Annotated in this window: 42 protein-coding genes, 2 tRNA genes and 1 other RNA gene (2 of these 45 cut by a window edge); 22 read left to right on the top strand and 23 right to left on the bottom strand. The window is 38.7% G+C overall.

The features are described 5' to 3' along the window. Both QNI22_RS26170 and QNI22_RS26165 read left to right on the top strand, forming a co-directional pair. Positions 1-409, top strand: partial view of a glycoside hydrolase family 2 TIM barrel-domain containing protein gene (locus tag QNI22_RS26170; RefSeq protein ID WP_314515212.1) — the 3' portion only. The gene continues 2471 nt to the left of window position 1, outside the view; 409 of the gene's 2880 nt are visible here — the last part of the coding sequence; the start codon falls outside the window, past its left edge; the stop codon is at positions 407-409. Positions 410-489: 80 nt separating this feature from the next. Then, entirely contained in the window at positions 490-2772 is a 2283-nt protein-coding gene (locus tag QNI22_RS26165) for an FAD-dependent oxidoreductase (protein ID WP_314515211.1), read from the top strand. A 270-nt stretch (positions 2773-3042) separates the two neighbouring features. On the opposite strand, the gene ssrA is transcribed toward QNI22_RS26165, so the two are convergent. Then, positions 3043-3406: a transfer-messenger RNA gene (gene ssrA, locus QNI22_RS26160) on the bottom strand. A 233-nt stretch (positions 3407-3639) separates the two neighbouring features. On the opposite strand from ssrA, the gene bglX reads away from it, so the two are divergent. Continuing rightward, positions 3640-5922: a beta-glucosidase BglX gene (gene bglX, locus QNI22_RS26155; RefSeq protein WP_314515209.1), complete on the top strand. Its 2283-nt coding sequence runs from the start codon at positions 3640-3642 to the stop codon at positions 5920-5922. 1428 nt (positions 5923-7350) lie between these two features. Here the strand turns inward: bglX and QNI22_RS26150 are convergent. The 5 genes from QNI22_RS26150 to QNI22_RS26130 form a co-directional block, all read right to left on the bottom strand. After that, a tRNA-OTHER gene (locus tag QNI22_RS26150) sits at positions 7351-7446 on the bottom strand. Positions 7447-7719: 273 nt separating this feature from the next. Further along, a complete protein-coding gene (locus QNI22_RS26145) occupies positions 7720-8019 on the bottom strand; it encodes a superinfection immunity protein (protein WP_314515206.1) in 300 nt (99 codons plus the stop codon). A gap of 209 nt (positions 8020-8228) precedes the next feature. Beyond that, positions 8229-8299: transfer RNA gene (locus QNI22_RS26140), tRNA-Gln, on the bottom strand. A gap of 159 nt (positions 8300-8458) precedes the next feature. Next, complete coding sequence (locus QNI22_RS26135) at positions 8459-9823, bottom strand: neutral/alkaline non-lysosomal ceramidase N-terminal domain-containing protein (RefSeq protein ID WP_314515204.1); 1365 nt, start codon at positions 9821-9823, stop codon at positions 8459-8461. 42 nt (positions 9824-9865) lie between these two features. Further along, complete coding sequence (locus QNI22_RS26130) at positions 9866-10597, bottom strand: XRE family transcriptional regulator (protein ID WP_314515202.1); 732 nt, start codon at positions 10595-10597, stop codon at positions 9866-9868. Between the two features lie 309 nt (positions 10598-10906). Between QNI22_RS26130 and QNI22_RS26125 the strand changes: the two genes are divergently transcribed. Next, a complete protein-coding gene (locus tag QNI22_RS26125) occupies positions 10907-12448 on the top strand; it encodes a YifB family Mg chelatase-like AAA ATPase (RefSeq protein WP_314515199.1) in 1542 nt (513 codons plus the stop codon). Between the two features lie 106 nt (positions 12449-12554). Here QNI22_RS26125 and accD read toward each other — a convergent pair whose 3' ends face one another. The 3 genes from accD to QNI22_RS26110 form a co-directional block, all read right to left on the bottom strand. Further along, complete coding sequence (gene accD / locus QNI22_RS26120; RefSeq protein ID WP_314515196.1) at positions 12555-13397, bottom strand: acetyl-CoA carboxylase, carboxyltransferase subunit beta; 843 nt, start codon at positions 13395-13397, stop codon at positions 12555-12557. A 241-nt stretch (positions 13398-13638) separates the two neighbouring features. Then, positions 13639-14709, bottom strand: coding sequence for a class I fructose-bisphosphate aldolase (locus tag QNI22_RS26115; RefSeq protein ID WP_314515195.1), 1071 nt, complete (start codon positions 14707-14709; stop codon positions 13639-13641). Between the two features lie 169 nt (positions 14710-14878). Then, positions 14879-15136: a hypothetical protein gene (locus QNI22_RS26110; protein ID WP_313976879.1), complete on the bottom strand. Its 258-nt coding sequence runs from the start codon at positions 15134-15136 to the stop codon at positions 14879-14881. 410 nt (positions 15137-15546) lie between these two features. On the opposite strand from QNI22_RS26110, the gene QNI22_RS26105 reads away from it, so the two are divergent. Beyond that, complete coding sequence (locus tag QNI22_RS26105; protein WP_314515193.1) at positions 15547-17988, top strand: efflux RND transporter permease subunit; 2442 nt, start codon at positions 15547-15549, stop codon at positions 17986-17988. A 330-nt stretch (positions 17989-18318) separates the two neighbouring features. Then, a complete protein-coding gene (locus QNI22_RS26100) occupies positions 18319-19386 on the top strand; it encodes a mandelate racemase/muconate lactonizing enzyme family protein (protein WP_314515190.1) in 1068 nt (355 codons plus the stop codon). Positions 19387-19605: 219 nt separating this feature from the next. Here the strand turns inward: QNI22_RS26100 and QNI22_RS26095 are convergent, their stop codons facing one another. Next, positions 19606-20454, bottom strand: a complete 849-nt coding sequence (locus QNI22_RS26095) for a helix-turn-helix domain-containing protein (protein WP_314515187.1) — start codon at positions 20452-20454, stop codon at positions 19606-19608. 126 nt (positions 20455-20580) lie between these two features. On the opposite strand from QNI22_RS26095, the gene def reads away from it, so the two are divergent. Then, positions 20581-21159: a peptide deformylase gene (gene def / locus QNI22_RS26090; RefSeq protein ID WP_314515186.1), complete on the top strand. Its 579-nt coding sequence runs from the start codon at positions 20581-20583 to the stop codon at positions 21157-21159. A 23-nt stretch (positions 21160-21182) separates the two neighbouring features. Here the strand turns inward: def and pbpC are convergent, their stop codons facing one another. After that, entirely contained in the window at positions 21183-23579 is a 2397-nt protein-coding gene (pbpC, locus tag QNI22_RS26085) for a penicillin-binding protein 1C (RefSeq protein WP_314515184.1), read from the bottom strand. Positions 23580-23730: 151 nt separating this feature from the next. Between pbpC and nuoK the strand changes: the two genes are divergently transcribed. From nuoK to QNI22_RS26070, 3 genes are all read left to right on the top strand, one after another. After that, on the top strand, positions 23731-24051 hold the full coding sequence (nuoK, locus tag QNI22_RS26080; RefSeq protein ID WP_314515182.1) for an NADH-quinone oxidoreductase subunit NuoK: 321 nt from the start codon (positions 23731-23733) through the stop codon (positions 24049-24051). 71 nt (positions 24052-24122) lie between these two features. After that, positions 24123-26141, top strand: coding sequence for an NADH-quinone oxidoreductase subunit 5 family protein (locus tag QNI22_RS26075; RefSeq protein WP_314515180.1), 2019 nt, complete (start codon positions 24123-24125; stop codon positions 26139-26141). A gap of 122 nt (positions 26142-26263) precedes the next feature. Beyond that, positions 26264-27850 (top strand): complex I subunit 4 family protein, encoded by a 1587-nt coding sequence (locus tag QNI22_RS26070; protein WP_314515177.1) that lies wholly within the window; start codon positions 26264-26266, stop codon positions 27848-27850. A gap of 27 nt (positions 27851-27877) precedes the next feature. Here QNI22_RS26070 and QNI22_RS26065 read toward each other — a convergent pair whose 3' ends face one another. Continuing rightward, positions 27878-29173: an esterase-like activity of phytase family protein gene (locus tag QNI22_RS26065; protein WP_314515175.1), complete on the bottom strand. Its 1296-nt coding sequence runs from the start codon at positions 29171-29173 to the stop codon at positions 27878-27880. 387 nt (positions 29174-29560) lie between these two features. On the opposite strand from QNI22_RS26065, the gene QNI22_RS26060 reads away from it, so the two are divergent. Both QNI22_RS26060 and obgE read left to right on the top strand, forming a co-directional pair. Beyond that, complete coding sequence (locus tag QNI22_RS26060) at positions 29561-30139, top strand: adenylate kinase (RefSeq protein WP_314515173.1); 579 nt, start codon at positions 29561-29563, stop codon at positions 30137-30139. A gap of 295 nt (positions 30140-30434) precedes the next feature. Next, a complete protein-coding gene (obgE, locus tag QNI22_RS26055; RefSeq protein WP_314515171.1) occupies positions 30435-31421 on the top strand; it encodes a GTPase ObgE in 987 nt (328 codons plus the stop codon). 83 nt (positions 31422-31504) lie between these two features. Here the strand turns inward: obgE and QNI22_RS26050 are convergent, their stop codons facing one another. Together QNI22_RS26050 and QNI22_RS26045 are read right to left on the bottom strand one after the other, a co-directional pair. Beyond that, positions 31505-32386 (bottom strand): DUF4249 domain-containing protein, encoded by an 882-nt coding sequence (locus QNI22_RS26050; protein WP_314515169.1) that lies wholly within the window; start codon positions 32384-32386, stop codon positions 31505-31507. 39 nt (positions 32387-32425) lie between these two features. Continuing rightward, positions 32426-34822 carry a TonB-dependent receptor gene (locus tag QNI22_RS26045; protein ID WP_314515167.1) on the bottom strand — a complete coding sequence of 799 codons (2397 nt, stop codon included), beginning with the start codon at positions 34820-34822 and terminating at the stop codon, positions 32426-32428. 223 nt (positions 34823-35045) lie between these two features. Between QNI22_RS26045 and QNI22_RS26040 the strand changes: the two genes are divergently transcribed. The 5 genes from QNI22_RS26040 to QNI22_RS26020 all read left to right on the top strand — a co-directional run bounded on the left by QNI22_RS26040 (position 35046) and on the right by QNI22_RS26020 (position 40996). Beyond that, positions 35046-35792 carry a metallophosphoesterase gene (locus tag QNI22_RS26040; protein WP_314515165.1) on the top strand — a complete coding sequence of 249 codons (747 nt, stop codon included), beginning with the start codon at positions 35046-35048 and terminating at the stop codon, positions 35790-35792. Positions 35793-35969: 177 nt separating this feature from the next. Continuing rightward, the gene (locus QNI22_RS26035; RefSeq protein ID WP_314515163.1) at positions 35970-37424 is read left to right on the top strand and encodes a UDP-N-acetylmuramoyl-L-alanyl-D-glutamate--2,6-diaminopimelate ligase; all 1455 of its coding nucleotides are present in this window, start codon (positions 35970-35972) and stop codon (positions 37422-37424) included. Between the two features lie 63 nt (positions 37425-37487). Further along, positions 37488-38705, top strand: a complete 1218-nt coding sequence (gene mraY, locus QNI22_RS26030; RefSeq protein WP_314515162.1) for a phospho-N-acetylmuramoyl-pentapeptide-transferase — start codon at positions 37488-37490, stop codon at positions 38703-38705. Between the two features lie 47 nt (positions 38706-38752). Further along, entirely contained in the window at positions 38753-40105 is a 1353-nt protein-coding gene (gene murD / locus QNI22_RS26025; protein ID WP_314515158.1) for a UDP-N-acetylmuramoyl-L-alanine--D-glutamate ligase, read from the top strand. 516 nt (positions 40106-40621) lie between these two features. Next, positions 40622-40996, top strand: a complete 375-nt coding sequence (locus QNI22_RS26020; protein WP_314515155.1) for a hypothetical protein — start codon at positions 40622-40624, stop codon at positions 40994-40996. Between the two features lie 52 nt (positions 40997-41048). Here QNI22_RS26020 and QNI22_RS26015 read toward each other — a convergent pair whose 3' ends face one another. Then, entirely contained in the window at positions 41049-41738 is a 690-nt protein-coding gene (locus tag QNI22_RS26015; RefSeq protein WP_314515152.1) for an ABC transporter ATP-binding protein, read from the bottom strand. Between the two features lie 235 nt (positions 41739-41973). Between QNI22_RS26015 and QNI22_RS26010 the strand changes: the two genes are divergently transcribed. The 3 genes from QNI22_RS26010 to QNI22_RS26000 are packed head-to-tail and all read left to right on the top strand — an operon-like array spanning position 41974 to position 44291. Next, positions 41974-42696 (top strand): arylesterase, encoded by a 723-nt coding sequence (locus QNI22_RS26010; protein ID WP_419836245.1) that lies wholly within the window; start codon positions 41974-41976, stop codon positions 42694-42696. 32 nt (positions 42697-42728) lie between these two features. Beyond that, on the top strand, positions 42729-43271 hold the full coding sequence (locus tag QNI22_RS26005) for a sigma-70 family RNA polymerase sigma factor (protein ID WP_314515147.1): 543 nt from the start codon (positions 42729-42731) through the stop codon (positions 43269-43271). A 57-nt stretch (positions 43272-43328) separates the two neighbouring features. Then, positions 43329-44291, top strand: a complete 963-nt coding sequence (locus tag QNI22_RS26000; RefSeq protein ID WP_314515144.1) for a CE1 family esterase — start codon at positions 43329-43331, stop codon at positions 44289-44291. Positions 44292-44788: 497 nt separating this feature from the next. Here the strand turns inward: QNI22_RS26000 and QNI22_RS25995 are convergent, their stop codons facing one another. The 8 genes from QNI22_RS25995 to QNI22_RS25960 form a co-directional block, all read right to left on the bottom strand. Then, positions 44789-46078 carry a sensor histidine kinase gene (locus QNI22_RS25995; protein WP_314515141.1) on the bottom strand — a complete coding sequence of 430 codons (1290 nt, stop codon included), beginning with the start codon at positions 46076-46078 and terminating at the stop codon, positions 44789-44791. Next, on the bottom strand, positions 46062-47432 hold the full coding sequence (locus QNI22_RS25990; RefSeq protein ID WP_314515140.1) for a sigma-54-dependent transcriptional regulator: 1371 nt from the start codon (positions 47430-47432) through the stop codon (positions 46062-46064). The genes QNI22_RS25995 and QNI22_RS25990 overlap by 17 nt, the downstream gene beginning before the upstream one ends. Positions 47433-47524: 92 nt before the next feature. Further along, the gene (locus QNI22_RS25985) at positions 47525-48691 is read right to left on the bottom strand and encodes an ABC transporter permease (protein WP_314515138.1); all 1167 of its coding nucleotides are present in this window, start codon (positions 48689-48691) and stop codon (positions 47525-47527) included. Positions 48692-48724: 33 nt separating this feature from the next. Further along, positions 48725-49972, bottom strand: coding sequence for an ABC transporter permease (locus QNI22_RS25980; protein WP_314515136.1), 1248 nt, complete (start codon positions 49970-49972; stop codon positions 48725-48727). 53 nt (positions 49973-50025) lie between these two features. Then, complete coding sequence (locus tag QNI22_RS25975) at positions 50026-50691, bottom strand: ABC transporter ATP-binding protein (protein WP_313977158.1); 666 nt, start codon at positions 50689-50691, stop codon at positions 50026-50028. 85 nt (positions 50692-50776) lie between these two features. Further along, complete coding sequence (locus QNI22_RS25970) at positions 50777-52276, bottom strand: TolC family protein (protein ID WP_314515133.1); 1500 nt, start codon at positions 52274-52276, stop codon at positions 50777-50779. 30 nt (positions 52277-52306) lie between these two features. Next, positions 52307-53554 (bottom strand): efflux RND transporter periplasmic adaptor subunit, encoded by a 1248-nt coding sequence (locus tag QNI22_RS25965; RefSeq protein WP_314515131.1) that lies wholly within the window; start codon positions 53552-53554, stop codon positions 52307-52309. 193 nt (positions 53555-53747) lie between these two features. Then, positions 53748-54989 (bottom strand): glycosyltransferase family 4 protein, encoded by a 1242-nt coding sequence (locus tag QNI22_RS25960; protein WP_314515129.1) that lies wholly within the window; start codon positions 54987-54989, stop codon positions 53748-53750. Between the two features lie 337 nt (positions 54990-55326). Here QNI22_RS25960 and QNI22_RS25955 point away from each other — a divergent pair, with 337 nt between their 5' ends. Together QNI22_RS25955 and QNI22_RS25950 are read left to right on the top strand one after the other, a co-directional pair. Then, positions 55327-56652: a DEAD/DEAH box helicase gene (locus QNI22_RS25955; protein WP_314515127.1), complete on the top strand. Its 1326-nt coding sequence runs from the start codon at positions 55327-55329 to the stop codon at positions 56650-56652. Positions 56653-56781: 129 nt separating this feature from the next. Continuing rightward, positions 56782-57671, top strand: the 5' portion of a protein-coding gene (locus QNI22_RS25950) for a GAF domain-containing protein (protein ID WP_314515126.1). Its footprint extends 697 nt past the window's final position; 890 of the gene's 1587 nt are visible here — the first part of the coding sequence; its start codon is at positions 56782-56784; its stop codon lies beyond the right edge, outside the window.

Genomic DNA, 57671 nt, shown 5'->3' with positions numbered 1-57671 from the left:
GAAAGTGACCGCCAAGGGTGTATGCCGTGTTCCTAATTTGAAAAATGGCCAAACGTATTACTTCCGCATGAAACGTACCGATCAGGCATATGTGGAAAGTGGCTGGTCTGAAATACATAGCATCTCATTGCCAGGAAGTATTGGTCCACAATCAGTAGGAACTAAGGCTGTTCTGCGTTCAGGGTCTCGGGCTGTAATCGCCATTCGCCCAGTACCACAAGCAGTCGGATACCAGATTAGGTATCAACAGGATGGTAAAACACAAACCATTATCATCCCAGGCTCGTCACTGGACTATTTACCAATTGATGGACTCAAGCCGGGAAAGAACTATTCGTTTCAGGTTTCTACACTTGGACAAGAAAGTTCAGGGATTGCGCACAAAGCATTCACACAGATAGGAAATTAATTAAAAGTTAGACTCTGCTATTTTAAAGATACAATTCTTCTGGCCGACAGGCCAGCCAAATCCGTTTTCTATTCAAAGCTATGATAAAGCAAGACGCAACAGATCATCGACAATTACATATTGAGTCATACCAGGCTGATCTGGTTGTAGTCGGGGGTGGACTCTCCGGCACATGTTGTGCCATTACTGCCGCCCGTGCCGGCATCCAGGTCATTCTGGTACAGGACCGCCCTGTACTGGGTGGCAACTCTTCCAGTGAAGTTCGATTGTGGGTGTTGGGCGCTACCTCTCATATGGGAAATAACAATCGATGGGCCCGCGAAGGTGGTGTAATTGATGAGATTCTACTGGAAAATACATACCGAAACCCAGAAGGAAACCCGGTTATTTTTGATACTGTACTACTCGAAAAAGTAATGCTGGAGCCTAACATAAGATTATTACTCAATACTGCTGTTTTTGATGTAACAAAATCTAATTCTCGAACTATCAGTAGTGTTAAGGCATTTTGCAGTCAGAATGGGACACTCTATGAGCTTTCAGCACCATTGTTCTGTGATGCATCCGGAGATGGAGTAATCGCCTTTGGTGCTGGCGCTGCCTTTCGTATGGGAGCCGAGTCGACAACAGAATTTGGCGAAAAGTTTGCTCCATCAACTGAATATGGCGAGTTGCTGGGACATTCGATTTATTTTTATACCAAAGATACAGGTAAGCAGGTGCGTTTTGTGCCACCTGCCTATGCATTACAAGATATTACCCAGATTCCACGTTATCGTCGCTTCACTGCCAAAGAACAAGGCTGTCAGCTTTGGTGGCTTGAATATGGTGGACGACTCGATACAGTACACGATACCGAAACGATCAAGTGGGAACTCTGGAAAGTTGTTTACGGTGTATGGCACTATATCAAAAACTCAGGCAATTTTCCTGAGGCCGATACCATGACACTTGAATGGGTGGGTACCATTCCCGGAAAACGGGAAAGTCGTCGCTTTGAAGGAGATTATATGATCTGTCAGCAGGATATTGTGGAACAGAGAACGCATTATGACGCAGTTGCTTTTGGTGGTTGGAGCATTGATCTGCATCCAGCCGATGGCGTATTTTCTGAAAAACCCGGCTGTAATCAGTGGCACAGCAAAGGTATCTACCAGATTCCATATCGTTGTCTGTACAGTCGCAATATAACTAATCTATTTATTGCTGGCCGTATCATTAGTGCCACGCATGTTGCCTTTGGCTCTACACGGGTGATGGGAACCAGTGCATACGGAGCCCAAGTTGTAGGCATGGCGGCAGCGTTATGTCATAAAAGTCAGCTGTTGCCACACCAGCTAGCAGCAGTGGATCATATAAAAGTATTGCAGAACGAATTGCAAAAGGTAGGGCAATATATTCCCGGATTTAAGTTAAAAGATCCTAAAGATTTGGTACAGAACGCTCAGATAAGTGCCTCCAGTGAATTTATATTAACAGAACTACCTGCCGATGGAGAGTGGTTTGTCTTGCATGACAGTGCTGCTCAACTGATACCTTTGCGCGCAGGAACCGCTATCCCAGAGATTGTTACATGGGTAAATGCCAGCACAGATACAGAACTTGTGGTTGAACTTCGATGTTCTGGTAAGGCCACCAATCATACACCTGAGATAATCTTAAGCAGGCAGAACATTCATCTACAATCGGGCAGACAAAGCATTCATGTTAATTTTAATGTCAGTGTTGAAGAAGATATCTATGTATTTATCTGCTTTCTCAAAAACTCACAGATTGAAATGTGCTACAGTAATGTACGGATTTCCGGCGTACTATCTGCTTTCAATAAAACCAATCCGGCTGTGTCTAATTATGGCAAGCAGCAGCCAGTAGAAGACCTGGGAGTAGATGCATTTGAATTCTGGTGTCCAGACCGCCGTCCCAATGGTAAAAATATCGCTATGCAAATTAGTCCAGGCATTGCATTATTTAGTGTGGCGAATGTCCGCAATGGTATTACTCGTCCTACAAATCAACCTAATGCCTGGATAGCCGATTTGACTGACGAAAGACCTACTCTTTCACTTGAATGGCCAGATATACAAACCATTCGGAAAATAGAACTTAGTTTTGACACCGATTTTGATCATCCATTAGAAACAGTCCTGATGCATCATCCTGAAACCATCATGCCGTTTTGTGTTCAGAATTTTTCGTTGTGTAATGACCGTAATGAGCGGCTTTATGAAAAACAGGGTAATTACCAAACACGTCATACTATTCAGTTTGCTACTCCTATTCATACTCGCCAGTTAAAGCTCCACTTACAGAAAAGTCATCAGATGGTAGCTGTATCACTCATGGAAATCCGTTGCTATCAATGATATAAAAGGTGTTAAGCTTTATCACGGAACTATAGAAGATGCCTTATTTTAGAAGACAAGCGATCCATATTTTATTTAAGAGATAAGATTCTTAAAACTGGAAAAAGTCGGTAAGTATTGACGTAACTTGTAATAATAGATTATAAGATAGGAGGATAAATTGAGAGATAGACTAATGAAATAGCCTTTTCTTAAAAATAGGTGATTAGTCACCTAATACTTCACTTATAAAATAAAAACCCTCTGATATTCAGAGGGTTTTTCGTTAACTTGTGGAGCTGGAGGGATTCGAACCCTCGTCCGGACAAGGAAACCGTCGAGCCTTCTACATGTTTATTGGCTGGTTGATTGTCGGGTTAATGCAAGGTAGCCACACCCCGCACATTAACCTTATTTACTAATACTATGTGTTGCGCGTAACCTTACAACACAAGACACTTACCTGATGATGCCCTGAGCGTTATCCTGGTAGTGTGTAGGGATAACAGGACACATGCGACTTAATTCTTAATTAAGCGGCAAGGGCGTAGTTAGATTCGCCAATTATAGTTCGGAAGAATTTTTAACAGGAGGTCCTTCCAACTCCCGACATGCTTACTCGCAGCCGCACAGGCCGTCAAAACCGGTCAGCCCCAAATACATTTTGAGTATTGCTACAAGAGATCACAAAATTCGCACTTTTTTAGTTCCATTCATACTAGAAAATTACTTTTCTTTTAGTACGCTTCTAATAAGAGAGAAACACCAACCTTTCTCATGAGATTAATCTTGTCTTTTACTTTGAGAAAACATAATTAATTAAATACTTTGTTTTGGGTCTGATGACCAACTGTTACCCTATTTATAATCCCTTCCATCCTAATTAAAATGAGAAAACATTTAATCCCTATTTTGCTTTTTGCTTGTATAAGCAATTTGCTTTGTCTTGCTCAAACTGTTGCTCCCTATAAAAATCCCAAGCTCCCTATAGAACAACGAATAAAAGATCTGCTCTCAAAGATGACCCTGGAAGAAAAAGTTGGTCAGCTTAATCAGGTAAATGGCGGCATAATGACAGGACCTGCAGCTGAAGGTGATCCAGGAGCAAAAGCCAAACTGGATATGTCACGCAAAGGAATGGTAGGTTCCTTTTTAAATGTAACAGGAGCCAAAGAAACACGTGCAGTTCAGGAGATAGCAGTAAAAGAAAGCAGACTAGGTATACCTTTGTTGTTTGCATTTGATGTAATTCATGGTTATAAAACTATTTTTCCAATTCCATTGGCAGAAACCTGTAGCTGGGATCTTGCTCTGATGGAGAAATCTGCCTCTATGGCTGCAGCGGAAGCCTCTGCCGCAGGTTTGCACTGGACCTTTGCGCCTATGGTAGATATTGCACGTGATCCTCGCTGGGGAAGGGTGATGGAGGGAGCTGGCGAGGACACCTATCTGGGAAGTAAAGCCTCTTATGCACGTGTAAAAGGATTTCAGGGAGATTTGACAGATGTATATCATGTAATGGCTTGCATGAAACATTTTGCAGCTTATGGATTGGCAGAAGGTGGTCGAGAATACAATACAGTTGATTTATCCCGATATGCACTGCATGATATCTATCTTCCTCCGTTTAAAGCTGGAGTTGATGCAGGCGCTGCAACGGTTATGAACTCTTTTAATATAGTAGATGGTATCCCTGCCAGTGGGAATAAATATCTGGTTACTGATGTATTAAAAAATCAATGGAAGTTTAAAGGTTTTGTTGTATCAGATTGGGCTTCATTTGGTGAGATGATTACCCATGGTTATGCAGCAGATGGGAAAGATGCTGCTTTAAAAGCATTCAATGCTGGCTCAGATATGGACATGGAATCAAGAGTTGTGATCGAAAATATGGTTCAGCTTGTGAAAGAAGGTAAGGTGACACAAGCTCGTCTGGATGATGCGGTGAGTCGGATCTTATATTATAAGTTTAAGCTTGGCCTATTTGAAGATCCCTATAAATTTAGTGATGAACGTCGGGAATCTGTTACACTGCTAAACGATAAATTTGTTCAGGCAGCACGAGAGGCATCACAAAGATCTATGATCCTATTAAAAAATGATAATAATACTCTTCCTTTATCAAAAACTACTAAAAACATTGCAGTCATTGGGCAATTAGCTGATAGCCAAGCAGACGCATTGGATTTCTGGATTGCAAAAGGTGATCCTAAAGATGTAGTTACTATTTTACAGGGAATAAAAAATAAAGTTCCTCAAAGTAATGTTTCTTTTGCAAAGGGATATACGATTACTGCGGATGGTAGTAATGCTTTGTATAATTCAACAGAAACGACAATCGCAGATGCAGTAAATACAGCAAAATCAGCAGATGTAGTTATTACTGTTGTAGGTTTATCTGGTAAAGTTGCCGGGGAAGCTCGTGCACTTACCAATATTGAAATTCCGACAGAACAAATGAAAGTGTTGCAAGCGGTGAAGGCAACAGGTAAACCTGTGATTGTAGTGATAAGTACTGGCCGACCTATGGTTATCCCCTGGTTGTCTCAACATGTTCCAGCAATCTTATATGCTTGGATGCCATGTACTCAGGGAGGAAATGCTGCTGCCGATATACTGTTTGGGGACTATAATCCTTCTGCTAAGACAACCATGTCTTTTCCTTATACAACAGGACAAATCCCTGTTTATTACAACCAGAAAAGCACGGGCAGACCTTACCAGGATGAACCTAACTCGCCTGGTAACTTCTGGGTTTCCCGTTATCGGGATGCTCCCAATGGCCCATTATACCCATTTGGATATGGATTAAGCTATACTACCTTTGATTACTCCGCCCCCACACTCAATAAAGCAGAATTAAATCGTGGAGAAAATCTGATAGTAAAAGTAATCATAAAGAATACAGGAAAATATGATGGTGAAGAGATTGCACAGCTTTATATACGAGATATGGTAGCCTCTCTGGTACGTCCGATAAAAGAACTAAGGGGATTTCAGAAGATCATGTTAAAAGCAGGTGAAAGCAAAGAAGTAACTTTTACATTAACCAATTCAGATCTGTCTTTTTATGATGGGGAAGGAAAATTACATTTAGAGCCTGGTACTTTCAAAGTATTTATCGGTGGAAATTCACGGGATGTCAAAGAAGCTTCATTTTCGTTAAAATAAGGATGCCTCTTTAAAAGTATTTTATATTAATGGTTTATGAGGAAATTCTATACTGCTTTTACTTTAAAATCCTCATTTATGAAATGTTCATCTGACAATTCGCAATTTTTATCTAATGTTTTTAAAGGTTTATCTAAAATTTTTGTACTGTTATATTATACATGCTATTTTAGCATCGTAAGAAATACAGATAGTAATTCTAACACAGAATATTATCTTGTTTTTCTTTCCATAGCTGGTTGAAGGATCTTGGGGGTAAGACTGGTGTAAGGCACCGTCTTCCCCAGGTATCTTATCCCAAGCTTTTACATTCCTTCTCCTCCCCATATTTTATACATAATGCTCTTTCTTTGTAACCCTTCTTTTAGTTAATCAAATTCAAAAAATACTTTTTTAGATTAGCGAATTGTCTTGTACGAACAAAATATCAAGTACGATTTAGTTTGGTAAGTTAATGTTTGAAAGATAAAAGAAGCTACCTATCACTTAAAACTACCAAACATAGATCCATCAGACAACACAAATATCACAAATAATATAAAGAGTGGGATGAGGATCAATGATTGAGCAAATAAGGATATAGTATAGAAGATCATCAAGGTTATTACTATAGGGTGCCACTGTTTCGTTTTTTTTAATAAGATACTATATGAAACAAACTCTGCAATAAACACTACTATTGAACCGTCTGAAAAGAATAAATACGATATCCATTGTTTGAAATAGGGCGATGAAATAATTAGTATGTCCTTTTGCATTGCCCAGTCTATAAATAATGGCAAAAAAGTAAGGCAAACCACTAAAACAGGTATATGCAGAAGTATTACTATATATTTATTGACCATAAGATGTTTTTGCACCATTAATATGGATGAATCATTAATTAAATGCCACTATCCTAATGAAAATCCTAAACAAAGGGATGTGAAACAACAAGGGATATAGACCTTATCACATCCACACTTAAACCATGATTCTCCTGTATTCTATCACTAACAGGTATTTTAGCACCTATGAAATCATAATAGTGAATTGTAGCAATAGGCCAGTATTCTCCTCCTTACTTAGTTCTGTAAAAAGATAAGTCACTTCTTCAACATCCTTATCACGCAAATCCTAGTCGATAAAGGCAATCAATTCTTCTCTTTGTGGTGTATGCTTTTTCAGAAAACCTTTTAGGATTTCTTTTCGTGGATTTTGACTCATACTGTATATAATCTAGATGTCTAATGACATTTATAATGGAATTAGATACAAAGTAAATGGATGCATTTTGCCTATTTTAAAACTTTGCTGAACGGCAAAACAGGTAATTACCTATAAGCTAACCACTATGTAGAAAACGTTCGAGGTTGATTAATGTGGTTAAGTGGGATCAGGAAGAAAAATTACTTAATACAAGATACCAATTTGTAGGAAAAACATCAGGACAGAAGGCAGGGCTTGAACCTGCAATATGATAGTGGTTTCCCCTATCAACTCCTCACTTTGTGGAGGCGTGTCTTCCAATTTCACCACTTCTGTCAGACAAATATACAAAGAAGATAGTATACTTAACTAATGTCCCTTCAGCGAGGAAAGTAAAGAGCGCCGAGTTAATCCTGTCTACTGCCATGGAACCATTGGACTGACCCATTCAGATAGATAAACAACCCTAAAGATATTCCGGAGGTGTTTATTTCAATTTTAAAATATTCTGTATTACTGAATGATTCCTGAGTTTCTAAAAAGTAAAGAAATCAAATAGCCTAAACTAATTCGTTATTCACATCCTTCTAGATACTATCACTCTGCAAATCAGACTGCATTTAATATCTTTCTTTTTTGTTCTTCAAATTCGCTATCTGTTAAGATCCTCTTTTCTTTCAGTTTTGCCAGTTTCTCTAGCTCATCTGTAAGAGAAACTTTAGGTGTTTCCAGATTTTGTGGTACAATTACTGTTTTAGGATCGCGGCTATTAGCCCAGACAATAGCAATTACCCAACCAATTACAGTCCAACCCATGAACAGATTAATTAAAGTAATGGACATAAGATTACGTCTAATCAAACCAACAATGGTAGGCAAAAAAATAAATGAACAAAAAGAGAATTCCACCAATCTAATATAAGAACTGATATCCCATGTGTGTAGTAATTAATTGTGCTCCATCTTCTCTTTAATATATTAATACTTTAACAGGTAAGTTTTGTGTTTTGCCTTAGCTCATCAAACAAAACAAGATGCTTTTTTCATTTTAAGCGAATTTTGGAGAAAAGGGCATAAAAAAAGCCTTAAAAACAATGTTTTAAGGCTTTTTTATTTTGTTGACCCACTAGGATTCGAACCTAGAATGACTGAACCAAAATCAGTAGTGTTACCATTACACCATGGGTCAATACCAGCTTGTTGTGCTTGAATTGGATTGCAAAAGTATTAAAAAAAAGATATCTGTCAATGGTCCGTGCGAAAAATATTTATAAAAATCTAGTAAAATGTTTTCAACAAACTGATAATCAGATTCCAAATCAAATAACTTTTTTATCGAAAATCGCTTTTACCGCTCCAGATACTTTACTACTTCATGCATTGCTTCCGAAATATAGGAGCCATTATAAGGCCCGAACCAATTCATATCACGAGTTTCGGAGGCGGTCCAATCGTAGTAGGCATCAGGAGTCACATAGCCAATGTACCCACCATTAAAGCTAGTAATAAACAGAGGACGTTGCTGCCACTGAGCAAAAGGCTGTACCAGAGGCGTAAGCTCACCTGAAAAGTCGCAAGGGCCTCCAACCCAGATCACATTGCCTATCCGCAAACCTTTCACTACAGAAGGATAATTGCCATATAATGAATAAAATACCCAGGGACGGATACGCCAGTTTTCTGTAATACGAAAATGAGGGTCTCGCAAAGGTAATGGTAAGGATATTATTCGTAGCTCTTTCTGGTAAGTTAACGGTATAGTGGGTAATCCGGCTGTAATCTTTTGGGCAAGTAGACTAGCTTCCATTTCAAGCATCTTCCATTCTGTTGGGCCATCTATTTCTGCCCGATGGCTTCCAACTGTCCCTGCACAAAATGCAGCAAAGTCAATAAGAGAATCACTTTCCAATGTATCTACCAGTACACCTGGATAATCGCGTGAAAGGCGGATGTCTTTATCTGAGATAATAGTAGGGTGTGCCGAGAAAGAAGCTAGTATGGCTCTTGCTCCAGACTTTTTACGAATCTCCATTACTCGGAGCAATGAATCTGTAGGATTACTTTTTCGCAAACGATTCTCAACCAGTTCTCCCGCAGGTAAGGCAATTGCTCCAATAGCAGCTTTTTCTTTATTCTGACTAGCAAGGCGAATAGACTCCAAAAAACGATCAGCAATAAAAGTCACAATATTCGGATCATACTCACCAGAGATCAGAAGTCCCACTATCTTATCAGCCCAGCCGCCAATGCTGTTGTGTGAATGTGTAGCACACAGATATACCTGATCAATAGACATTCCTATTTCAGGTAGACGCTTTGCTAAAGCATTAGTAACTTCCGGAGCAATGATAAGTAGATCTGCACTCAACAAAGCTACCTTCTGAACCCCATTGTCAAACACAAATGTCCGAACCCAGATAGAATCATGAATAGCAGTATATTTTTTGCCTCGTCGTTGCCCATACCCAGCTGTTGGCATAGGATAATCAGGTGTAATACTCACCTTAGCCCATCCTACTTGTAATGTGTCTGCATTTAGATTTTTTTTGACTGGAGGCAGCAGTGCTACGTTTTCTCTGAATTGCTGGTAATAGGACATCTCCTTATATGGAGTGCGATCTACGGGACGAAATAAGGCTACTCCAGCCACTACTAAGAAGATTATTATAAAAAGAAAAAAACGCTTTACGCGTTTTTTAGTAAAGAAACTCATGGAAAGCCAGTTTACAGGAGAATACGATGAAATGTATCGTAATTATATATAATTAAGTTTTTTGCGATCCAGATTACGGCTGATAGTTGCTCTCACCTCCCAGATTTCCATAATCTGGTCTGAATGTAAGAAATCTGGATTGAATTGTGGATTATCTGATACAATGACAATCCCTCCTGACTTATCTAGTAGGTTATGAATGCGTTTTATAATAATTCCATCTATTGATACAATTACATACATTTTATCATTCTTCAGATTTCTCCAGTTCTCTACAAATTGGGTAACCACTAAATCACCAGGGCGTAATGTTTCTTGCATACTGTCTCCTTCTACTTCAAATACACGGTAGGTTCCTTCTGAAAAGCCAGGAATAGAATAGGTCGGCAGAGTCTGAATAAATTCCGGATCACCATATCCCACCAGATAACCTGCCCGGGCCTTTACAGGAACAAAAGCTGTATTTTCTTCACCTGCTCGGTCTGTAGTAACAACCAAAATGCGCATATCACCACCTGTAATACGGGGATTTCCGTTCACAGGTTGTGTAACAGGTTGCACTACTGGCTGTACTGTACCATATAAAATAAATTCAGGTGTGGTATGATATATCTGTGATAACTTTTGAAGTACATCTGAAGGAATCTGAACCTGAGACTGGGTTTCGTAAATAGCAATACGAGACCGGGATTTGCCTATTTTATCGGCAACTTCCTGCTGGTTCAGATTGGTTTTCTGACGTAGCGATTTCAGACGTTCAGCTTGATTGGACATGATTCGTTAGGAAAGAAATGAATCAGAGAAAATAGTAATAAGTATTTAGTATCTAAAATCTTTTAAACTTACAAAGATAGTACTTTGTTCGGGAAACGAACCTTTTACACCTTTCATTTTTTTTATTACATACCTGCTTTCTGAAACAGGTTTCTCTTTTCGCTTCATACAAGTACTCTTATTTTCACGCACTTTAAACAAATAACGAAATATGTTACTTTTTCATCTCTGAAATATATTTCTGTTTGTCTTAGCCTTGTCAATCAGAGGCATATTATATTCTTTTACTTATTCGTCTATTTTTTAGCTATGCTATCCAAAACATACGGCTGCGCCGTTTATGGGGTTAATGCCTTTCCTATTACTATCGAAGTAAGTGTTGGTCAGGGGCAACATTTTTTCCTGGTAGGTTTACCAGACAGTGCTGTCAAGGAAAGTCAACAACGTGTTGAAACAGCCATTAAACATATTGGCTTTCGCATGCCACGTACCAAAGTTGTTGTTAACCTTGCTCCTGCTGATATTCGGAAAGAAGGTTCTGCTTATGACTTACCTATTGCCTTGGGTATACTTGTCGCTTCTGAACAACTCTCTACACAAATATTGGACCAGTACATTATTATGGGAGAACTGGCACTAGATGGTACCTTACGTCCTATTAAAGGAGTACTGCCAATTGCCATTGAAGCCCGTAAAAATGGATACAAAGGTTTTATTTTGCCTAAAGAGAATGCAGCTGAAGCAGCCATTGTCAATAATCTGGATGTAATTGGTGTAGGGAATCTTAATGATGCAGTAGAGTTTCTGGAAGGAAAGCTTACTATTGAACCTTTAGTGTCTGATACACGGGAAATATTTTTCAATACACAAAATGAATATGAAGCGGACTTTTCCAATGTGCAGGGACAGGAAAACATCAAACGGGCATTGGAGATTGCAGCCGCAGGTGGTCATAATGTAATCATGATTGGCCCTCCCGGAGCTGGAAAAACAATGCTGGCAAAACGGTTACCTTCTATTCTTCCTCCACTTACTTTGCCGGAAGCATTGGAAACAACCAAGATCCATTCCGTGGCAGGCAAATTAGGTAGTTTGGCAGCACTGGTATCCAGAAGGCCGTTTCGTAGTCCCCATCATACCATTAGTGATGCAGCATTGGTTGGAGGAGGGGGTATTCCTCAGCCTGGTGAAATATCGTTGTCACATAACGGCGTTCTGTTTCTGGATGAACTACCTGAGTTTAAACGCACAGTTCTAGAAGTGATGCGACAGCCACTGGAAGAACGGAAAGTGGTGATTTCGAGAACCCGTCAGACGGTAGAGTTTCCAGCCAACTTTATGTTGATCGCCAGTATGAATCCTTGTCCTTGTGGGTATTACAACCACCCGGAAAAAGACTGTGTTTGTGGTCCGGGAGTAGTACACCGCTATTTGAGTAAAATTAGTGGTCCACTGCTGGACCGAATTGATCTGCATGTAGAAGTAACTCCGGTTTCCTTTGATGAAATGACTGCTAACCGCAAGTCTGAAAGTAGTGCTCAGATTCGGGAAAGAGTAATCAAAGCCCGCAATATTCAAACTCAACGTTTTGAATCTTACAAAGGTATACATGCCAATGCCATGATGCCACCTGAAATAGTGAAACAAATGTGTGAGATTGATACAGTAGGTAAGAACCTGTTGAAGCGTGCGATGGAACGTCTTAATTTATCTGCGAGAGCTTACGATCGTATTCTAAAAGTGGCTAGAACGATTGCAGACTTAGCCAACAGTGAAGCCATATTGACAGAACACATTGCTGAAGCTATACAATACCGTAGTCTGGACCGCGAAAACTGGGCTGGGGAGTAGTGTATTGACGTGAAAAATAAATTAACTGTAAGAGATAAAAATAAAAGCTTTGATTCTCAACGAACTATTTAGAATAGATAGTTCGTTGAGAAACGTCAAAAATCCCTTATTTCAACATCTCCAATAGAGATGTTAAGCGGTTTTTTAATTCTTTGCGATGTACAATAAAGTCAAGAAAGCCATGTTCCAAGACAAACTCGGCACTCTGAAAGTCTTTGGGAAGATCTTTGCCTATCGTTTCACGAATAACGCGAGGTCCAGCAAAACCAATCATTGCACCCGGCTCTGCTATGTTAAAATCACCTAGCATGGCGAAAGAAGCTGTAACACCTCCAGTAGTTGGATCAGTTAACAAAGAGATGTAGGGAATACCTGCTTCATTTAATAATGCTAATTTGGCAGAAGTTTTGGCCATTTGCATAAGTGAGTACCCTGCTTCCATCATTCGGGCACCTCCTGAACGGGAAATCATCAGGAAAGGAATCTTGTGTTGTAATGAGTAATCAATAGCCCGTGCAATCTTTTCACCCACTACAGAACCCATAGATCCGCCAATAAACGCAAAGTCCATACAAGCTACCACTACATCCACATTATTCATTTTACCATATCCAGAACGGAGAGCATCTTTTAAACCCGTTTTCTTTTGAGAAGCAATTACACGCTCAGGGTATTTCTTGGTATCTGTAAACTGTAGTGGATCTCCTGAGGTCATTTGCGTATCCAGTTCTGTAAACTCATTGTTATCAAACAGAAGCTCGAAGTATTCTACAGAACCTACCTTCTCATGATAGTTGCAATGAATACACGTGTAAGCATTCACTTTGAGCTCACGGGTATGCATTACTTTTTTACATTCAGGACATTTGTACCAGATTCCATCCGGTGTTTCTTTTTTTAATTCTGTAGGCGTATTGATGCCTTTTTCTTTTCTGATAAACCAGGACATGTTCTTTCGTAGGGAGTAAAAGTCGGATTTGAATATAAGACACTATACGAGCATACTGATAACTATAAAAACTCAGCACGTATACATATTCAGAGATCTTATCTTTTTGTTTCTAAACTGATTTTTTTGTTGAACAAAAATAAACACACAGAAGTTTATACACTTCTATTGATAATCAATACAATAACTCTAATAAGTCAGGCTAAATAACTAATTAATACAATAGTCCAGAACAAAAATGTCAGGCTATTGTTATTTCCGGGGTCAAATATACATCCTGAATGGCATTAAGCAATGCCACCCCCTCATTCATTGGGCGTTGAAATGCTTTTCTGCCTGATATCAGACCCATACCACCTGCACGTTTATTGATCACAGCAGTTTTTACAGCATCCTCAAAATCAGATGATCCTGAGGCTCCTCCTGAATTGATCAATCCGGCACGTCCCATATAACAATTAGCTACCTGATAGCGGCACAGATCAATAGGGTGGTCGGAGGTTAGCTGTGTATAGATGCGTTCATCGAGTTTTCCATAACTGCTGGCTCCTGTATTTAACGCTTTGTATCCACCGTTATTTTCTGGCAATTTCTGTTTGATAATATCTGCCTGGATAGTTACACCCAGATGATTTGCCTGTCCGGTTAGGTCTGCTGAAACATGATAGTCCGTACCTTCTTTTTTAAATGCAGAGTTGCGGGTATAGCACCAAAGGATAGTTGCCATTCCAAGTGCATGAGCTTCTTCAAAAGCTTTTGATATTTCAACAATTTCACGTGTGGCATCATCCGAACCAAAATATACTGTGGCTCCAATGGCTACTGCTCCCAGATTCCATGCTTCCCGAACACTTCCAAACAAAATCTGCTCAGATTTATTGGGATAGGTTAGCAATTCGTTATGATTGATCTTGACAATGAAAGGAATCTTATGGGCATATTTTCTGGACATCATACCCAATACCCCAAATGTCGTGGCAACCCCGTTACATCCCCCTTCTACTGCCAGCTTGACAATATTTTCAGGATCGAAGTAAATAGGGTTTTTAGCAAACGAAGCTCCTGCACTGTGTTCAATTCCCTGATCAATAGGAAGAATAGATAAATATCCTGTTCCAGCTAATCTGCCTGACTGAAACAGTTGTCCCAAGCTTCTCAAAACCTGTGGAGAACGATTGGACTGAACAAAGATTTTGTCTATAAAGTCAGGAGAGGGTAAGTGAAGCGTTTCTTTGGGAATGGTCTGACTGGTATATTCTAGTAAATAAGATGCCTCAGTTCCCAGATAGTTAACAATTTTCTGATAAGTCATGGCAGTAAGTCGGGGTTAAAATGAACCTGCCTAATGGCAGAAAAATACAATCTCCTGAAAAAAGGTACCTTTCTGGTGTATTAAAAAACTTATACCGGATGAAAATTGGGTAGTAGTCTAAAAGCAAAAAAGGTGCAGGGATGCACCTTTTTTGCTATATAATTTTTTCTTAGTTGCCTGCTTCTGCCTGAGCTGCTCCACCAAAGAATTTCTCCCGGATTTGAGTAGCTTTTTTGTCTTGCTCAGGATCAGCCTCATATTTGTTGGACAACTGTTTAGCCGGGCCGTCTATTGTGCCATAAACGTAGTCGCTCTCTGCATTAGGATCTTTCTGCTGAATGGTGTTATATAAAGAACCACATTGTGTAGCTCTGAAAGCCATGAAAAGAAATACCAAAACGCCTACGAAAACTTTTAAATCACGCATATGAGTAAATGTGTTTATAAATTCAAGTCCCTAATACTCAGTATAAAAGCTCCTTTGTTAGAAAGCTTGTACTTAAAATCTTGTATTCTTTCAATTTTAAGCAGCGCAAATTTAATAGACAATTCGAATTTCCTTACAAAATTTTGGTTTAATTTTTATGATAATCTGTCAAGGCAGGTTAAGTCCAAATTTAGCACGATTTTTTACTGTAGTGTAAGTTTTTAAGAAAGCTTGATTTGATTTTTCATGAAATAACTCATTTGTATTCTGTACCTTTGACGCGCCTTTTTGATTTGATAGCCATATTTGATAGGGATGCACTTCTGTAAGATGGCTTCTTATACGCTACAGCCTCGGGTTTACGTTTTTGTAAATATTTGACTATTGTTTCTATTTTATTGAATTAAGTGATGTGGACTAGCATTGCAAAATTTATCATTAAGAACCGGACACTGCTGATTATTTTTCTGGTTGTATCTACTGCGTTTATGGGATACCAGATGCGTAATCTGGAGATGAGTTATGATTACACAGCAGTTGTTCCAGTCAATGATCCGGAGATGGTGTATTTTCGGGATTTTAAAAAGACATTTGGAGAAGATGCAAATATCATTGCTATTGGTTTGCAGGATAGTGCATTATATGAATTAAAAAATTTTCAGCACTTACAGGAATTTACCAAGGGTTTATCTGAGATTCCAGGTATAGTTAATGTTACAGCATTGCCAGGATTGCAGTATCTGGCAAAGGATAGTGCTCAGAAAAAACTCTATCCGGAGAAAATCTTTAAAAAGCACCCTTCTTCACAGGCTGAGTTGGATAGCCTGTTACGTTTCGTGAATCAGTTACAATTTTATAAAGACCAGATTATTAATTCAGAAAATGGTGCAACGGGTATTCTGGTTTCCATTGATAAAACGATATTAAACTCTCCCAAACGTCTGCCACTTACGAAGGCGATGATGGAACTGGGCGACAAATTTTCTGCCCAAACGGGTGTAAAGTTGCATTATGCCGGAGTTCCTTTTGTTCGGTCTGTTATGTCAACCAAAGTGAAGAAGGAACTTCAACTGTTTTTGATTCTGTCTGTTGTAGTAACTATTGTAACCATTTTTGCCTTTTTTAAGGCCTGGGATGCCGTCATTGGTTGTACACTGGCAGTAATGGTTGTATTACTCTGGACAGTAGGAACAATGGGCTTGTTTGGATACAAAATAAATCTGTTGACAGCTTTACTCCCTGCCATTATCATTGTCATGACGGTGCCTACATGTATTTATTTGTTAAATAAGTACCATCAGGAATATGTAGAACACGGAGATAAGAATCTGGCTTTGATCCGGACGATTGCTAAACTAGGACTGGCTGCCTTTATGATCAATGCTACTACAGCTGCTGGTTTTATTGGTTCCATATTTACAGATGTAGCTATTCTGGAAGAGTTTGGTATTGTAGCGGGGATCAATGTATTTGTCGCCTTTTTTATCTGCCTGGTTGTGATTCCTATTTTCTTCTCCTATATGCCTGCTCCTAATGAGAAGAAACTACGTTACCTGTATTCAAAACCTGTTAATTCTGCGCTAACATGGGTTGATAAACGGATTAATACCCATCCTAACTGGATTTATGGTATTACTATCGTAGCTACCTTGTTGTCTTTCTGGGGAATCTATCAGATAAAGGCCGTTAGTTACATGGTAGATGATCTTCCTGAAGACAGTGACGTAGTACAAGACCTGCGATTCTTTGAACGAAACTTTCAGGGCATTATGCCACTGGAAATTGTGATTAACACAGGCGAAAAACGGGGGGTGTTTAAATTGAAGAATCTGGAAAAGATTGAAGAGTTTGAGCAGATTCTTTCCGGACATCACAACATTACAAAGCCTGTATCTGTTGTAGAGTTTCTAAAAGCAGCAAGACAGGCTTATTATAACAATAATCCTGAGTTTTATGGGTTGCCAACCAAAATGGACAGGAGTTTTGTATTGTTATACCTGAAAAACATGCTGGGTAAGAGTTCTACCAAAGATACCTCCAATATTGGTAGCCGATTGATAAACTCTTTTGTGGACTCTACGGGCCAATATGTTCGTATTTCAATGAAGATTGCTGACCTGGGATCTTATTCTATGGATACGACCTTAAGTAATATGATCCGGCCTGCTATTGAGAAAACATTTGCGTCAACCAAATTGAAGGCAAATGTAACAGGTACGACTGTGTTGTTTGCCAAAGGGAATGCATATCTGAATGACAGTCTGGCATCCAGCCTTATAACTGCCTTTGTCGTAATTGTGCTCATGATCGGGGTTTTGTTCCTTAACCTGCGTGTTGTCATCATTTCACTAATCCCTAACTTTGTAGCTTTGTTAATTACAGGCGGATTGATGGGATTCATGGGAATAGCCTTAAAGCCCAGTACTTCTTTGATCTTTAGTATTTCTTTTGGTATTATTGTGGACAGTTCCATACATTATCTGGCTCACTATCGGCAGGAGATATTCTATAAAAAAATAGCCATCAGGCAGGCGGTGAGTGATACACTGATGGAGACAGGTCCCAGCATTATCTATACATCGATTATTCTTTTTGTCGGCTTTGTAATTTTTGTGTGGTCAAGTTTTGGAGGGACAAAATCACTGGGAATCCTCATGTCAGCCTCTATGCTTATCTCAATGGTGACAAACCTGACTTTATTACCTACCCTTTTGAATTCATTTGATACAGGTAAAGTTTCAAAAGATGAGACCTATATGCTGGAAGATTTTGACAACTTCTACCTGGAACATGAGGATGAAGAAATAGATCTTAACCGGATTGCCATCCGAAAGATTAATCCTATTGATTAACGGACTTGTTTTATCTGTGAAAACCTTACATACCATCTTGCAATAAGTTGATTGTGAGTAAGGTTACATTATCTGAAATGCCCTCATAAAGAGTAGATGATAAACGTCTACAACTATGACAAGGATTATTTTCAATCTGTGTAAACTAGGAATATTGTTAGTAATTGGTTTGGCTCTGTGGTAGCTGCCATCTTAATAAAAATATCAGGGACAGGTTTCAAAACTTGTCCCTTTTTTATTTTTTTTCTTTCTTACCGGAGTTGATTTGCAAAGTGAGAATATAACCTACTGAAACTGTCTACAAACACAAAACAACCTCCAAGAACCCCAATGAAGATCAAACACATATATGTTAGTCGTCCTAATCTGGAATTAATCCGACCTTATACCATAGCCTATAAAACAGTATCCTCAGTTGAGAATTGTATTGTCGAGATTGTTACTGAAAACGAGTTGTATGGGTTAGGAGCTGCCAATCCAAGTCCTTACGTAGTAGGAGAGTCGCTGGATGATATGTGGAAGGCTGTACAGTCTCCTCAACTGGATTGGTTGCTGGGGAGAGATATCCGTCATATAGGGACATTGTGTCGGGAAGTTCAAGAATGGTACCCTAAAAGTCCAGGTGTCCGTATTGCATTGGAAACAGCTTTGCTGGATGTATTCACTAAGTATCTGGGAGTGCCATTAACATCTTTCCTGGGACAAAAGATAACATCTTTACCTACTTCTATTACTATAGGCATTAAAGATGTGGAAGCTACACTTGTTGAAGCAGAGGAGTATGTAGGACGTGGTTTTCGTGTATTGAAGGTAAAGTTGGGAAAATCACTGGATGAAGACATCGAAAGAATAGTAAAGTTGCGCGAAGTATATGGAAACGATATTGTAATTCGTATTGATGCAAATCAGGGGTATACAGTACAGGATCTAAGTAGATTTTATCAGCAGATTGGTACATTAAATATCGAATTGGTAGAACAACCATTGCCTGCCTATCAGATACTGGAAATGAAAAATCTGCCAGAAGAGCAAAAGTTGCTTATCGCAGCTGATGAATCACTAGTAACTCCTCAGGATGCTTTCCGTTTGGCTGAATCACCTGCAGCCTGTGGGATTTTTAATATTAAGCTGATGAAGTGTGGTGGGATTACTCAGGCAATGGAGATCGCGCAGATTGCCAGGAAGGCAAATATTGATTTAATGTGGGGCTGTAATGATGAAAGTATTATCAGTATAGTGGCAGCACTTCATACCGCATTGGCATGTCCTAATACAAAATATCTGGATCTGGATGGAAGCTTGGACCTGGCAAAGGATGTTGTTTCAGGTGGATTCATTCTGAAAGATGGTATACTTTCCGTGAATGGTGAACCAGGATTGGGAGTGAAAAAGATATAGTTGAGTACATCTTTAGAAAAACAAGCGAACACTGGGTGTATTAACTGTTTGCATCGATATCTCTTATTATATGAAGAATAGAGTAAGTTTTGTATAACAAACAATAGTATTTAAAATATCAGAAAAGCGTAAATGATTGTATCCTTTGGTTGATGGAGAATAATAGTTATTTTCTGTCAATCTACTCTCTTTAGCTAAGAGGGCAAAGACGTTATCTACTTAGTCCGGTAATTTATATAGTGGTTGTAATGAATGCTTAAGAAATTGTAAAGGTGTTTTTTGGGTAAACTGTTTGAACTCTTTAATAAAATGATTCTGGTCGTAAAACCCATGATTAATAGCTAAGCCCATTAAGTCATTACCATTTGTTTCCTGTAGTTCAAAGATGCAAGGAAGAAAACGCTGTAGTCGTATAAATTCTTTTGGTGTGAGTCCTGTATATATCAGAAACTTACGTTCGAGCCATTTATAGTTTACCTGAAAACGCACTGCTAGTTCACGAAGGTTTATTTCGCTCTGATGTGTACAGATATAATAGATAATTTCTTCAAATAAGCTTGTTGAAACAATGTGACCTTTGAGTTGTTCACGTATCCATTTCTCAATTGTATTTATTTTTTCTGTAATGGTAAATGATTCATAGAGCATAGGTCTGTTCTCCCCAAATAACGTATCCACATCATGAAATATATGATCTGCTAATGTTGATAAGGGCCTTTGTAGCAGGTTATATAAACCAGTTGCTGTAAAGCGAACTCCTAACATTTGCTGGCCGGGGTATAACGACTCAATATACGTTTTCTCTAAAAAGAGTCCGCTTAGATAACCTTCTGTTGTAGTTGCCTGTGTATCTGTTGTTGTATAAAATTGAATTGCTGAGGACTTCTCTAATAAGAATACCAGAATAGGAATACCATCTGCAAAAGCAAGCTCTTCTTTTCGGGAAGATGTTATGGTATATAGAAAAAAGTATTCAATAACTGATGTCAGATCAGAGGATGGTGTAAAGGTCTGAAAATAAGAGGAGGATTCTTTCTTTACTATATGTCTGAATAGGTCTACTGGCATAAGCAGCTAATTTTATCATGAACAAGAATAGATATGTGTCGGGTTCATACTGTGATAAGTTAGCCAACTGTCTAAAAATTACTATGGGGAATACCTTATACGCTGCAACTTTGTGAAAAAGAATATATGATACTACCTGTTGTGGCATATGGAATGCCTGTTTTACGTAAGAAAGGTGAGTTTGTATCGCCTGATTATCCAGACCTCCCTCAACTGATTGCCAATATGTGGGATACTATGGACTATGCTGGAGGAGTTGGATTGGCCGCTCCTCAGGTTAATGTCTTATTACGATTGTTTATAATTGATAGTACAAGCGGATTTACAAAGATGCATTCAGATAAAAAATTGCATTTCAGAGATGCGCCAGGTATCCGTAAAGTATTTTTGAATCCCGTTATTGAAGAATATAGTACTGATAACTGGTTGAATGAAGAAGGTTGCCTCAGTATTCCGGATATACATGAAAGAGTGTCTCGAAGTCAAAGTATTGTGATGTCCTATCAGGATGAACAGTTTGCATGGCATACTGATACATTCTTTGATGAAACAGCCCGTATCATCCAACACGAATATGATCACATTGAAGGTAAGCTATTTCTGGATACCTTGAGTCCTTTACGAAGAAGGCTACTAGAGGGAAAGTTGAAAAAGATTGGAAATCGAAGAACCAGGACACGATATCCAATGCTTTTTGCAGATTGATTATAAATTCTGATTTTGGATAATTACATTTTTTTAACAACAATACTGATATTGGTGTTTCTTCCTTTATCATCGCTACAAGAGATTTTTACCTCTCCTAAATCAGGCTGAAAAAAGACCCTGTCTGTAGCTTTGGCAGCTTTGTAGAACTTGTCATTGATATACCAGTAAACTTGTTTAACATCATTATCTGCATGACAGGTCAAAAGCATTTCAGGTGGCTCTATGGCATCAATCATATACTCGCGTCCATCGGCAGGAGTTATGATCTGTGGTGCATCTGATTGAAAGACACGTGTACATGATGGATTGTGTGGTGGAATACGACGATAAGCTACACTCCATGTATTGTAAAATGACACTAGGGCAGGAGGGAGGTTTTCATAAAGCTTTTTCTTATAACCACTTTCAGGAAGACAGGCTGTACAATACGAGAAGCTCTCATCTGCTGATACGGGTACTTCTTTCATGTGTTTACAGGTTTGTGTATTGGAGATCAGGGGGATATAGTAATCGACCACCTGATGAGTACAATAGTCTCCAGGTAACAGCCCTGTTTCTGCACACACCAAACGCAATGGCATATTTTTGGGCGCCAGTAACCGGCTTCCGGCAGCATTGTAATCAATGGTATTAAATAATTGAAATAACAGAGGTGTGGCAATATCTGCTCCTGTGAGTTCTGGCACTCCTTCCGCATTGGCATTGCCTACCCATACTCCAACCGTATATTTACGGTTATATCCAATGCTCCATGCATCTTTGCGTCCATATGATGTACCTGTTTTCCAGGCAATAGGTGGGGCATGGTAGCTGTTTTGGTAGCCTGTAGGCAAATCAGGGCGCACGGCCTGCATAAGTATTTCGCTGATCATATACGCTGCTTGTCTGGATATCAGCCGAACCGTAGTTTTTTTTTCTCCCTCAGAAGACTGAAAACTGGAAATAGGTGTAAATAAGCCTTCATTGGCAAATGAGCTGTACAAGCCAACCAGCTCTTCGAGTGTAGTACCACAACCTCCCAGGATTACAGATAAACCTAACTTGCGTTCATCCCGTGAAATCTGCTCAAAACGAGCGGCTTTGAGTTTATTGACAAAAACAGGGACTGTAATATCTTCCAATACCTTAACAGCTGGAATATTAAGTGAATTGACTAATGCATTCTCTACTGTAACAGCACCATTGAATTTCTGATCAAAGTTTTCCGGGGAATAGCCTCCAAATTGAGAAGGAACATCCAGTAGCATGGTTTTTGGGGTAATCTTACCTGCTTCAATACCTAAGGCATATACCAGCGGCTTTAATGTACTACCCGGAGATCGGATTGCCCTGGCATTATCTACTTGTCCGGCATGGTCATTGTCTGTAAAGTCCGGTGAGCCAATGTAGGCTGTTATCTCTCGTGTCTTATTATCTGCAACAATTACTGCCAGATTATGAATATTATACTTGCGAATACGTTTGTGATAGTTATAAGCAAGTTGTTGTACCTTATCCTGAGTGATTCGGTTTAAGGTGGTTTTAAGAATCGCTTGTTCCGGATATTTAGTATGTAACCGATAAGACAGATGAGGTGCTATGTTGGGTAAAGGAGTACGTCGTAACTGTAGAGGCTCATTAATCGCATCGTCAATCAGTGTATCACTGAAAACTTCATCCTCCTGAAATCGCTTGAGCCATTTGTCACGTTCCTGTTTTAATAAAACCGGGTTGCGGTTCAGTGAGAGAGATGTAGGCCGATTAGGAACAATTGCCAGTGTAGTGATCTGGGCAACACTGAGACGATTGGGTAACTGCCCAAAATACAATAAGGCAGCTGATTTTACACCTTCTACATTGCCTCCATAAGGAACAAGATTCAGGTACAATTGTAATATCTCATCTTTGGAATAATACCATTCCAATTGTAATGCCCTGAAAATCTCAATAATTTTATTGCCATAGGTCCGTCGTTTTGGTTCCAGGAGCCGGGCTACCTGCATGGTAATGGTAGAAGCTCCAGATGTCTTTCTTCCTGTGAAAATGTTATTAACCACTGCTCGCCCGATTGCCATTACATTAACTCCCGGATGATAATAAAATAGTCGGTCTTCCTTATGAATGATAGCCTTACGTAGTTCTGGAGTAATTTCATCTAGTTCTGTTTTCATCCGCCACTTGTCATCATGACTGAGAAATGCATACAAAACGGAGCCGTCTTTTGCCGTAATAAGCTGAGCATACTCTACTTTGGTATGAAGTGGAAAGATAAAATTGAGTATAAGAAAGAGAACTATTGATACTATTATTGTCAGACTTATGCGTTTTGCCCAGCGAAACCAGCTTTTGTTGCAATTGTTTCTGATGAAAGCAATAATAGTAGTACCTATTGAGGGTTGAGGAATAGAACTTAGTTGTTTCTTCAAAGAAAATTTCATGTAATAGACAATATGGCAGTGCTGGTATTCAAAATTATACAGAAAAAACGATTTTTCGTTGAGATTAGGATATCCTACTCAATATTCTTTTATACTTTTGCTGGCATAGGACGATTGTCTTCGCTGGATTGACATCTTTGATTTATTTGTAATGTCTGAATCTGTTATCCCTGTAACACACTTTCTGTTTGTTGGGGCTATCTTGTTTTGTATTGGAATTGCTTTGATAATTACCAAGCGTAATGCCATTGTTGTATTGATGGGAATCGAATTGATCCTCAATTCCGCCAATCTAAATTTTGTAGTGTTTAACCGACAGTATCCTGAGAATGTGCAGGGTCAGGTGTTTGCTTTATTTGTCATTGTAGTTGCTGCTGCTGAAGCTGCCGTAGCTCTTGCAATTGTATTGAAAGTATATCAGTATTTTGGTACTATAAATCTGGATGAAGTAAAAGATTCCAAAAAAGACTGACAACTACTTTATGATATGAGGAAATAATAATTAAATCCGTAATTAAAATTTTATTTGCCTATTAACATCAGATGATGGTTTTTGCTGCTCTTTTTCTTCCCTTAATTGCCTTTTTATGCCTCCTTTTTTTGGGAAAGAAATTACCTCGTCAGGGAGATTGGGTCGCCATTTCAGCTGTTATCGCAAGCTTCGTCTGTTCTGTAATTGCAGTTTCAGAAGTCTTTCCTGTTAAAACACTTCATTATGAGGTGAAATGGTTTTCTGTTTTTGTGCATGAATTCAACGTGGGATTATTGTTGGATAAGTATTCCGCAATAATGCTCATCCTGGTGACATTTATATCAGCCTTGGTGCAGATATACTCGACTGCCTATATGAAAGGTGATTCCCGATATAGCCGATATTTTGCTTATTTGAGTTTATTTACCTTTGCCATGTTGGGACTGGTGCTGGCAGATAATCTTTTTTTGTTCTACTTCTTTTGGGAACTGGTTAGTGTAGCTTCTTACCTCCTTATTGGATTCTGGTATGAAAAACCAGATGCTTATCGTGCTTCCCGTAATGCTTTTATTATTAACCGGATTGGGGATACAGGTTTACTCCTGGCCATGATGTTTATCTATCTTCAATTTGGGAGTTCAGATTTTATTCTACTTACACAGAAAGCTGTTTTTCCTGAAAACACCTGGTGGATGACGTTAGTTGGCTACGGAATTTTTTGTGCTGCCGGTACGAAATCAGCTCAGTATCCTATGGCTATCTGGTTACCACGTGCCATGGCCGGTCCCACACCTGTTTCTGCTCTTATCCATGCGGCAACTATGGTGGCTGCAGGAGTTTTTCTAATGATACGAACTTTTCCATTTTTAGAAGATAACATCCTGATGCTGGCTGCTATCGTTGGAGGTATCACTTCATTTACAGGTGCGTTTGCCGCTTTATTCCAACATGATATCAAAAGAGTACTAGCTTATTCTACCATTTCTCAGTTAGGATATATGATGGCAGCAATTGGTGTTGGTGCTCCTGAAGCTGCATTGTTTCACTTGGTTACTCATGCTTTTTTTAAGGCAGGATTGTTTTTATGTGCAGGATCTGTTATAGATGCTCTACACAAAGCGGCTCATCATATGCATATCTCAGATCCTGATTTTGATGTACAGGATATGCGTAATATGGGAGGTCTACGTAAGCAAATGCCAATTACCTTTCTTTGTTTTGTAATCTGTTCGCTAGCACTTGCCGGATTGCCCTTAACATCCGGATTTCTATCCAAGGACTTTATTCTGAATCAGATGCTGCTTTGGTCATTTCAGGGAAATTCCCTGGATTGGACCTTAGTTGTTCCTGTTATGGGCTTTCTGGGTGTTTTGTGCACTGCATTGTATACAGGCCGACAACTTAAACTGATTTTTGGTGGGCAGCCTCGATACTTCGCTTTATATGATGATCAATTGCGATACATCAATGAGTTTACTGAAGAGTCTCCTGCAGTAATGCGCCGAATAATAGGAATACTTGCTGTCCTTTCGTTTTTCTTCTGGTTCTCCTGGATTCCCTGGGATGCAATGAAAGGATGGTTTTTTGACGCCTATCCAATTGCAACAAATGAAAGAAAAGAGGGCTTGTGGGGTGAATTAACTCATACTATAGCACATGAGTATACATTGATCCTTTCATTGGGACTTGTGATAATCGGGTTGAGTATTGCTTTGTGGAGGACTGGACACCCCAATCGGTTAATTCCTGGATTTGTTCGTAAAGTTTCGTATCACTTTTTTTACACAGAAGCAATTGCACACTTGATATTGGTTCGTACTACATTCCTTGCTAAAAAGATTAGCTCTTGGATTGACCGTAGTGTCATAGACAGAGCAATTGATCTGGGGGGCATATTCACGGTGACAATTGCACATATACTTGGTTGGATTGACCGTACTTTTATCGATGGAAGTGTAAATGTGATTGCATATGTAGCAGGTAAAACAGGAGAAGTGAGTAAATCAATTGCAGGAAGTCGGATACAAAGTATGTTTACTGCGGCTTTGCTGGGGTTATTACTAATACTCATCTGGGTTGTATTTATTTGACAGATTCAGCTACTTACGAAGTTTTTTATTCTGATCTCTAGAGCTTACGTATTCTATTAGCTCTTTGTGTTTAAATACTTCTATATTAAAAAAGACCATAGTACATCAAATTATATTTCTAATTGGAACATATACTTACCATACTCATTTTCCTGCCAGTAGTAGGATCTTTGGGAATACTTGCCTTGCCTGGTGGAAAAAACTATTTGTACCGATGGATTACATTCCTCATCAGCACAATTAATCTTGGACTGTCGGTTTGGGTATATTTAAATTTTAATCCATCTCTATCTGGTATCTCCAATGAGAAAGCCATGCAGTTTGTGGAGAAAGTAGACTGGATTACGATTGCTGTTGGGGATATAAATAAAATCGGCATTCAGTATTTTGTAGGATTGGATGGATTGAATATGCCAATGGTGTTACTTTCTGCACTGGTGTTATTTATTGGTGCTATATCTGCCTGGAATATCAAATATAAGGCAAAAGGATTTCATTCACTTTTTTTATTGCTGTCTGGTAGTATAATCGGATGTTTTGCTGCGCTTGATTTCTTTTTATTCTTCCTGTTCTTTGAGTTTATGTTGCTCCCTATGTATTTCCTGATCGGGATTTGGGGAGGCAAACGAAGAGAGTATGCATCTATTAAATTTTTTATTTATACATTGGTAGGGTCGGTATGTATTCTGTTAGTTATGATTATGCTGGCTTTTTCTGTGCAGTATCCAAAAGATACCTATACGTTTAATTTGCTGGCACTTGCTGATCGGACTAACTTTATCCCTGATTCATTGTTAAACTGGCAAAATTCCCGCTGGCTAATCAATATGCCAGCACGTCGCTGGGCATTTTTGCTATTGCTAACAGGTTTTGCCATAAAACTACCAGCCGTACCCGTACACACATGGTTGCCTGATGCACACGTAGAAGCCCCAACGCCTATTTCTGTAATTCTGGCTGGTATTTTGTTGAAGATAGGGGGATATGGGCTATTACGCATCGGAATTTCAATCTTCCCGGATAGTGGATGGATCTATTCAGATTGGATGGCAGTTTTGGGAGGGATATCTATCGTATATGGAGCTTTGAATGCAATGGCTTCACATGATTTGAAACGTATGGTAGCTTATTCTTCTGTAAGTCATATGGGATTTGTGCTCATTGGAATTGCTTCGATGACAAGTGAAGGGATTAATGGAGCTATGTATCAATTGTTTAGCCATGGTATTTTGTCTGCTATGCTGTTTTTACTGGTGGGTGTGTTACAGGATAGGACACATGATAAAACAATTGAAAACTATCGTGGGTTGGCAACAAAGATGCCTGTTTATACAGGAATGACTATTATAGCATTTTTTGCATCACTTGGCTTACCAGGTTTTTCCGGATTTATTGGAGAGTTTTTTACGATTATGAGCACGTTTGGTACAGATATCATCCCTCGCTGGGTGATATTAGCCGCAGTGGCTGGGCTTGTGTTAGGTGCTGCATATTTCCTATGGACGTTGCAACGGATGTTTTTCGGAAAATACTGGTCTAAAGGAGGAGAAGAATGGGCTATTTTGTTAACGGACTTGAATCTACGGGAGAAAGCAATGTTGATTATACTGGCTATTCTGGCTTTGATATTTGGAATTTTTCCCAATCTGTTATTTACGCCCATGTCTAAAACGATTATGACACTGACAGATATGATTCAAAAGTCTTGAGATGTCTCAAGACTTTTGTTTTGTACTTTATTTAAGAGATGTCGTCAGTTTTATAAAATAGATAGTTCCTCGATCCGTTTTATTGGTGGCAGGTAGAACCTTTGCCATATAGTTATTAGGAGTATTGGTATCATTAAGAATTCCAAAATCATCATCATTGACAACTGCAATCGTATTGTTGTCTATAATCGTTAATCCCTCTGGCTTATCATGTGGGTAACCTGGAATTGCCTGAAGAAGATCTACTACCAGTGTTTTGGTAACAGGAGTGATGGAATTACTTTGTAGTTCCGTATCAGTTAACTGTTCAAGCGTCTTTCCATTATATAACTTTCCATTAGCCCCATTTGTAGCATCTGATACATCTGTTGCATTACTAACATCTATCTTATACACTCGTTTATATACAGCAGGGCTTTTGCTATCCTGAGGAAAATCTCCATCCCGTTCCAATACCAGAAATGTTGTATTGGTAATCGCCACAATATCACAATTGGACAAACCATTAGCATCCTGTAAGTACACATACTGTTTTGTTGCTGCTGTGGCTATATCGAAGAAAACAATACGAGTGAGTTTCTTGTTAACAATCGCAGCACTGGACGGATTATACATGGTTGATTGCATAATGCCTACAAGAGTCTTGTTGTCAGGAGTGATCGCTAATCCTTCCATACCGCGATTTGCCCGACGGGTTGCAAAAACTGCGGGAAGCTTACGGCCACCTGTACCTGTACCAAACGGATTAATGCGTTCAATCGTTTGACCATTTTGTGAGAAGTGGGTAATGTGTGGGCCGTATTCGTCACTTATCCAGAATGTTCCATCTGATGCTGCAACTAACCCCTCAGAGTCAATTCCTTCGATATCATTATCCAGCAGGTTGCCATTCGTATCATAGGCACCTTCACCTGTTGCACCATAGCCTGTAGGGTTTGGTAAGCCGGTGAGTTTTACACCCGTACTGGTTTTAAGTTCAATGGTACTTTCCAAAACCAGTGAATCGTTTTTTAAGGTAAATTTACCAATAAGTGGCGTGAAGTCAGGCTTGGCAAAGATTTTGGAATCTTTTATTGTCCCATCTACATTAGGCCCGCGGTCTGTAAGTAAATAAAAACTTCCGGTTGTGTTAGGAACAACTGCTAATCCGGAGCCGAATCCTCCATTGTAGACCTTTACTCTCGCTGCATTTGTTGCCAGAACTTTGGGTGATGCCTGAAGCGCAGAATCCGGATACGTAAATGGAGCGGGATCATCACTCTGACAGGAAAGGAATACAAGAAAAAGGCTGGCAATAGATAGACTAGGTAGTTTGCGTTTCATAAAGATAAAAATGATATGAGTTGTATGGTTCGACAAAGAAACAAATCATATATTATCTGGAGATTATGGGAAAATTAACGAATATCGTGTCTGATTCTTTTTAAGAACCTATTTTAGGAGGACTAGGCTTTTATAAGTTGGAAATGGGAAAGGGAAATTTTTAAGAAAAACTATAATATATATTTGAAAAGTTGATTTGTATTTAGGTAATTGCAGGATTCTTATTGAGAAAAAATGTATTCTAACATTTACTATTTTATCTTTGTAATCCCATAATTATTATTCTCATATATTTAATCTTTTTAGGGTTTAATCAGAAAACCGAAACGTAATTGAGTTATTGAAGGGTAAGCACTAAACCAGATACCTGCAAACAGTATATAATCCATGTTAAATCTTGTACTTTTCGGCCCGCCGGGAGCGGGTAAAGGCACTCAATCGGCCAAACTGATTGAAAAATACCAGCTGGTTCATATTTCTACCGGCGACCTGTTCCGTATGCACATCAAGGAAGAAACTGCATTAGGTAAACAGGTAAAACAGATTCTGGCAGATGGACTTCTGGTACCAGATCAGGTAACTATTGACATGCTGGAAGAGGAAGTACAAAAGAATCCTCAGGCAAAAGGGTTTATCTTCGATGGATTTCCCCGTACAGTAGCACAGGCTCAGGCTCTAGATGATTTTTTGGCTGGTAAAGGCGAAAGTATTAATCTGGTAGTTAAACTGGACGTGACTGAGGAGGAAATAAAGCAACGTATTGCCGAACGCCAGAAGATAAGTGGACGTGTGGATGATGAGGCGGAAAAGCTGCTGAAGCGTATTGATGAGTATTTTTCAAAAACAATTCATGTTTTACCATATTATGAAGGACAGGGTAAAGTAGCTGTTGTAAATGGTATTGGTAATATTGAGACTATATTCCAGAATTTGTGTCAGGAAATTGATGCAGTAATTGCTTCTTAAGCTATCTAAAAACACTGCTTAAACGATTTATTTTAAAAGCCCATAAAAGAACACTACTTTTGTGGGCTTTTTTGTTTAGAGGTTGTATATATTATTTATAAAGAAGCGAAAAGGAATATTTTGTAGCGAGCCGAGTGATTTACCTATAACCCAATCACCACATAGCCAGCGGCTATGTTCCGAAAAATAGGTGAAGGCGCAGCACAAAAGATGACTTTGCAGCCTTTAAGAAATAATATATACAACCTCTGAAAAGCGGATTCTGGTTGAGGAAATTAAAAACGAAAATTAAGTCATGTCATCTAACTTTATAGATTACGTAAAAATACACATGAAGTCTGGTTCGGGTGGAGCAGGCTCAATGCACTTCCGTCGTGAGAAACATGTTGAAAAAGGAGGACCAGATGGTGGTGATGGAGGAAGAGGAGGACATATAATTTTGAGAGGAAACTCGCAGTTATGGACACTTCTCCATCTTAAGTACCGTAAACATGTTATGGCAGAGGGAGGTAAGCCAGGTGAAGGAAATCGTCGTACGGGTGCTCAGGGAAAGGATGAGATACTGGAAGTACCGATTGGAACGGTTGCCAAGCTGGCTGAGACAGATGAAATAATAGGGGAGATTACACATGATAAACAGGAATTACTAATCTTTCCTGGTGGTAAAGGAGGATTAGGTAATGACCATTTTAAAACTCCAACCAACCAAGCTCCCCGGAAGGCGCAACCAGGTGAACCAGGTACAGCAGACTGGGTTGTTCTGGAGCTTAAACTTTTGGCCGATGTGGGATTGGTAGGTTTTCCTAATGCAGGTAAGTCAACTTTGCTGGCTTCTGTTTCTGCTGCAAAACCGGAAATTGCAGATTATCCTTTTACTACACTAGTTCCTAATCTTGGAGTTGTTGCTTATCGTGGAGATCAATCCTTTGTTATGGCTGACATTCCAGGAATTATTGAAGGGGCTGCTGAGGGACGAGGGTTAGGATTGCGGTTTCTGCGACACATTGAACGTAACTCAAGCTTGTTGTTTCTGATCGCCGCTACTACAGAACATGCGGGAAAAGAATACAAGATCCTGCTTAATGAATTGGAAGAGTATAACCCTGAGTTACTGGATAAGAAGCGGATTATTGTTCTTTCCAAATGTGATCTGATTGACGAGAAAGAAAAGAAGAAATTGCTGAAACAGCTACCAACTGATATTCCTCATGTGGCTATTTCATCAGCAACAGGACTGGGTATTCAGGAGATGAAAGACCTGATATGGACAGCTTTGCATTAATTGAGCTATTTAACCTAATTATAATAAAAAAGAAAACGCCCTTACCAACATAAGTAAGGGCGTTTTCTTTTACAATGAATAGGTTATTTGTCTTCAACAATACCCTCCAGTTCGTAAACTGCTGATGTCGAAAACCATCCTACGGGTTGTTTACTGGAATTTGTATTATTTGTAAAATTGGTTCGAAGGTTTTCTGGTGGACGTGCAAATAAACCTCCATTATTGATCTGGGCTTCTGCCTGAGTGAAAAACTCCAATGTTTCTTTTGTAATAGACCATATCTCAACTCTTATCTTATCCCCAAGTGCAAATGGATCATCGCCATCTGTAATTGCTTCCCGTATGGGAGGGATAAATAAGAATCCATCGGATCCATTCTCATTATCCGTTCCACCTATGCCATTTGTAGCATATGTCAGGAGTTTGGTTTGGTACTTGCCATTTTTGAAGGATTTAATCCAATAGTAATCTTGTTTTCCCAGAGAGTCTCTACCATAAAATTCTGCGTAATAACCAGCTTTGTCATCACCTGATTCTTCTTTATAGTCAACTGTGATAGAATCAACTTTTGTTGTACGATTAAGATTGCTGCTAGCCTGGTATTCATTATTATCATAGCGAACTGTAAGTAGAAACTTGTCACCTACTTTTCCAATGCTGTCTTTACCTGCTGGCTTCCAAATGTACTGACCATCGGTTTGCATATCTGTAAAAATAAACTCTCTTCCTGTTGTTGTATTTTGTAAGATAATTTCTGCTCCACTTACAGTAGGAGCATCACCTGTTTCAAAATATGGAACGGTCTTGGTGAGTCTGATAGTTTGAGCACTTGGCGTATTACTAATAAAAGCATCAATCACTAGTTGAGATTCCGCTGCTGCTACATCTAATTGAATTACATCCTCACAGGATGACAAAAGGCAGATTGTCAGGATTCCGATTATAAATAAAGATATATGTTTCATAAAGTGTTAATCTCTTATTGAAAAGAATAGCAGAAAGCTTTAAAACTTGAAATTATAAGAAACTGCAGGTACAAACGATCCTATAATAGAGTAGCGGATTGCCTGGGTCTTTGGTACTCCATTGCTGGTTTCTGCATATTTATAATCAGGATTATTCTGAAAATAAATAGAGAATGGATTTCGGCGGTTATAAGCATTATAGACTGAGAATACCCAATAACTTTCCCATTTACGTCCTTCTTTCTTCCGGTTTTTCTTTGTAGCTGATAAGTCTAATCGGTGGTAAGCTGGGTTGCGGGAATTATTCCGATCTTCATTAGGTAATAGAGGAACTGTTGGTAGTTGGCCAAACTCTGCCCGATTTGTATAAAATGTAATAGGAGTGCCAGACTGATAGACAAAATTAGCCGCAATACTCCACAAAGGTGTCAGCATATAATCAGCGGTTACACTCAAATTATGAAGACGATCAAATCGATTCGGGAACCATTTTCCGTGATTGATGCTGGTATTGGCCAAACGACGTTCTGTTCTTGCCAAAGTATAACTAATAAAGCCTGTTAGTCGCCCTGTAGCTTTTTTGACAGAAAACTCTATTCCGTAAGCCCGACCAATACCCTGAAGAAGATCGCCTTCTAGATTCTTATTTAGAAGTAGATCCGCGTTGTCTACATAGTCAAGCTGATTTTGAAGGTCCTTATAATACACCTCTGCAGAGGCTTCATAGGTGTTTTCCTGGAAGTTACGGAAGTACCCTAAAGCTACCTGATCTGCTAACTGTGGTTTGATATTATTGGTACTAGGTGTCCATACATCCAATGGGGTTGATGCTGCAGTGTTTGAAACTAGGTGAATGTATTGAGCTGTACGATTATAGCTTGCTTTTAAAGAGCTTCTGTCATTTAAGATATAATTAGCAGAGAATCGAGGTTCCAGATTATTGTAGCTTGCTATTGTTTCCCATGAATTAAAATGTTTGATGTTGGAAGGCTGTCGTCTTTCCCCATTGGCAGGAGTATCATAATAATAAGCATCTCCTGATCCCAGGTATTGGAAGAGGGAATAACGTAATCCGTATTGAAGTGTAAGCTTATCACCTATTTTCTGCTCATTATCTATATAAATGCCACTTTCTAATGCATATTTACTTTCCAGACTGATATTATTTGTAGATTCCTGGCTACTTACAATTGCCTTACCAGGGCGAAAGTTGTAGAAGATACTTTGTGCTCCGAAACGAAGTGTATTTTTGGTATTTATATAGTAAGTGAAATCCGGTTTAAGGCTCAGGTTGATAATATTAGAACTCCAATCAAACTGGGCCTTCTCCACATTATCCTTGAACCCAAGGAAGTAATCGTAATTGCTGTAGAACGCAGTTAGATTCATAAAAAGCTTATCGTTATATAAGTGGTTCCAACGTGCAGATGCCGTAGTACTTCCCCATTTGAATCTGAAATCATTAGAACCAAATACATCCCGGCCAAAATAGCCAGACAGATAAACCGTATTTTTAGGATCAATGATATAATTTACTTTGGATGTTAAATCATAGAAATAGAATTGACTGCCTTTTAAATCTCCATTCAGAAACGGTTTGGCCAGAATATCAATATATGATCTACGTGCTCCGATTACAAAAGAAGCTTTGTCTTTAATCAATGGTGCTTCTAGTGACAAGCGACTGAATATAACCCCTACACCACCTTGTCCTGAGAATTTTTTATTGTTTCCTTCTTTGGTACGTACATCCAGAATAGAAGACAGACGCCCTCCATATTGAGCTGGAATCCCTCCCTTAATCAGCTTCACATCTTTTACGATATCCGGATTGAATACAGAGAAAAAACCAAATAAGTGCGCAGAGTTGTATACAGGTGCCTCATCAATCAAAACAAGGTTCTGATCAATACTACCTCCACGAACATTGAATCCTGTGGCTCCTTCACCAATGGTACTAACACCAGGTAATAACTGAATACTACGGATCACATCTACTTCACCCAGAAAGGCGGGTATTTTCTGGATAGTTTTGATATCTAGCTTGTTGACACTCATCGATACATCTCTGACGTTAGCATCCGGGCGATCGGCAGTGACAACAATTTCATTTAACTGCACTCCTTCTTCCGTTAGCTCTACATCCTGTTTTACATTTGCATTTAATGTGATGTCTTTATAAAAAGACTGATAGCCGACATAAGAGATACCTATGCTATATGTACCTGAAGGCAGGGTGAGAGAATAAAATCCATACTCATTGGTTACAGTACCATTGGATGTACCTTTGACAAAAACGGCTACTCCAATCAGGTTTTCGCCATTCTTGCTATCCTTGACATACCCACTAATAGTAAATTTTTCCTGTGCCAGAGCAAGCTGAGTACATAAGAGATAGCTTACAAAGAGGCACATGCATCGATAAAGTTGATTCATAGCGTTAGGTTTGATAATAACTTAAGAAAGTGTTCAGATTAAAAAAGTAGTCTCCGATTTTTATTGTAAGACGTAAAACTATATCAGTTTCCTTTATATAAAATAGATAATTTGGATGAAACGTTGAAATGATCCCGCCAACGGCAGATTTAAAGGTGTAGACGCTATGCAAATTAAGGTGTATATAAAGTATCTTTGAAGTCATTTTTATATAGAAAGTTACATGTCTTCTCCATTCAGTTATAAAAACTTTAGTATCCCCAATCCTATCAGTGGCAGGCGTTTCGTTGTGCCCGATATACATGGATTTGCTCATACTTTTCGAACATTGGTTGAAGAGCAGCTTCAGCTAAGACAAGCGGATCAACTTTTTCTACTAGGCGATTACATAGATCGCGGGCCTGATAGTGTGGGTGTTATTGATTTTATCTTACAGTTACAGGAAGAAGGATATCAGGTCTTTCCTCTGAAGGGAAATCATGAAGAGAACTTTCTGGATAATTATATTCACTATCATCAGGGCGTTTATCAGAAGTTCTTCCTGCAAAGCATCCAGTCAGAGAAATTATACAAACTACTTGACAAGGATATGCATCTATTGCCAGAGTATAGTGCCTTCTTTGATTGTCTTACAAATTATTTTGAGCTTGATCGGTTTTATCTGGTGCATGCAGGTTTTCGTTTTTCCAGTATACAGCCCTTCGAGGATTTTGATGCGATGCTTACCATCCGGCGATTTCAACATAATCCTACTCAGAAGACTATTGTGCATGGACATGACGTCACAGATCTGGATATCATTCGTCATAGAATAGAACAGCGAAACAATATTATTCCGTTAGATAATGGTTGTTATTATGGCCCTGTACTAGATCAGTTAAAAACTATTTCTCCTCTTCAAAATGTGGGTAAGCTACTGGCGCTGAATCTGGATACATTTGAGTTATATGAACAGAAGAATGTAGGCTAAAGTGTAATACAGTAGGATAACTCCAGAAGTTCTTTCAGTATATATAGATAGTAAATGCATTAGCAGATTTATGTGACTATTCCTGTCAAATAAGTTTGCACTTCAAAAAAGATATTATTTTTGCCGACATTATTCGGTTTTTTACGTAAATATCAATCAATAAATAGCAAAAATCCTTTGGCTGCTTCACTTTCCCAATTATTGCAAGGTGTTCCTGTACTAGCTACTACAGGTGATACTACTCAACAAATCACAAAGTTGTGTCTGGACTCACGGCAAGTGCAGCCAGGAAGTCTGTTCGCAGCTGTACGTGGTACACAAACGGATGGTCATCAGTTTATAGCAAAAGCTGTTGAATTGGGTGCCACAGCTATAGTATGTGAGCAGCTTCCTGACATACAGGTTGCTTCTGTTGTGTATGTTCAGGTTAGTGATAGTGCCAAAGCCTTAGGATTTATAGCTTCTAACTTTTATGGTAATCCTTCCGAAAAACTTAAACTGGTAGCTGTTACAGGGACTAATGGCAAAACAACTACTGTAACATTATTGTATCAACTCTTTCGCCGATTAGGATATCGGACAGGGATGTTATCTACTGTACGTAATTATATTGATGACAAGCCTGTAGAAGCTACACATACTACTCCGGATGCAATAAACCTCAATGCCTTACTGGCTGATATGGTGTCTGCCGGATGTACACATGCTTTTATGGAAGCTAGTTCGCATGCTATTGTACAGGAAAGGACAGCTGGAGTAAAATTTACAGGAGCTATATTTACAAACATCACACACGATCACCTGGATTTTCATCAGACATTTGATAATTATATTAAGGCCAAGAAGAAGCTCTTTGACGAACTACCTTCATCCGCCTTTGCACTGGCAAATCTGGATGACAAGCGAGGCCTGATAATGCTTCAGAATACAAGTGCCCATAAAGCAACTTTTTCGTTAGTCAACCCTGCTCCCTTTAAAGGACGTTTGATTGCCAATACACTACATGGCCTGGAAATGGAAATAGAAGGGAAAGAAGTGTGGTTTAAGTTGATAGGAGAGTTCAATGCCTACAATATTCTTGGGGTATATGCTACTGCGATTTTATTGGAAGAGCCTATCGAAGAAGTATTGATGCAGTTATCAGATGTATTACCTGCACCTGGTCGTTTTGATCAGGTGAGATCTGCTGAGGGAGTAATTGGAATTGTAGACTATGCACATACCCCTGATGCATTGGAAAATGTATTGGAAACTATACAGGAGCTGAAGGATGGAGGCAAAGTAATTACAATTGTAGGGTGTGGTGGCAATCGTGACGCAGCAAAACGTCCTGTAATGGCAGAAATTGCCTGTAAACTAAGCGATAAGATACTCTTAACTTCTGACAATCCACGCTTTGAAGAGCCAGAGGCCATATTAGCAGATATGGAGAAAGGAGTAAAAATTACGGATCGTAACCGTGTACAGACAATTGTAGATAGAAAAGAAGCTATTGCTAAAGCAGTGGCACTGGCACAGCCAGGAGATATTATTCTGATTGCCGGAAAAGGACATGAGACATATCAGGAAATTAAAGGAGTAAAATATCCTTTTGATGACAAGAAAATTATAACAGAACTATTTGAAGCTTAAGGTATACATACCATACTTATACAATCCCCTTAATTTGCTGTATTTTTAACCCGTATTATATAGATGCTTTACTATCTTTTTGACTATTTAGACAAACAGTTTGATTTCTTTGGTGCTGGCGTATTCCGCTTTCTTTCATTTCGTGCCAGTATGGCGTTGATCATCGCTATGTCTATTGGAGCTATATACGGAAAGCAGCTTATCAATCTTCTGCGACGATTACAGGTAGGAGAGTCCATTAGAGATCTGGGCCTTCAGGGACAAATGGAAAAAAAAGGAACACCAACAATGGGTGGATTTATTATCATTGGTTCTATTCTGTTACCAGTGCTTTTGTTTGCGCGATTAGATAATGTATATATTATCTTATTGATAATAAGTACCATATGGCTTGGATTGATAGGGTTTATAGATGACTATATTAAAGTATTTAAAAAGAATAAGGAAGGGTTAAGTGGCCGGTTTAAAATTGTTGGGCAAGTTGGTTTAGGATTGATTATTGGGCTTACACTTTATTATAATGACAATGTGGTGATTCGTAAATATGAAGGTCGTATCAACTACGATAATATCGCTGCAACCAAATACCATGATATCAAGTCACTAACAACAACAGTTCCTTTTTTTAAAAATAATGAACTGGATTATGGGCAAATTCTGACTTTTCTTCCCCATGATTATCAGTGGATAGTATATGTATTAATAGCTATTTTTATTATTACGGCTGTTTCCAATGGAGCTAATATTACAGATGGGATAGATGGATTAGCGGCAGGCACCTCAGCAATTATCGGCCTTACCCTTGGGCTATTTGCCTACTTGTCAGGGAACGCGATTTTTGCAAACTATCTGAAAATTATGTACATACCTCATCTTGGCGAGTTAGTAATATTTTGTGCCGCTTTTGTGGGTGCGTGTGTAGGATTTCTGTGGTACAACTCCTATCCAGCTTCTGTATTTATGGGTGATACAGGTAGTTTAACATTAGGTGGAATTATTGCGGTAATTGCGTTGATTGTTCGTAAAGAATTAATGATTCCAATCATCTGTGGCATATTCCTGGCAGAAAATATTTCTGTTATCTTACAGGTGTACTACTTTAAATACCAGAAACGACGCAGAGGTATAGAGTATGCACGAGAACACCGCTTGTTTAAAATGGCTCCGTTACATCACCACTACCAGCGTTTGGGATATCATGAATCAAAAATTGTAATCCGATTCTTTATCATTGCCATTATTCTGGCTGTATTTAGTATCGCAACGCTAAAGCTACGATAATCAATATCCACTTAGAGGTTTTAATCAGCAGTTAATTAACGAATCATATGAAAATTGTTGTTTTGGGTGGCGGTGAAAGCGGAGTAGGAGCAGCTTTACTGGCTAAAGCAAAAGGATTTGAGGTGTTTTTATCCGATAAAGGAAAATTACAGGAAAGTTATCGGCAAACGTTGAGGGACAATGATATTCCGTTTGAAGAAGAAACACATACTGAAGACTTGATTCTGGATGCCACTGAAGTAATTAAAAGTCCTGGTATTCCTGATAAGGTTGATATCATCAAGAAACTAAAAGCGCTGAGCATTCCTGTCATTTCTGAAATAGAGTTTGCCTCACGCTATACAAAAGCAAAGCTTGTTGCCATAACTGGTTCTAATGGAAAGACTACCACAACACTATTAACCTACCACTTATTTAAAGAGGCTGGTCTCAATGTAGGACTAGCAGGAAATGTAGGGCATAGTTTTGCAGAGTTGGTGATTGAAGATAAATTTGACTGGTATGTATTGGAAATGAGTAGTTTTCAGTTAGACAATAGTTATACCTTTCGTCCATATATTTCTATACTGACCAATATTACACCTGATCACTTGGATCGGTATGATTATAAGTTTGAAAACTATATTGATTCAAAGTTTAGGGTCATTCAGTCTCAAACACCAGAAGACTATTTTATCTATTATAGAGATAGTCCTCCCATTAAAGAAAAGCTGGAGACTATTGAGTTGAAGCCTCTTGCTTTACCAATTACAACCAGTCCTGAGGGGGCAGAGTTAGGTAATACAAACCTTTCGTATGTGACAGATTCGTTACTTAGAACAAGTTATAGGACATCAGAAATACAAATAGCTATAAAAGACCTCCCATTGAAAGGTGTACACAATGCATTGAATATTTCCTGTGCACTGTTAGCCTGTCAGATTGCGGGTATTAATGACACAGCTATTCTGGCAGGATTGCAGACTTTCAGAAACGCCCCTCATAGATTAGAGAAAGTAGGCGAAATAAATGGGGTTACATTTATCAATGATTCTAAAGCAACAAATGTAGATTCTGTGTTTTACGCTTTAGGTAGTTTTGATCAGGAACCATTGATCTGGATTGCGGGTGGTGTAGATAAGGGAAATGATTATACTCAAATAGAAGAGCTTGTAAAACAGAAGGTAAAAGCCCTTATTTGTTTGGGTAAAGATAATAGCAAACTGCAGGCATTTTTTAAGGGAAAAATACCTGCTATTTATGAAAGTCAGAGTATTGAAGATGTCATAACGCTAGGCACGGAAATTGGCAGGCCTGGAGATGTGGTATTGCTTTCCCCAGCTTGTGCCAGTTTCGACCTGTTCCGTAATTATGAAGATCGGGGAGATCAGTTCCGAAAAGCTGTAGTAAGCCGAGAATGAAAAAAAAAATTTTTAAATAAAAAGAGCCTGAGCATTTTACATGTTCAGGCTCTTTTTATTTAGAGCAATTTATATAGTACACATCAAAGACAATCTGGTTTAATTATTTTCATTTTTTGTGCTTTTGCTGGTAGGCTTGTTTTATAAGGTATACTAGTTTTCCATTTGTGTAAATCGTTGGATTAGTGTTGAGATTTGTACGTGTTTTGAAGAGATCTACTTATGATTTGCGGAAAGTGAGTTTTGAAAAAATGAGTATGAGTATAAGTACTTATTTTTACTTTTCTTCAATTAATTGTATTATTTATATATTTTTCATTGAAATGTTTATTATGAGATTTTGTGTTTTTATTTAAATGTTTAATAAAAATAGGTGATATGTAAGGAAAATAAATGTTTTTTGATCTAAAAACTTAAAAATATCTTTGATTTATAAAGGTTTTTTGGTTGTTTTGGTACGAGAATTGCAATTGATATTTTACTCGGTAATTGTATTTAAACTTTAATTTTAAATTTATGAAAACGCTTCTTTCTATATTTATATTCGTCCTTGTTTCAGTTGTAGCTGTGCAGGCACAAAGCTCTGGTGACTATAAACACCCATATGGTCTTACACAAACCAGTAAATCACAGAAAGCTACTAAGGCTGTTTCTACAGATCGCAAGGAGACTGTGAAGGTAAAACGTAACTATAAGAACCCACAGACTGAAAAAGAAGAGGTAGTAACCGTAGCTCCTGGAAGAACAGTAGAAACTGTTGTAAACCCATTGACTGCAACGGATAACTACAAACGTCAGAATCGTAACACAGAAGCAGATAATGCACCCAACGTGAAGGAAAATGATATTATGGTGCAGGACTCTCTAAATAAGAATAACAAGAAAGACTAATTAGTCATATATATAAAAATAAAGGCTTCTCTCTACAGGGAAGCCTTTATTTTTATGAAATAATAGCAGATATGCTATCTGCTATTACTTTACCTCCTTTGATAAGGATAATTCTCTGTGTTTTGGCTGCAAGTTCCAGATCATGAGTCACCAGAACCAGCGTCGTACCATTCTCCCGATTTAGTTCAAACAACAGATTTTCGACTTTAATACTGGTTTCATCATCCAGATTACCTGTAGGTTCATCGGCAAACAGGATTTTGGGACGGTTGGAAAATGCTCTTGCCAGAGAAACCCGTTGTTGTTCTCCTCCCGATAACTGAGTAGGATAGTGATGACCTCTCTGACCCAGTCCTACACGTTCGAGCAATTCCTGTGCATAAGCTCGTGCATTTTTTGCTCCTCGTAATTCCATCGGAACCATCACGTTTTCTAATGCCGTAAGAGTAGGCAACAACTGGAAATTCTGAAAGATAAATCCTACATGTTCATTCCGTACTGCAGCACGTTGGTCTTCTGTAAGATTATCCAAACATATGTCATTCAGATATACACTTCCAGAAGATGCTCTGTCTAAACCTGCACATAACCCTAGCAAAGTAGTTTTACCACTGCCTGAAGGACCTACAATGGAAAAGGTATCACCAGGTTGTAATTCGAAGCTTACTGCTTCCAACACTGTAAGAGTGCGGCCGCCACTTTGATAGGACTTGGTTAAGTCCTGCACACGAAGAATAGACATGAATATATGATTTGTCGGTTTGATAATTATAATGGTACCCTTTGTATGTTGGAAATTATCCACGTAAAAAGGTGCCATCCAATAAAATCCGTTTTGATTCGTATAGGGAAATAGTATCTTTCAAGTCTGAAATTTTATCCTATATTCTGAAAGACGAATAGACACAGGAAAAATTTTCAGAGATTGAATCTTTTATAGTTATCTGATTTAACAACAATACATAATAACAGTTCAAATGTCAACCTTGAAAACAACCATTTATCATTTTGTTGTCCTTTGGGTTATGGGATTAACATTGTTTGCCTGTTCTTCCAGGTCAACTGAGGATCAGACCAACTCCGAAAGAGTCAATGCAAATGATTCAACCCAAACAAATAAGATGCCTCTTGCTAAAAAGCAGACTATTTTATTTTTTGGAAATAGCCTTACGGCCGGATACGGATTAGATCCAACAGAAGCATTTTCTTCACTGATACAGAAAAAAATAGATTCGTTGAAGTTGCCATATACCGTTATTAATGCTGGCTTGAGTGGTGAAACCTCTGCTGGAGGGAAAGCCCGTATCAGCTGGGTGTTGCGACAACCTGTAGATATATTTGTTCTTGAACTTGGAGCAAATGACGGTTTGCGTGGGATTGAACTGTCTGATACCCGAAAAAATCTACAGGCTATTATTGACACCGTAAAGGCCAAAAATCCAGATACAAAGCTCGTATTGGCAGGAATGCAGATGCCGCCTAATCTGGGCAAAAAGTATATTACTGAGTTTAAAGATCTTTATCCTAAGTTAGCTGAAGCAAATCAGGCTGTCCTGATTCCGTTCCTGCTGGATAAAGTAGCAGGAATCCCGTCCCTTAATCAGTCAGATGGCATACATCCTACAGCAGAAGGACACCGAATCGTAGCTGAAAATGTTTGGGTTATTTTACAGCCTTTGCTTACACAATCGTCTTTATAAGTTTATATAGGGTATACATTCAAAAAAGAGTCATGAAAGCATATCAGGAAATATACAGTATTATTACTGCCTATATTCACAAGTTAACTTCCGATAAGAATATCATTGATGAAGTGACTCAGGAAGTATTGATCAAAGTACATCAGTCTATTCAAACACTTCAGCATGAAGATAAACTTACTTCCTGGCTCAAGCGGATTGTATACACTACTTTAATGGATTATTATCGGCGTGAACAGAGTTTGCTAACGCAGGAAATAGGAGAGTTGGTCTCTACGGAAGAATATAGTAATGAAGGCAATGAAGAAGTGTTACAGTGTATCCAACTGTTGATTGACATATTACCAGAGGAAGAACGACAACTTATGATTGCGGTTGAAATTGAAGGTGTAAAGCAAACAGATTATGCAAAGAAACATCAACTGCCTTTAAGTACAGTAAAATCACGAATCCAACGTGCCCGTCAAAAATTGAAGGATACCATAAAAGGCAATTGTTTTCTTACAAATGATGTATATGGGAATGTCGTAGACTATAAAAAGCCCTCTTTTGTTGACTCAGAAAAAATTATCTGATTTTTTCTGAGTCTTTTTTTTGTGCCTTTCGTCTGTTCTGAAAAATAGAAAATTCGAATGTTTACAAAGAAAAAGATGTATCAATTAGTAGTAGTAGTTATCGCTCTTATAGGCATGATTGCCGTAATCATAGGTCTTTATGCTTATCGATGGAATTTAGTTAATCCTCTTAAAAAGGCAACCCTGACTATTGGCAATTTTGAGCGAACATTTGTGTATCATGTACCTAGACAAGTTTCGTCCCATCCCAAACTGATTATTGCCTATCATGGTACGGGAATGTGGGCGAGTCTGATGCAGGTGTTTACAGGGCATGAATTTGATGAGCAGGCAGACATGACAAAAGATGCCATTATAGTTTATCCGCAAGGTTACGAGAGCAACTGGAATGATTGCCGAAAAACTGCTCCTTATCCTGCTAAACAGTTGCAGATAGACGATGTTAGTTTTACAGAGCAGATTATTGCTTTTTTTAGTAATGGGTATCAGATTGATAAAAAGGAAGTATATGCAGTTGGTTTTTCAAATGGAGGTACCATGGTAATGAAACTTGCCAGACAACATCCGGAATGGTTTAAAGGATTCGCTGTTATTGGTAGCAATATGCCAGCTGCTAGCAATGATGATTGTGAGGATATTGGCCAACCTGTATCAATGTTGTTTGTAAGTGGAGAAAATGATCCCATTGTTCCTTATCAGGGAGGTGAAATTATACTGGATGGCAAAAATTTTGGCTTTGTAAAAAGCGCAGAAGAAACTGTAGCACACTGGCTTACAATTAGCCAATGTACCTCTGAGAATTATAAAAGCTCTTATTATCCCAATATAAATCCTACTGTGTTTCGGAAAGATTATATGGCTCCAGTTACAGAAAAACGTATTTGTTTTATACGTATTGCAAATGGAGGGCATACTATCTCCAATCGGAATTTCCGAATACCTATTAAAAAGCTGGGCTACATGAATACAGATGTAGATGTCCCTGTTGTAATATGGGAATTCTTTATGAGTCTGAAATAGCTGTTTTATAATAGTTATAAAAATAAACCAGGTTACAGGCATTTTCTGGCTTTTGCTACCATTTGTAAAAAGATGGCGTGTAACCAATAATTGTTATTTAATTTAGACTATGACCGGAATTCTGTGCACAACAGAATGATTGGGAACGCCTCAGATTCTTTGATTAAAGTATAAATTGACCATTATTCGAATCGTTTTGAGTTTTGACCGCAATACCGATCATATTGAAAAAATATTCGAATAATGGTCAATTTCTCATTTGACCTAAACTCTGTTCACTTTTGAGTTGACTGGAGTTTAGGTCACTCTTCTGTTTGACTGGAATTCCGGTTGTTTTTATTAGTAATCGGAACTACAGTTATTTCTACGAATTATCAGAGTCCTGATAAGTATGAAACACGATCAGTATTCTGATATTCGCTGTATATAACTAGAATCTTGGTTAAGGTTCTATAAGAGAAATTTGTCTGAATGATAAAGCAGGAAAAAATAAATGATCATGCAAACACAATTCGGAATTCTGTGTAGCCAGTAGCCAGAGTCTGAAGAGAAAAATCACAGTCATGATTAAGAAGGATTTCGCGGATTAAAGTCAGTCCTATTCCCTGACCTTCACGTTTAGTACTGAAGAAGGGAGAGAATAACTGTGCAGCAGCTTCTTTTGAAATGCCTTTGCCCGAATCCTGAACTATCAGGGTGCGGAGGTCTGGTTTACTGATAAATTCTATTTTGCCATTCTGCTCAATAGACTCAATTGCATTTTTTATAATGTTTACCAATACTTGTTCTATTTGCTGAACATCAATAAATACAAGAAAAGGCAAATCAGGTATGTCAATGTTAAACTCAATGCCACTTGCTATAGCTTGCTGCTCCATAAGTGTCGCTACATCTCTGATAATATGATGTATATCTGCTTGTTCCCTTTGTGGTTGAGGAAGACGCACTACATCTGCAAAATTACGCATAAAAATATTGAGACGTTGATTGCGCTCCATCGCTACCTGTAAAGCGTGTATATACTCAGGTTTCTCGATTGCCTTATAGGTAAGTGCTGAATCCAGAATGGAATTGATGGGACCAATGGAATTATTTACCTCATGGGCCATCATCCGGATTACTTTTCCATAGGCATTCTTTTCTGCTTTGAGCAATTCTGCAGACAATTCTTCAATAGTGATAAAATAGCGTTGAAAGCCACGATCAACAAAATGCGATTTCTGGCATTTATACATCTCAATGCCATTAATACTTACTGTTTTGGATTCTCCGGAAGGGAGGTCTGTTAATGCTTCCAGTAATGGATGTGAGACTTCATTAAGCGCCTTTCCAAAGATGGTTTGATCTGTCAGATCAATAAATTGTGCAGCTTTGGGATTGATTGAGGCTATTTTCTGATCAAAGTCTAAGATAATAATTCCAATAGGAGAGGCCTGGATCAGATTCTCAAGAAAGAAATGCTGTTGTTGTTGTAATGTTCGTTCTTCCCTAAGTTTATCAATCATCATATTGTACACCCCAATCAACTGATCCATTTCATATTTTCCTGTTTTGACAAACTTAACATTGAAGTCTTTGTCTTTGATTGAATCAATCCCCGTCATAATTAACTTCAGAGGCTGAATGAAGTCCTGATAGAGCATGACAGAGGCACCTATAGATAGAAGGATTAGTGCCTCTGTGACAATGAATAGTATTTTGTTATCCTTGAGCCAGTAAAAGCTGAATACCAGTAAAATAGAGTGAACAAGAGCAATAAAGAGTATATACTTAACTTTCAGCGTCATAAGGAATATTGTATTTTTCTAATCGGCGATAGAGAGCACTGCGGCTGAGGCCCAGCGATCGGGCTACTCTGGCTATACGATGTTTATGAAAATCAAGTGCCTTTCTAATCAACTGTATTTCCATTTCTTCCAGGGTCATTATACCAATTTCAGGTTGATCTACCACTGGTTGAACAGTTGTTGATACTCCAGGTTGCAGACTAAAATCCTCTACTTCCAGCGTATCTTTTTGCGTCACAAGCACAGTTCGCTCTACCAGGTTTTTCAACTGCCGGATATTGCCAGGCAGAGGCTGGGTTTGCAACCATTGTTTGGCTCGCTTACTAATAGTGAGTTCTGGGCGATTGTAAATAACTTTTAGGTTGTTTACAAAGAAGTCTGCCAGCAAGGGAATATCTCCAGGGCGCTCCCGCAGGGCTGGGACCTTTACTGTGATAAGATTAATCCGATAAAAAAGGTCTTCCCGGAATGTTCCTTCTGCTACCATCTTTTCAAGATCGCGGTTTGTGGCACTTACTACACGTACATCTACTGACCGGGTTTGGCTGCTACCAAGTACTTCGAATGTCTTATCCTGTAGTACCCGCAATAATTTCACCTGATTACTTAGTTCCAGTTCTCCAATCTCATCCAGAAATATAGTTCCTTTGTGTGCCAGTTCAAATCGGCCAGCTCTGTCTGCTTTGGCATCTGTAAATGCCCCTCTCTTATGACCAAACATCTCGCTTTCAAACAAGCTTGTCGAAATGCCACCCAGATTTACCTTGACAAAGGATTTCTTTTGTCGGTGGCTACTATAATGTATCGCTTCTGCAATGAGTTCTTTGCCCGTACCACTTTCACCCATAATCAATACAGAGGCATCGGTAGTGCTGACACGGCCAACCGTTTCCAAGACCTGTAATAGTTTTGGGTCTTCTCCAATGATATTGTCAAAATAGTATTTCTCGTTTAGCTTTTTACGACTGATTGATTGGGTCTTTGTTTGTGAAAGACTCAGAATGGTGCGAATAGATTGGAGCAATTGTATATTGCTCCAGGGTTTACTTACAAAATCCTTTGCACCTGCTTTCATGCCCTTTACTGCCAGATCAATCGTTGCCCATCCGGTAATTAATATAACCGGGACTGTGGCATGTATTTTCAGGATTTGTTCCAGCAACTTCAATCCTTGTTCTCCTGATGTCTCAATAGAAAAATTCATATCAAGGATAATCAGTTCAGGTTTGTTGTTCTGGACAAACTGTATGGCTTCAGATGGAGAGCTGGCTGTCTGAGCTTCAAATCCTTCCTGTCTCAGTAACAAAAGAAGTGAAATGGAAACAGCATTATCATCATCAATAATAAGGATCATGATTCGAATCTAAGATAAACAAAGATGTAAAGGTTTTTTTGATTTTACTTTACTATCCTGAACATAAAACAAGTTGTGAAAGTACGCCACGTCTATTCTTCATGCAAGGCCATAGCGGGTTGGATGCTAGCTGCCTGTCGACTTGGGTTAAATGCACAGACCATTACTAGTAGATAAATGACGATAACAGATATCAGCATGGCAATCAAATATATATCAGCCGCTAAATCAAAGACATGAAGCAATGGGAACTGTACTGCAAAGAATAACCCAATGATAAGTGCAAACGTGGCAATTACCATTACTTCACCGATAAACTGCTTAGATATATCTTTTTCAGTAGCGCCAATGGCTCTGCGCAGTCCGATTTCTCCCTTACGCTGGTTGATATTTTGCCAGAGTATACCGAATAAGCCAAGAGAAACATTAAAGATCAGAAATGTGCAGACAATAAGTAGAACGGTCATAGGAATAAATACTACTTTGTTCTGATTAGCTTTTTTGTCTGTGAGGTGTTCAATTTCTACATTCCATCCTCTTAAAAGTCCACCCAGTCCTTTGAATAGTTTTGCTTCAAAGATAGCCCCGGTTCCTGGTTTTACTTTAACCAGTATATTTGATTTATAGTCTTTGCCAGCAGAAATAGGAAAAAATATACCAGCAACAGGGTCTGTAAAATCACCTTTGTCTTTGTAGCTAGCTACCACACCTACAACCTTATGGGTAGTATCTGCTTTAATAATTTTTCCAATTGGATTTTCATTGCCAAACAAGTTTTGACTTAGTTGTTCTGTAATAACAATGGGCTGATATTTAGTACCCTGATCTGTTTTATCAAACCATCTTCCTTTACTCATTTGTAAATTCATGGTTTTAGGATAGGTATCTTCTACCGTGTAGATATGGGCCATAGAGCTTATATTACCATATTTAACCGATGAGTTGTGAGTGGATGCAGCGAAAGGAAGATTCTGAGAAGCAAAACTGACTGCTTCCACTTCTGGAAAGGAGGTAATAAACTCTCTGGCTTGATGAAAAGGAGTACCTAATGAATCAGTTTCTATTTCTGTAAGATTATCCAGGTTTACGACCCACACATTCTCATATTCAAAGCCCATAGGTTTTGAATAATTTTGAATGTATTTAACCATAAGGCTTAATACTGCGAAAAGAACCATAAAAGAGAAAAAGATCTCTGTTATCAGTAAAAAGCTTTTTCGCTTTTGATTCCAGATTAATTTGAATAAGTGCTTTATCATATCAGTAGTGTCTTAAAACAAAAAGAAATAAAATTATTCACCTGCTTTCAGTGCCTTAACAATATGAAGACGAGACATCCGAAATGCAGGATATACACCTGAAAGCACTCCAAATATGAGGCAGAGAGTCAAACCTGTTGCCAGCACAGTGAAATTGATTGTCAGATCTCCATAGGGAATAAGGCCACTGTTATTGATAATGTACACTACCAAGCCTGCACCTACAAAACCAATCAGTCCACCGATAAAGGTGATGGCAATGTTTTCGACAATAAACTGCAATACCAGATGAGGAGAAGAAGCTCCAAATGCTTTGCGGACACCTATTTCAGAAGAACGTTCCAGAATACGACTGATATTGACATTAATCAGATTCACAGCAGGAAGCAGCATAAACAGAAAGGCGAAGATAGCACCAATTCGCATGAAGTAATCTCTGGGACTTTCTTCATCGATGCCTGTGAAGTTGCGAAGCATACCGTCAATAAAGTCGTCAGCATGGATAATTAACTTATCAAATGATTTAGGATCAGGTAAGGGTAGCTTTGCTGCCATATTATCAAACTCTGCCCGCATTTTTGGAACGTCAGCGGATGTGGAAGCCAGTAAAATGGCACAATACCGACCATTGTACTCAAGATTTTTCAGATTTATTTTGTCATGCGTATACGGCATATACACATCTGACGAAACGTGGATACGCGTAATAGGAACTTCTTTTACAACTCCGGATATACGATACGATTCATTGTTGATATTGATGTATTTTCCTACCGCGGCTACACCCTCACCAAAATATTGTCGTCTGGTATCTTCTGTAATAACTACTACCTTTTCACTATTAGCTACTTGGTTTGTCTGATATGGTTTGCCTTCGATGAACTTGAAGTTTAATACATTCCAGAATTCAGCATCTGTATACTTTGCAAAAAGAGAAAGCTTTTTATTGCCTACGAACGTATTAACATTGCTGGGTACAAAACTCATAAATGCTACTTTTTCAGGCGATTGCATCTTTTTTAGGTAATTTATGACGAAATAAGCAGAAATCGGACCTGTCATCTGTCCATTCTGTTTGGTGTTTCGCATTACAGAACGCATCACATAAAGTGATCGGTCCCGTTTATCTTCCGGATAGTTTTCGCCCAGGAGATGACTCAGGAAGGACGTGATTACCAGCAGAATCATCAGGGTAAAGCTGATTCCAAACAAACTAATGAATGTAAAGAACCGATTCCGTCCCAGCACCTTCCAGGCAATTTTCAGATAATTTATAAGCATACTATTCTTTGATTAATCTTTCTGTAGAATTAAGTTGTTAAAATGAGAGAACTCTAAAAAACCTGGCTGCCATCAAATAACCGGACAAGTCGGTGGGTGCGTTTAGCCATTTGTTCATCATGAGTCACCATTACCACTGTAGCTCCATCTTTTTCGTTGAGTTGCGTAAGAATATTCATGATCTCGTTACCCATCACACTATCTAGGTTTCCTGTAGGCTCATCGGCCAGAATAATTCGTGGACGACCTACGATAGCTCTGGCAATGGCAACCCGTTGCTTCTGGCCGCCTGATAGCTGTGTAGGAAAATGTTTCATCCGGTTGCTGAGTCCTACTTTTTCAAGAGCTTCCTCTGCCAGCTTTCGTCTTTCTTTGGCACTGCTGGTCCGGTATAAAAGAGGGAGTTCAACATTGTCTACAACAGATAGATCATTGATCAAATGAAAGCTTTGAAAAATAAAACCAAGGGTTTTGTTCCGAAATGCTGCCAGTTTTTTGTCTGAGTAGTTTGTAATCGGTTCATCATCAATGGTTATATTACCTTTGGATGGCTCATCCAGAAGTCCCATGATATTCAGCAAGGTTGATTTGCCACATCCGGATGGACCCATAATAGATAGGAACTCGCCTTTCTTTATTTCCACATTGATTTGATTAAGAGCAAGTGTTTCAATTGTTTTTGTCTGATAGACTTTTTCGATATTTTCTAACTTAATCATAGTAATTTGATACTTCCTGAATCCCGAAGGAAGTTTGTTTAGGTGAGCCTACCCGGGTGTAGGATATAGTATTTGGATATTATTTTTATAAAGAGCCGTTTCTTAATGCTCTTTCATTGGATGCAGGTACTGTAATTTTTTCATTCTTCAGAAAGTCGTATAGCGTTAGATTTCTGATGGTATAATGGGCTGTCCAGAAATTACGCAAAGAAGTGATATAATCCTGTTTGGATAAATCCTTTTCCTGCAAAGCTAGACTGAGATCCGTAATACTGAGATTTCCAAGAATATATCGGTCTTTGGCAATCTGATAACGCTGTTGGGCAATATCCTCTGCTTCTTTGGTAAGCTTAAGTTGTTCTTTCAACATATTTAACAGATTTACCTGTGTATAGATATCTCTCTCAAAATCATTTCGGTCCTGTTCTACTGTATATTCAATAAGCTTCTTGTTAGCTCTGCTGGTTTCCAACCGTGATCTGGCACGTCCCCAGTTCATAATAGGCAGATTAAACTCAACCAATACAGTTGTCAGATTTTGTGGTGACTTGTAAGCATCTGAAATTGTAGACGCTGCCTTGGAGTAGCCTAGTGTAGCATTGATATTGGTCTTGAATCCTACTTCTCCGCGAGCTTTAGCAATTTCACTTTCTGCTTCCAGTATCCTTCTGCGAAAAGCCAGAGCATCTTTTCTGTTTTCCAGAGCCTCTCTTAAAGCAACAGTCGCATCTATATACATATCAGGAATACTATCCGGAATCACCAGCACAATGTGTTCATTACTTCTATAGCCGATATATGATTTCAGATTACGTGAATAGGTTTCTTCATTCTGACGAGCTGCTATCAGTGCTTTCTGTGCTTTAAGTAACTCCATTTTTAACTGTAGTAAGTCATTGGTAGAAGATTTGCCCACATTATATCTTTCCTGAGCTATTTTATAGATGTTTTCATTGTTCTCCCGGTTCAATTCTGCCAGTTGCAAGTTAGTTTGTGCCAGGAGAAGATCGAAAAACAGACCTGTCGTATTAATGGCAATAGTTTCAATGGATTCAATATACGCTTGTCTGGATTCCAGATACTTGATAGGTTCAATCTTTTTATCCCATCGCAGCGTATTATAAGCAAATAGTGGCTGAGAGAATCCGATCAACACCGGACTACTATTGTAACGGGTTACATTGTTGTTAAAATCATCAAAACGTTGTAATTGACTATTGACAAAGATGGAGGCTCCTGTAGCTGCAATACCCTGGCTAAGTGAAAGACTGGCTAGTGCATTATTATTAATAACAGGTTGAAACTGAATACTTCCATCTGGTTGATATACCTGTGTAAATGAACGATTATAGTCAGGCAAATTACCATATAGTGAAAGTTGTGGTTTATAGTTCGACTGGTAGGTCCGCCATTTCCAGTAATTGGTTTCTCGCTCCGTTTCAGCCTGTTTAGATGCAATAGATTGGCCCTTGGCCATACCAATCACATCATCAAGTGTCCAGAGCGTTTGTGCTATTGCCTTCGTTGTAAAAGGTGATAGCACAAGAAGAATCAGTAATATGACTTTATGTGAGTATGAATACATAGTTGTAGTAGTCAGAGAATGAGTGATAGGTTACTTGTTGATAGAAATATCATTCAAATGTTCATATTCACTCATATCAGATATAATAATTGTCTCACCTGGCTTGATGTTGTTTTTGAGCTCTACAAAGTCGAAGTTTGACGCACCAATCTTTACCTGCCTGCGATGAGCTACACCATTCTCAAGTACAAAAACAGATTGCTCTGCTTTGCCTGAAAAGGCAGGGCCATTAGCTACCCGAACCACTTGTGAAGATGCATTGGTAACAATGAAAACTTCTACTTTCATATTGGGTCTTAATGCTGGATGATTGTTCTTTTCCAGTGCGACAATAAAAGTCAGGATGTTGTTTTTGATGGTAGGACGTATGTTGGTGATACTTCCACGAAGTATAATTTCGTTGATTTTAACAATGACGCTCATTCCAGTTCGCAACATCTCTGAATAGGTATCTGAACAGCTACCCTCTATGCTATACCCATTCAGATCAGCTATTTTAGCAAGTTGTTCCCCTTCAGATACACTAGAGCCAATGTTTTCATTTACCCAGGTAACTACTCCATTGCGTTTAGCTGTGATTTCGGCTTGTTTCAGTTTAGTTTCAAGTTCCCGAAGATCCTTTTCCTGAATACTTGCCTGTAGTTCCATTTCTCTTAGATCTGTTGTAACAGACTGTTTCATTGTTTTCAATTCATTGGCAAGCTTTTTCTTTTCAAGTTCGGCTGTCTTCAGATTAAAGTCCGCTTCGTTAACCTCTTCCTGTGTTGCACCTCCAACTGTTTTAAGATGTTGCGTATTGTTTAGTTTGGCTTGCAGACTTCCAATATTTAAGTCTTTTATGGCATTATCTACTTCGAGTTCGTAAAGACTTTTCTGAAGTTTAATTCGAAGTTGCGTAATCGCATTTCGTTTTAAATCAAGCTGGTCCTTCTGCTTCTCATAGTCATTGATGGTCTGTGACTTATCCAGCTCCAGAATAGGTTGGTCAATTTTTACAGTTGTGCCGGGTGTGACAATGACCCGCTTTATTTCTGCTTTGATAGGACTGGAGATTACTTGCTCAAACTCTGGTATGAGTACTCCGGACGCCGTCAGCGTATTTTCGATAGGTCCCAGTTCGGCTGTGGCTGTTCGGATTTTATTGGCAGAAATACTTGTCTTGAGAGAAGAACGGAAAAACAGAAATCCGGATGTAATAATAGCAACTCCTACTAATCCGGTAAGATAGGTTCTGATTTTTCGTTGGCGAAGGGTTTGGCTTGAAAGTTCTCTGTCCATTTTCGTAAAATTCTTTTGAAAGGTGACAGGTATATTTCAAGTCTTGTGCCAAATGAGGTATTGTGTTGATATTTAGAGAGTTATATGTTGTTTGAGATTTCTGTGCTCAAGTACTGAAAAAAGAAAAAGTGTTCATTTCTGAACACTTTGTTCGTTTACGGGAAAGCTCTATAGTATATAATGCAACAGATAATTATTTCTTACTGATTGAATCCAGTACACGCAGATATTCTTTTGCCAGATTTTCACGGTCAAAATGTGTTTGGGCATAGGTATATCCATTCATACCATCGATAATAAGTCGTTCTTTATCTGAGAGATAAAGTCGGATTTTGGCTACTATGTCTGCAATATTTTCGGGTTCTGCATATACTCCACATTGGGCTTCTTCTACCAGTTGCCGGGAAACTCCATCAATAACCATCAGGATGGGTTTGCGACAAGACATATAATCAAAGGTTTTATTAGAGTAGACTGTTTTGAATGTATCATTCTTTTTTAGGACAGAAGTGCCCAGATCAGAGGCAAGGATATATTTAAAAACTTCTTTCTTTGGAACTGAGTCTACAAACTGAACATTAGTAAGATTGCGTTTTTGCGTTTCTTCACGTAACATAGGTTTTTGCATACCATCACCAATAAGTACTATATGGGTATTGGTATCTTTCAGCGATTCTGCTACATCAATAAGTTGGATCAGGTGATTGGCAACGCCATGTGCTCCTACATAGGTAATGACAAACTTATCCTGCCAGCTAAGTTTTTTACGAAATTCATTGGCATCAAAGGAATGAAGTAGTTCTTCTGAAAGAGAAAAGTCTGCAGCATTGGGTATCATTACCGTTTTTTGAGCAGGTACCTTTTTATCTTCAATCAGTTTAATGCGAAAGGCAGGGGTGAGGCAGTTGATTAGTTTGGATTTTTTGTAAATGAACTTCTCAAACCAATAGGCAAACCGGATTATTGTTTTGTTCGTTAGTATTCCTGTATCAATAGCTGATTCCGGCCATAAATCGCGTATCTCAAAGACCAGCGGAATACGCTTCCAGCGAGATAAAATATAACCAGTTATACCAACAAACAAAGGTGGAGAGGTAACAAGCACCACATTATACTTTTTTCGGGCATAAAAGATTCCAGCCATAATGCTGGAAAAAACAAAAGAAAAATAAGCCCAAAGACGACCAATAAAATTTGTGTTGTATGCTTCTGACACATGACATCTGTAAACGGTAATATTTTGATCGTACTCCTCTCTAACAATAAATTTACCTTTGTGTTTATCCCGCTTCTTGCCACTGGCATAATGGACCATACCACCAATAACAGTTACCTGATGTCCGTTTTCTGCCCATACACGCGTCATCTCGTTAAAGCGAGACCCTCCTGGATCGTCTTTTTCCAAAAAATATTGATGAACTAAAAGAATATGCATTTTTTGTTTTAGGCTTATTATTTAGGGTATTAAGATTGTTTGTATGAATAAAATAAGTTTATTAGTCATAAATTGTACTATCTCTTTTGAATATGCCTTAGTTTCTGGAATAGTTAGCGTATTTATGACTTTAATTGAGAAGACGCGAAAATAGTATCTTTTTTCAATTCAGCGCTTGTATTCCTATTTTTGCGCAAAATATACCTATTCAGCAACCTGTTTCTATAAAATACATTCCTGATCTAAGTATGCGATTTATTGTTGTATCTGCTTGAGTGACAAATCAGGAAAAACTTTATCTATTCTTCTTACCGAAAAAAAGCCTTTGGCTATACTCATGACTACGGATTTACAACCCATAACATTTGAAAGTTTCAAACTGAATAAACAACTTCTGACTGCTGTCGCAGAAGCTGGTTATGAAACTCCTACCGAAATTCAGCAGAAAGCGATCCCTGTTGTACAAGGAGGACATGATGTATTGGGGATTGCTCAGACAGGAACCGGAAAGACTGCAGCGTACTTGCTGCCTATTCTCATGAAAGTGAAATATGCTCAAGGGGTAGCTCCCCGTGCGTTGATTCTTGCCCCAACGAGGGAATTGGTTATGCAGATTGACAAAGCTATTACTGAATTGGGGAAATATACAGACATTAGACACCTTGGGATTTATGGTGGTATTGGTCCTAAAACCCAAATCGAAACCATTCAGAAAGGGCTTGATATAATTGTGGCTACCCCTGGTCGGTTTATGGACATCTACCTGAAAGGAGAATTGATCACAAAGGATATCCGTACACTAGTGTTAGATGAGGCAGATCGTATGATGGATATGGGTTTTATGCCCCAGATCAGACGAATTTTGGAGATAATTCCAGTGAAGCGACAGAATCTGTTGTTTTCTGCTACGTTTTTGCCTCGTGTAGAAACACTTTCTGAAGAATTTCTGGAACATCCTGTCCGAATTGAAGTGGCTCCCCAGGCATCAACTCCTGAAGTTGTAAAACAGAGCTTGTATGAACTTCCGAATGTCAAGACCAAAGCACATTTTCTGGAGTATCTTTTACAAAATGCTGAATTAAGTCGAATCATTGTATTTACCAGAACCAAACAGACCGCAGAAAATATATATCGGTTTCTAACTCGGAAGATGCGGGAAGATGAAGTTCGGGTAATTCACGCCAATAAAGGACAGAATACCCGTATCAATTCGATGGAATCGTTTAAGGAAGGGAATGTACGTGTATTGGTTGCTACCGATGTGGCGGCCAGAGGGATAGATGTACAGGAGGTAAGTCATGTTATCAATTTTGATGTGCCGATTGTGTATGAAGATTATGTACATCGGATTGGCCGTACAGGACGTGCTTTTCGTACAGGAGAAGCTATTACTTTCATGAATAAAGCAGAAAAGTACCATATAGAGAAGATTGAGAAACTGATCCGGATGACAATTCCAAGAGAGACTCTTCCTGCTGAAATTGAGATTTTCAAAACTCCTTTTGAGGAAGATCAGGAAATGAATCGTGAAATTGATAATCAAAAAAGACGTGAAAACCCTGAGTTTCAAGGTGCCTTTCATGAAAAGAAACGACAGAAAGGTACAAATGCAAAACAAGGAAAGAAAAGTACTAAATCAACTGGCAAACCTCGTAGAAAATAAATTAGATTATTTCGTGCAATTTTATTACATAAATAATATGACGTGAAGCTTTTGTTTTTCTAATGGTTGGTTATCATTTACCTTTAATAGGTATAAGTATGTATTAATGAACCATTAGAGAGCAATCGTATGAGCCGTATACAACAGTTTATTGAAAGAAATCTTATTCTGTTAGGCATATCACTTACAGTTTTACTGATGATTGTGTCATCTGCTTTAAGCTGGTATAATAAACAGGAAATGCTTAGGACAACTGCTATAAAACTACAGGCTGAAGAGTTGAGAAAACGGATTGATGACATCTTCACTCAGCACATTACCAAAATGGACCTTGGTCTGAGAGGATATGCTCTAACTCAGAATGAACAGATGTTAATACCTTACACGTCTTCTATTCAGATGAACAAAGGTACCATGGCCAAGGTAGACAGTCTGCTACATGTACAAAATCTGGATACCTCTCGAGTTCAGTTTGGTAAAATAAGAGAAGCTGTTAATACTTATATCTCACATTGTGATCATATGAGGGACTTGGCAAAAGAAGGAAATACAGAAGAGTTTCTTGCCTTGTTGAAGCTGGATAAAGGGTATGATTTGTGGAAAGTGTATTCTCCCTTTGCATCCAGGCATCGGGCATACGTAGATGTAGTAATTCAAAAAGCACAAGCAGATTATGAAGCTGCGATGAGTCGTAATCTTATTGTGCAGGCAATTCTCCTGGTAATTGGGTTACCCATACTGGGATTAGTAGTCAGAAAGCTAACTATAGATGCTGCAAGCCGGAAAAAGTTATTGTCTGATCTGGAAGAGAATAATGAAAAATACCTTTTTAACCCAGGTAATTCTGATCGGGATGAAAGCTATGAGCAGGTGGTTGCCACATCTATTCAAAACTTTAAAGAAGCATCCACGTTGGTAAAAGCAATGTCAGCCGGAAACTTTGAAGTGAACTGGAAAGGATTAACGGAGGCAAATAAGGAATTAAATAAAGAGACGCTGGCAGGGGAGCTACTTCAGAT

It is taken from the genome of Xanthocytophaga agilis (assembly GCF_030068605.1).
In the GTDB taxonomy this organism is placed as follows: domain Bacteria; phylum Bacteroidota; class Bacteroidia; order Cytophagales; family 172606-1; genus Xanthocytophaga; species Xanthocytophaga agilis.
The sequence above is the reverse complement of the archived record's forward strand: the minus strand, read 5'-3'. Positions and strand labels throughout refer to the sequence as shown.

Bases quoted from the DNA above. Each gene is read 5' to 3' on its own strand.
- bglX (WP_314515209.1), top strand. From the start codon at position 3,640: ATGAGAAAACATTTAATCCCTATTTTGCTTTTTGCTTGTATAAGCAAT.
- QNI22_RS26095 (WP_314515187.1), bottom strand. From the start codon at position 20,454: ATGCCAGTAGACCTATTCAGACATATAGTAAAGAAAGAATCCTCCTCT.
- QNI22_RS25985 (WP_314515138.1), bottom strand. From the start codon at position 48,691: ATGATAAAGCACTTATTCAAATTAATCTGGAATCAAAAGCGAAAAAGC.
- QNI22_RS26105 (WP_314515193.1), top strand. From the start codon at position 15,547: ATGTGGACTAGCATTGCAAAATTTATCATTAAGAACCGGACACTGCTG.
- QNI22_RS26020 (WP_314515155.1), top strand. From the start codon at position 40,622: ATGAAAACGCTTCTTTCTATATTTATATTCGTCCTTGTTTCAGTTGTA.
- def (WP_314515186.1), top strand. From the start codon at position 20,581: ATGATACTACCTGTTGTGGCATATGGAATGCCTGTTTTACGTAAGAAA.
- QNI22_RS25990 (WP_314515140.1), bottom strand. From the start codon at position 47,432: ATGATCCTTATTATTGATGATGATAATGCTGTTTCCATTTCACTTCTT.
- accD (WP_314515196.1), bottom strand. From the start codon at position 13,397: ATGTCCTGGTTTATCAGAAAAGAAAAAGGCATCAATACGCCTACAGAA.
- QNI22_RS26065 (WP_314515175.1), bottom strand. From the start codon at position 29,173: ATGAAACGCAAACTACCTAGTCTATCTATTGCCAGCCTTTTTCTTGTA.
- QNI22_RS26075 (WP_314515180.1), top strand. From the start codon at position 24,123: ATGATGGTTTTTGCTGCTCTTTTTCTTCCCTTAATTGCCTTTTTATGC.
- QNI22_RS26115 (WP_314515195.1), bottom strand. From the start codon at position 14,709: ATGACTTATCAGAAAATTGTTAACTATCTGGGAACTGAGGCATCTTAT.
- QNI22_RS25975 (WP_313977158.1), bottom strand. From the start codon at position 50,691: ATGATTAAGTTAGAAAATATCGAAAAAGTCTATCAGACAAAAACAATT.
- pbpC (WP_314515184.1), bottom strand. From the start codon at position 23,579: ATGAAATTTTCTTTGAAGAAACAACTAAGTTCTATTCCTCAACCCTCA.
- QNI22_RS26060 (WP_314515173.1), top strand. From the start codon at position 29,561: ATGTTAAATCTTGTACTTTTCGGCCCGCCGGGAGCGGGTAAAGGCACT.
- QNI22_RS26050 (WP_314515169.1), bottom strand. From the start codon at position 32,386: ATGAAACATATATCTTTATTTATAATCGGAATCCTGACAATCTGCCTT.
- mraY (WP_314515162.1), top strand. From the start codon at position 37,488: ATGCTTTACTATCTTTTTGACTATTTAGACAAACAGTTTGATTTCTTT.
- QNI22_RS26100 (WP_314515190.1), top strand. From the start codon at position 18,319: ATGAAGATCAAACACATATATGTTAGTCGTCCTAATCTGGAATTAATC.
- QNI22_RS25955 (WP_314515127.1), top strand. From the start codon at position 55,327: ATGACTACGGATTTACAACCCATAACATTTGAAAGTTTCAAACTGAAT.
- QNI22_RS26135 (WP_314515204.1), bottom strand. From the start codon at position 9,823: ATGAGTTTCTTTACTAAAAAACGCGTAAAGCGTTTTTTTCTTTTTATA.
- QNI22_RS26010 (WP_419836245.1), top strand. From the start codon at position 41,974: ATGTCAACCTTGAAAACAACCATTTATCATTTTGTTGTCCTTTGGGTT.
- QNI22_RS25965 (WP_314515131.1), bottom strand. From the start codon at position 53,554: ATGGACAGAGAACTTTCAAGCCAAACCCTTCGCCAACGAAAAATCAGA.
- QNI22_RS26130 (WP_314515202.1), bottom strand. From the start codon at position 10,597: ATGTCCAATCAAGCTGAACGTCTGAAATCGCTACGTCAGAAAACCAAT.
- QNI22_RS26125 (WP_314515199.1), top strand. From the start codon at position 10,907: ATGCTATCCAAAACATACGGCTGCGCCGTTTATGGGGTTAATGCCTTT.
- QNI22_RS26165 (WP_314515211.1), top strand. From the start codon at position 490: ATGATAAAGCAAGACGCAACAGATCATCGACAATTACATATTGAGTCA.
- QNI22_RS26040 (WP_314515165.1), top strand. From the start codon at position 35,046: ATGTCTTCTCCATTCAGTTATAAAAACTTTAGTATCCCCAATCCTATC.
- QNI22_RS25970 (WP_314515133.1), bottom strand. From the start codon at position 52,276: ATGTATTCATACTCACATAAAGTCATATTACTGATTCTTCTTGTGCTA.
- QNI22_RS25960 (WP_314515129.1), bottom strand. From the start codon at position 54,989: ATGCATATTCTTTTAGTTCATCAATATTTTTTGGAAAAAGACGATCCA.
- QNI22_RS26015 (WP_314515152.1), bottom strand. From the start codon at position 41,738: ATGTCTATTCTTCGTGTGCAGGACTTAACCAAGTCCTATCAAAGTGGC.
- obgE (WP_314515171.1), top strand. From the start codon at position 30,435: ATGTCATCTAACTTTATAGATTACGTAAAAATACACATGAAGTCTGGT.
- QNI22_RS26045 (WP_314515167.1), bottom strand. From the start codon at position 34,822: ATGAATCAACTTTATCGATGCATGTGCCTCTTTGTAAGCTATCTCTTA.
- QNI22_RS25995 (WP_314515141.1), bottom strand. From the start codon at position 46,078: ATGACGCTGAAAGTTAAGTATATACTCTTTATTGCTCTTGTTCACTCT.
- murD (WP_314515158.1), top strand. From the start codon at position 38,753: ATGAAAATTGTTGTTTTGGGTGGCGGTGAAAGCGGAGTAGGAGCAGCT.
- nuoK (WP_314515182.1), top strand. From the start codon at position 23,731: ATGTCTGAATCTGTTATCCCTGTAACACACTTTCTGTTTGTTGGGGCT.
- QNI22_RS26000 (WP_314515144.1), top strand. From the start codon at position 43,329: ATGTTTACAAAGAAAAAGATGTATCAATTAGTAGTAGTAGTTATCGCT.
- QNI22_RS25980 (WP_314515136.1), bottom strand. From the start codon at position 49,972: ATGCTTATAAATTATCTGAAAATTGCCTGGAAGGTGCTGGGACGGAAT.
- QNI22_RS26005 (WP_314515147.1), top strand. From the start codon at position 42,729: ATGAAAGCATATCAGGAAATATACAGTATTATTACTGCCTATATTCAC.
- QNI22_RS26110 (WP_313976879.1), bottom strand. From the start codon at position 15,136: ATGCGTGATTTAAAAGTTTTCGTAGGCGTTTTGGTATTTCTTTTCATG.